Consider the following 55315-nt stretch of genomic DNA (forward strand, 5'->3'; position numbering starts at 1 on the left):
GCGGCCATTAGCGCGTGCGATGGTGCGGAAGGGCTCGGCATTGGACTGGCGATAGAGGATGCTCTTTTGACGGGTGTCGTCGCTATAGCGGACGCCCATGCGCAACTGGCCCTGGCCATCGGCATACCAGTCCCACACATCGGTCTGCCCGTTCGCGATCCGCTTGACCCGCCCGGTCGAGACGTCCGCTTCGTAGACGGAAGGATAGACCTCGGACATGGAATAGATGCCGGTCGATTTGGCGAACAGCAGGCGCGGGGTGCCGTCATGTGCGGTCCACAGCACCTCGTCGGCGCGGAAGCCCGAATTGTCCCAGTCGATCTTCACCATCTTCGTCATGTCGGCGCGGACGCCGATCAGACGGGTGACATAATATTCCTCGCCCTGGATCGTGTCCTGGCTGCCCAGCCCGACGACCAGCCATTCGTCATTGACCCAGCGCCACCAATTGACGTCGACCTTGTCGCTGAGCGCGGCCAGCGCGGTCTTTCCCTGGCCTTTAATCAGCGGGGCGACCATCAGATATTGCTTGCCGTTCAGCGCCCGCTTGCCCGCGATGCGGGTGCCGTCGGGCGACAGGGCAGGCCCCTCGAACTCGGGCAGCGCGGCAAAGGCCTCGACCGGCAGAGGGCCCGATGCGGCGGTTGGGCTGGCAGGAGTTGGGGCGGGCGGTGTTTGGTCCGCATTCTGCGTCATGCCCGTCAGCGTCATCAATGCGAGCGCCGTCACCGACGCGCCCAGCTTCCTTACCTCACGCATTCCCGATCCCCCCATGTCGGCACCACTCCCCAGGGGCCGAACCGATCCAGATTAACAGCGTAACGAAGGGAGGAAAGGGGATTCAGCGTTCGGGGCGGTGTTCATAGCCCCAGCGGGGCGGCAGCAGGATCGGCTTTCCCGAGTCGGTCAGGGTCAGGCCATGGCCGGGCGCGAAACTGCCGACGCGCGTGGCGGCGACCGGCGGTGTGATCCCGGCGGGCAGGGCGAAGAGCAGTTCGTAATCGTCCCCGGCGGTCGCGGCGGCCAGTCGTGCCGCCCGGTCTGTGCCGCCGAACGCCCGCGCCTCCTCGGACAGCGGGACCCTGTCGAGCTCGACCGTCACCGCCAGCCCGCTGGCCCGCGCCATTCGGCCTGCGTCGATCAGCAGGCCGTCTGACACGTCCATCATCGCATGGACGACGGGGCCGAGCGCACGGCCCTCGATCAGGCGAGGATAGGGGCGGCGATAGGCGTCGCGCAGTGCGATCGGCCCATGGCCCGCCTGCGCGATCGCCAGGCCCAGACCGGCATCGCCGATCGTGCCCGTGACCCACAGCGCGTCCCCCGCTTTGGCGCCATCGCGGGCGGGGGCGGCGGCATCGCGACCGAAGGCGGTGAGCGTCAGGCTGCGCGGCCCCCGCTTTGACACCGTATCGCCGCCGATCAGCCGCGCGTCGAAATGGTTCAGGACCGCCGCCAGACCATCCAGAAAGGCGCGGTCCCAGACGGGATCACCCAACGGATAGTTGAGCAGCACCCCCTCGACCAACGCCCCCTTGGCGGCCAGGTCGGACAGGTTGGTGGCGACCAGCTTCCACGCCATATCGGCGGGCGGGTCGTGGGGCAGGAAATGTACGCCTTCGACCAGCGTGTCGGTGGTGACCACCAACGGCGCGGCGGTCAGCACCGCACTGTCGTCGATCAGTCCGCGCGCACCGGGATGCAGCGGCATCCGGCGCAACGCGGCAATGAAGTCCGCCTCGTTCATCGGGGCGGTCGGGCGTTACGCCCGCGCGACCTTGGCGATCGCGTCGAGCAGGCCGTTGACGAAGCCCGATTCGCGCTTTTCGTAAAAGGCGTGAGCGACATCGACATATTCGCTGATGACCGCGCCGACCGGCACGTCATGGCGTGCGATCAGTTCGTAGGTCCCGGCGCGCAGGATCGCCTTCATCGGCTTGTCGAGACGGTTGAGCGTCCAGCCCTTGGCCAGCTTGCCCTCGATCATCACGTCGATCTCGTCCAGGCGCGCCTGCACGCCCTTCACGACATCGTCGAAGAAATCGATATCGGCATCGGCATATTCGACATCCTCGATGGTCGCGCCGATGCGGTGATTGTGGAATTCGTGGAGCAAAGCCGCCAGCGGGGTCTGTTCCATGTCATGCTGATAAAGCGCCTGAACGGCGGCAAGGCGCGCGGCGGCGCGCGCCTGGGTACGGGCTGGAGGACGAGTCATTGGCGGGCCTTTACCGGGCTGTCGTCAATCCGTCACGTGTTTTGGGTGAGGGGGCGTGGACGAGGCCTTCGACTTCGCTCAGGCTGAACGGAGGTTAGGAACCGGGCCGGATACCAAAACCCCGTTCAGCCTGAGCGAAGTCGAAGGCCAAGGGCCGGACCTTTCACAATTCCCGACGGAAATACACCACCCGCTCGGTCTCCACGAACCCCAGTGCCCGGTGCAGCGCATGGCTGTCGACATTGTCGATCTCGGCATCGGAGGCGAATTCCGTACACCCTCGCGTCCGGCCCCAGTCCGCCACCGCCGCGACCAGCGCCCCGGCGACGCCCTGTCGGCGATGGTCGGGATCGACGAACAGCCCTTCTAGGAACAGCACCGGCGAAGTGTCGCAGCGATTGACGTAATCATGCCGGACCGCCGCCTCGGCAAAAGCGATCACCCGGCCATCCTCCAGCGCGACGAAATTCCCGTCGCTGTCGGGCAAATCCGCCGGATCACCCGCTTCCTTGCCCCAGAGCGCCGCCCGCAACGCCAGCCATCCTTCCCGATGCTCTGGCGCGGCGGGCGCGACGATCATCGATTGAGCCGCAGCCGCAGCGCCACCGACTTGGCGTGCGCAGGCAACCCCTCGGCATGGGCCAGCGCCACCGTCGCGGGGCCGAGTTCGTTCAGCGCCGTCTCGGTCAGGCCCAGGAAGCTCGTCCGCTTCATGAAGTCGAGCACCGACAGCCCGCTGGCGAAACGCGCGCGGCGGCCCGTGGGCAGGACGTGATTCGGCCCGGCGACATAATCGCCGATGGCTTCCGGCGTATGGCGGCCCAGGAAGACCGAGCCTGCGTGGCGCAGCCGGTCGAACAGCGCTTGCGGATCGTCCACCGCGAGTTCGAGATGCTCGGGCGCGAGTCGGTCGACCAGCGGCATGGCGGCCTCCAGCGAATCGACGACGATGATCGCGCCGTTCGCGTCCCAGGCGGTCCGCGCGACGCTGGCGGTCGCCAGTTCGGGAATCTGCCGGTCGACGGCCTCGACCACCCGCTCTGCAAAATCGGCGTCGTCGGTGAACAGGATCGACTGGGTGACGGTGTCATGCTCGGCTTGGCTCAGCAGGTCGGCGGCGATCCAGTCCGGGTCGTTCTTGCCGTCCGCGACGACGACGATCTCGGACGGGCCCGCCACCATGTCGATGCCGACCATGCCATAGACCTGGCGCTTGGCCTCCGCGACCCAGGCATTGCCGGGGCCGGTGACGACATCGACCCGCTGGATGCGCCCGGCGCCATAGGCCAGCGCGCCCACCGCCTGTGCGCCGCCGACGCGCCACACCTCGTCCACGCCCGCCAGATGGGCGGCGGCGAGGACCAGATGGTTGATCTCGCCCTTCGGCGTCGGCGTGACCATCACCAGCCGCTCGACACCGGCTACCTTGGCTGGAATCGCGTTCATCAGCAGCGAGGAGGGATAGGCCGCGCGTCCGCCGGGGACGTAGATCCCAGCCGCATCCACCGCCGTCCAGCGCGCACCCAGCCGCACGCCCTGCGCATCGACATAGTCGGTGTCGGTCGGCTTCTGCTTTTCATGATAGGCCCGGATGCGCGCGGCGGCGAGGTCGAGTGCGGCGCGCAGTTCGGGCTCCAGTGCCTCATAGGCCGCACGGCAATCGGCGGGCTCGATCCGCCAGCCGGTCTCGGCCAGGTCATGGCCGTCGAACTGCTTGGTGAAGGCCGCGACCGCCGCCTCGCCATCGTCGCGGACCGCGCGCAGGATCACCTGCACGTCGCGCGCGACATCGGCATCGCTTTCGCGCCGGGCATCGACCAGTTCGTCGAACGCGGCGGCGAAGCCCGGTTCCTGCGTATCGAGACGGATCATGCGGCTTCCCTCTCGGCCACCGCGCGGCGGAACGCCTCGACCAGTGGCACGACCTGCGCACGCGTCTTCATCGCGGCGCGGTTGACGACCAGGCGCGAGGTGACCTCCTCGATCACCTCCACCTCGACCAGCCCGTTTTCCTTCAGCGTACGGCCCGAGGACACCAGGTCGACGATGCGCGGCGCCAGGCCCAAAGTCGGGGCCAACTCCATCGCACCGTTCAGCTTGACGCACTCCGCCTGTACCCCGCGCGCGGCGAAGTGGCGGCTGGTGATATGCGGATATTTGGTCGCGACGCGGACATGGCTCCACCCGCGCGGATCATCGCTCTCCGCCATCGCGGCGGGCTCGGCGACCGAGATGCGGCAATGGCCGATCTTCAGGTCGACGGGCGCGTAAAGCTCGGAATAGCCGAATTCGGACAGCACGTCCGATCCGACGATGCCCAGCTGCGCCGCGCCATGCGCAACGAAGGTGGCGACGTCGAAGGCGCGGACGCGGATCAGCTCGATGCCGGGGACATCGGTGGCGAAGCGCAGCGCGCGGCTGTCCTTGTCGGTGAAGGCCGGTTCGGGCCGGATGCCGGCGGCGGCGAGCAACGGCAGCGCCTCGGCCAGGATGCGTCCCTTGGGGACGGCGATGATCAGCGGTTGGGCCATGAGGATCGGGGGCTTAACCCCCGCCACCGGGGATCGCAATTCTTATCCTCCCCGGTACGGGGAGGGGGACCATCCGCAGGATGGTGGAGGGGGCGTGCCGCGAGGGACGTTCCGCGCGGCGGCCCCCCTTCGTCAGGCCTGCGGCCTGCCACCTCCCCGTGCCGGGGAGGATTTGAGGCCGTTACACCTTCGCGGCGTAGATCATCCGGCCGGGGCCGAGATTGGCGAACACGCGGTCCAGGTCGTTCTCGCCGACCGCGAAGCAGCCCTGGCTGCGGCCCAGCATCCCGTGGCTGCGGATCATGTCGCGATTGGCGTACCAGGCCGAGTGGATCACGATCGCACGACCCAGCGCATTGTCGTTGGTGGGGTCCAGCCCGACCAGACGCTGCGACCGGCCATGCTTGCCGACATAATAATTGTCGGTCAGGAAGGCGCCCTCGCTGCTGGCGTTCGAATTGAACGCGTTGGAGAAGCGCTGGACATAGCCGCTGTGCGACGGGTCCGACCCGCTGCCGTGCGAGACGAGCAGCGAGGTGCTCTTGCCGCTGATCAGATCGACCAGGTGGAGGCGCGGTTCGGACGAGCCGACCGCGAAATCGACGATCGCCATCCGGTCGCGCTGCCGCACCTGCGAACCATGTTTCTGTAGCGAGGCCATCGCCTGACGCAGCAGCGCCGGACGGACGACCCGCGACGAGGCCAGGATCGCCTGCGGCACTGCCGGAACGGTCGGACGGCTCGGGATCGGAGGCTGGCGCACCGGGCGAAGATCGCCCGCCGTCAGCCGTCCCCGGGCACTCACCGCCCCCGGAACCGCCAATGCCCCGGCGAGCACCAGCGCGTTCTTCAACAGCGCGCGCCGACCCGGCGCCGCGTCCAGATTATCGTGCATTTTGGTCCTTCAACCCCAGAATTCCCGCAAAACCTATGTAGCAAAGGTCAGGCCATTTTTCTGCCCATCGGCCCATCGGTTGATCGCTTGGTTCCATCGATTCAGCGAAAGTTCCGTCGCAGCGCAAAAATTTTCGCTTGGCACCAATTGTCGCTTGACGGGTTTAATATTTTGTGAACTCGCCAAGGAAAAGGGATATGAAGGCTCTCGCTTTTGCCGCCCTGCTGGGTGCTACGACGCTGGGTTTCGCCGCACCGGCGCTTGCCGAGGACGGGCCGGGGACCGCCACGGTGGCACAGGCCGCCTCCGCTCTTGCCCCCAATCGATTCGTCTGGGCCGACCCGCAGATGACGGCGGTCGATCCAATCGCGCAACCGGTGACGGTGGTGGTCAGCATTCCGATGCAGCGCGCCTATGTCTATCGGGGCGACACGATGGTCGCGGCGGCTGCGGTGTCGACCGGCAAGGACGGCAAGGATACGCCCGTCGGCGTCTTCCCGATCCTTCAGAAGCGCGAGATGCATCGCAGCAACCTGTATAATTCGGCGCCCATGCCGTTCATGCAGCGCCTGACCTGGGATGGTGTCGCGCTTCATGCGGGCAACAATCCCGGTTTTCCCGACTCGCATGGCTGCATCCGACTGCCTGCGGCCTTTGCGAAGAAGCTGTTTTCGATCACCTCGGTGGGGACGACCGTGATCGTCACCGATCAGATGGTCGGGGATCATTTCGACCCGGCACTGTTGCAGACGGAGGCCAGCCAGGCGAACGAGGCGCAATTGGCGTCGTTGTCGCGGTGAGGTTCGAGCGTGGCCTTCGACTACGCTCAGGCTGAACAGGACTTGGTATTAAAGGCTGTTCACGCTGAGCGAAGTCGAAGCGCACGGGCCAACTGGGCGGCTAGGTCACCAATCCCAATGCCCGAAGCTGAGGCCGAAGCGTCGCTTCGTCCGTGAAGTGCAGCGCATGAATGCCCAACGCCGCTGCCGCATCGATGTTCGCACGATTGTCGTCGATAAATACCGCCTGCCCCGGCTCCAGCCCGAATCGGGCGAGCGCGAGGCGGTAGATGGCGGGATCGGGCTTCACCAGCTTTTCGGCGCCCGACACCACGATATCGCGGAATCGATCGAACAGCGCCGATTCGCGCACACGAAAGGGCGGCCAGAATTCATGGCTGAAGTTCGTGATCGCGAACAGGGGCACGCCCGCCGCATCCAGTTCGGCGACGAGTTCGTGCATCCCGGCAATCGGATCGCCGATGCTGTCGCTGAAGCGCGGGCCCCAGGCGGCGATCAGTTCCCGATGCTGCGGGTGCAGCGCGATCAGCTCCGCCGAGGTGTCGGCGAAGTCGCGGCCCGCATCATGCTGGAAATGCCACTCGGTGGTGACGACGTCGCGCACAAATGCATCGAGCGCCCGATCGTCTGCGATCAGGCGCCGATACAGGATCCGGGGATCCCAGTCGTAAAGCACACGACCGACGTCGAAGATGACGGCGGTCGGCCGATCGGCGCGCGTCACGGACTGTTCATCCGTCACGTTCGATTCGATCGGCATCAGGGCTGATTAGCCCTGGCGCGCCTTGAAACGACGGTTGGTCTTGTTGATGACATAGGTGCGGCCGCGACGGCGGATCACGCGGTTGTCCCGGTGACGATCCTTGAGCGACTTCAGGGAATTGCGGATCTTCATGATCGATTCGCTTCTTTTGAACTGGAGGGTGATCTGGAAAGCGTCGCCGCCTAGTGGCAACCGGCACTTAAGTCAAGGTTCCGGCATGACGGATGGGTCATGATCGCCGCGCCCTCTTCCGCCGCCGGATCATCCCTCATATGTCATGCGTTGCCCATCCGTAACATCTCAAGGTCTTCGACGCATGAAAGCCCGCTCGCTCCTGATCCTCGCGGCTGCCGCCGGAACGCTGGCCGCCTGTTCCACCACGGGCGGGCGCCTGCCGCCGACCGAGGTGATCCGCTATCATCTGGGGCAGCCGATCGCGCGCGGCACCATCCGGGTCGAGCCGCTGTCGGCCACCGGCCCGGCCAGCATCGAGTTCAAGACCTATGCCGCCGCGGTCGAAACCGCGCTGCTGCGCAACGGCTATTCGCTGGCGCAGGGCGATGCGCAGCCCGACTTCATCGCGACCGTGAACTTCACCCGCGCCAACCGGCTGGGCCCGCCGCGACCCTCGCCCTTCTCGATCGGTCTGGGCGGCGGCAGCTTCTCGGGCGGTCGTGGCGGCGGCGTGGGGCTGGGCGGGGGGCTGAGCTTCCCGATCGGCAAGAGCCAGCCGCAGGAGATCATCGGCACCGAATTGTCGGTCCAGATCAAGCGCCGCGTGGACCAGTCGCCCATCTGGGAAGGCAGCGCGCGCAACATCGCGCCGGTTCAGGCCCTCGCCAAGCTGGACGCGCAGGCGCAGGCCGCCAAGCTCGCCGATGCGCTGTTCACCAAATTCCCCGGCGAATCGGGCCGCACGATCGAGGTGAAGTAAGGCGATGACCCTGACCATCAATGCGTCCTTCGACGGCGGCAATATCCGCGTGGTGGCGATCGAGGGCGACCGGGTCGACCTGGAGATCGTCAAGGACAAGGATTCCGACTTCTACCAGTGGTTCTATTTCCGGGTCGGCGGCGCGAAGGGACGGACGCTGACCTTCCGCATCCTGAACGGGGCGGATTCGGCCTTTCCCGATGGCTGGCCAAACTATCAGGTTCGTGCCTCGACCGACCGGCAGGAATGGCGGATGACGCCGACCCGCTATGCGGGCGGCGTGTTGGAATGGCAGTGGACAGGCGAGTCGGACGTCACGTGGTTCGCCTATTTCGAGCCCTATACGATGGAACGTCACCACGATCTGATCGCGCGAATCGCCGCGAAGGGCGTTCATCACGAAGAGATCGGCCAGAGCCTGGACGGCCAGCCGATCGACTATTTCCGCCTCGGCTCCGGCCCGAAGCAGGTGTGGCTCTATGCCCGCCAGCATCCGGGCGAATCGATGGCCGAATGGTGGATGGAGGGCGCGCTCGACTGGCTGACCGGCCCGGCGGCCGAGTCGCTGCTGGCGGCGGCGACGGTCCATGTCGTGCCCAACATGAACCCCGATGGCACGCGACGCGGGCATCTGCGCACCAATGCGGCGGGTGTGAACCTCAACCGCGAATGGCACGAGCCGACGCCCGAGCGCAGCCCCGAAGTGCTGTGCGTCCGCAACCGCATGGACCAGACCGGCGTCGATTTCGCGATCGACGCGCATGGCGACGAGGCGATTCCGGCCAACTTCATCGCCGGGTTCGAGGGCATTCCGAGCTGGACCGAGGAACATGGCGCCAAATTCTATGAATTCGGCCGCCGTCTGGCCGCGCATACGCCCGATTTCCAGACCCAGATGGGCTATGAGAAGTCGAGCGCGGGCAATGCGAATCTTGCCATGTCGACCAACCAGCTCGCCGAGCGATTCGGTGCGGTGTCGGTGACGCTGGAAATGCCGTTCAAGGACCATGCCGCGAATCCGGACCGCGTCCATGGCTGGTCCGGAGAGCGTTCGGCCAAGCTGGGCGTGTCGTGCCTGGAGGTGCTGTCGGAGATGATCGGGGATATTTGATCGCGGTTTTGGGAAGCCCTTGGGAGAGGGTTTCCCTTGGCCTTCGACTTCGCTCAGGCTGAACGGCGGTTGGGGCAAAAATGTAAACCCCCTCGCTCCGTTCAGCCTGAGCGAAGTCGAAGGCCACGTCCCGAGCCTCGCCAAATTACCGGCGTACCCCCTGCGCCGCCAGATAGCCGTCCAACTCCGCCAAGACCCGCTCCAGTCCGGCTCTATCCCCGGCCTCGGCGCGCACGGTCAGCGCGGCCTGCGTGTTCGACGCCCGTAGCAGCCACCAGCCATCCGCCGTCCGCACCCGGACGCCATCGGTATCGTTGACCTCGGCCCCATCCCGAGCCAGCGCCGCCGCCACCCGGTTCACGATGGCGAACTTGTCCGCCTCGGCCACCGCGATCCGCGTTTCGGGAATATCGACCATCGGGGGCATCGCGCCGCGCAGTTCGGTCATCGAGCGGCCCGCCAGATGGACGCTGCGGATCAGGCGGATCGCTGCATAATGGGCATCGTCGAATCCATACCATTCGCCCGCGAAGAACATATGCCCCGACATCTCGCCGCCCAGCGGGGCTGCGGTCTCCAGCATCTTGGTCTTCATCAGGCTGTGGCCGGTCTTCCACATGACCGGCCGTCCACCCAGCGCCTCGATATGGTCGAACAGCGCCTGGCTGGCCTTCACGTCCGCGACGATCGGGGCGCCCGGATGCTCGGTCAGGGCAGGGCCCGCCAGCAGCATCAATATCTGGTCGCCCCAGATCACCCGTCCCTGTCCGTCGATCGCGCCGATCCGGTCGCCATCGCCGTCGAAAGCGAATCCGAAATCGAGGCGTCTGTCCGCCACCAGCGCCTTCAATGCGTCTAGATTGGCCTCGACCGTCGGATCGGGGTGATGATGCGGGAAATGACCATCCACATCGGTGAACAGCGTATGATGCTCACCCGGCAAGCGCTGGACCAGCTTTTCGATGACGGGGCCCGCCGCGCCGCTGCCGCAATCCCAACCGATGCGATATTCACCGCCCGCATAACCGGCCAGCAGCCGGTCGACATAGGCGTCGAGGATATCGACCTGCTCGACGCTCCCCGCACCCTGGGTCCAGTCGCGCGCCGCCGCCATGCGCGCCAGGTCCTGGACATCCTCGCCGAAAAAGGGGCGATGGCGCAGCACCATCTTGAAGCCGTTGTCGTCGCGGGGATTATGGCTGCCCGTTACCTGTACGGCGCCGTCCACCCCTAACGTCGCTTCGGCGAAATAGACCATCGGCGTGGGGCCCAGGCCGATGCGTACGACATCGACACCGCTGTCGGTCAGCCCGTCGACCAGCGCGGCCTCCAACATAGGGGAACTCAGCCGCCCGTCGCGCCCGACGACGACGCGGGTGCCGCCCGCCCGCCGTACCCGTGTGGCGAAGCCGCGCCCGACCGCATAGGCCGCGCCCTCATCCAGCGTCTCGGGCACGGTGCCGCGCACGTCATATTCGCGGCAGGCGCTGGGGTGGATCGCGGCGATTCGCTCGGCCCCAGGATCAGGCGTCACGGCGCGCCAGCAACAGGTCGCGCGCGGCGTTGACCCGCCGCGTCAGGTCGGCCGAGCCGCCGCGATCGGGATGGACCTGCCCGATCAGGCGACGATGCGCCTGGCGAATCGCGTCGGCATCCGCGCCCGGCGGCAGGTCCAGGATCGCCAGCGCGTCCGCCTCGTCACGCGGCAGCCGGGGTGCGAGTTTCGGCTTGGTCGGGCGAGGCATGTAACGCCACACCAGCCAGATGACCGCCAGCGCGATCAGCCATTTCATGCGGCCCCCATCATGCGGCGGCGTCTGCCTCTTTGGCTCCTGCTTCCGCTCCGCCTTCGGGCAGCTGCAGCGCGGCCATCATCTCGCGCAGTTCCTGACGCGCGGCGACATGGCCCAGGCCCATCGCGCCGAATTCCTTGGCATCGATCATGGTCAGGCCGTTGGGGAACATCTCACGATAGATGACGCGCTCGCCCAGGCCGGGGATCACGCGAAAGCCGACGCGGCGCGACAGGTCGGTCAGCGCATCCGACACGCGGCGCATGTTGCGCGCCTCGATATGCTGTAATCTGTTGCGCAGCACGACCCAGTCGATGGTGGTGCCGTCGGCGCGCGCCCGCTGCTTGCGCGCATCCCAGATCAGCTCCGAATAGAAGCTGGGACGCGTCACCTGGAACGTCTCCGGGTCCACTTGGCCGATCAGGTCGAAGTCGACGAAGCTGTCGTTCATCGGCGTGACCAGCGTGTTGGACAGGGCCGCCGCCGTCCGCGCGAAATGATCGTCTCGGCCCGGCGTGTCGACGATCAGGAAATCGGCATCCTGCGACAGACCGAACCAGAGTTCCTCGAACCCTTCCTCGGTCTGGCTGGTATGAGTCGCATGGGCCGGCATGGGCAGCTTGTGCCCGGTGCGCTTGATCGTCTCGGCCCGATTGTCGAGATAGCGGCCCACCGTCCGCTGGCGATGATCCAGATCGAGGCACGCCACGCGTGCGCCCTTGGCGGCCAGCGCGATCGCCACATGAACCGCCGTCGTCGATTTGCCTGTGCCACCTTTTTCATTGGCAAAGACAATCACGTGCGTTGAAGATAGCCGTTCCGGCAACTCGTCGCTTCCTTATTGATCCCCGTTGCCACCCTACATAGAAGCCCTCGGCGTGGGGAACGAGGGGTAAAATCAGTGCAAGTCATTCGGGATCGCGAAGCCTTGGTAGAGGCACTCGCCGCGTTGCGTGCCGAGGGCGCGCGCGTGGCGCTGGTGCCGACCATGGGCGCGCTCCACGCCGGGCATATCGCGCTCGTCGAAGCGGCGAAGCGGCCGGGCACCAAGGTCGTGGCGTCGATCTTCGTGAACCCCAAGCAGTTCGGCGCGGGCGAGGATCTGGGCCGTTATCCCCGGCGCGAACAGTCCGACATCCGCATGCTGACCGAGGCGGGCTGCGACCTGTTGTGGATGCCCGGCGTCGAGGTGATGTATCCCGAGGGCCATGCGACCTCGATCCGCGTCGACGGCGTCAGCGAAGGGCTGGAGGGCGCATCGCGCCCGGGCCATTTCGACGGGGTCGCCACCGTCGTCGCCAAGCTGTTCAACCAGGTCGGCCCCGACGCGGCCTATTTCGGCGAGAAGGATTTCCAGCAGCTGGCTGTGATCCGCCGCATGGTCGCCGACCTCGACTTCCCCATCGACGTGGTCGGCGTGCCGACCCAGCGCGACGATGACGGCCTCGCGCTCTCGTCGCGCAACATCTATCTCGACGAGGAACAGCGGGCCAAGGCGGTCGCGCTGCCGCGCGCGCTGGGTGTCGCGGCCCGGGCCATCGGGCGGGGCGAGGACGCAGCGACCGTTTTGGGCGATGCCCGCGCGACCCTGACCTCTGCCGGGTTCGAAGTCGATTATGTCGAGCTGGTCGACGCGGTAACACTTTCACTCGATTGCACCGTAGAGCGCCCGCGCCGCCTGGTGGCCGCTGCACGTATGGGATCAACCAGACTGATCGATAATATCGCTGTCACCGACCTGTCATGAGTTAACCAATTTGTGACCGTTATGGCCATAGACCCAGTGTCGGACGCAGAGGGGGTCCGAACAGAGGGGCAGGATATGGCCAATAGCAGCAAATCCGCACAATTCCTGATGGAAAGCCGGTTCGCCGATCAGGTGGCGACCGACGATGGTGCGACAATGTACGACCTGGGGGTCGCCTATTCGACCGGCTCGGGGGGCAAGCGCCTGGACCTGGTCGAGGCGCACAAATGGTTCAACCTGGCGGCGGTCGCGGGCTTCCTGCCGGCGCAGATCGCCCGCGCCGAAGTGGCGGGCGACATGACCGCGCGCGAGATCGCCGAGGCGCAGCGCCAGGCACGCGCTTTCCTTTACGGCAACATGCCACAGATGCGCGCGGCCTGACACCACGCTAACGCAGCATGACTATTGGTGGTCGTGATGACGGGATGTGTGGGACGATGACGGAACAAGGCGTGAGCGATGGCAAGGTGACCGTCAGCTTTTGGCGTCTCGCCGTTCACCTTGTGGTCACGATAGCCGTCAGCCTGTCCGTAACGATCATGCTCGAACGCTATGCTGGCTTGCCGCGCTGGATGGTGGCCAATAGCTCTCATGGCCGGTCACTGGCCGGAATCATCGGATTGGCCGTCGCGCTGCTCTTTCGTCGAGGTTTCGCCAAGCTCTTGCCATTGGTGGAGCAGACGAACTCCTGAGGCGCGACATATATCGGGCGTCGAGACTGCCCTTGATATGTCAACCGCCACCAGGTTTGGTGAAAAGCGCCGGATAGACGCGGCCTGAACCGGCGGACCGCCGCGCGCTGATCTGCCCGGACGGGGCGGGCCGGGATCAGCTCACGGGATCATATTCGACTCAGGCTTCGCTCGCCTTCTTTGCCGGGGCTTTCTTGGCAGGTGCCTTTTTGGCAGGTGCCTTCTTCTCGGCGGTCTTCTTGTCGGCCGTTGCCTTGGCCTTGGCAGGCGCCTTTTTCGCCGCCGCCTTCTTCGCGGGTTTCTTGCGTGCCGGAGCGGCCGCCGCGCGCGCATCGATCAATTGCGCGGCTTCTTCCAGCGTCAGCTGATCCTTGTCGACCGTCTTGGGGATGGTCGCATTCGTCTCGCCGTCCGTGACGTAAGGGCCGTAGCGCCCTTCCATCAGCTTGATCTCCGCCTCGGTGCGCGGATGCTTGCCGAGCACCTTGAGCGGCTCGCGCGACGCAGTGCCCCGCGCGGCACGTCCGCCGCCCGCCGCCGCTTCGGCCAGCTTGACCACGGCGGCGTTCATGCCCGTCTCGAACACATCGGCGGTCGAGGTAAGGCGCGCATATTTGCCGCTATGCGCCAGATAGGGGCCGTAACGCCCGATCGACGCGGTGATCGGCTCGCCCGTTTCCGGGTGGTTGCCGATGGTGCGCGGCAGGCTGAGCAGCTTCAATGCCCATTCCAGATCGAGATCGACATCCTTGGGGATGGAAGCGCGCTTGGCGTCCTTGCCTTCGCCCAGCTGGATATAGGGGCCGAACCGCCCCGACTTGCGCTCGACCGGAAGGCCGGTTTCGGGGTCCTGGCCGAGCGTTTCCGGCCCGGTATCCTCGCCAGCCCCTTCGCCGCCCTGGGCGAATCGGCGGGTATATTTGCACTCCGGATAGTTGGAGCAGGCGATGAACGCGCCGAATCGGCCACCACGAAGGGCGAGCTTGCCCTCGCCGCAATTGGGGCAGAGGCGCGGATCCGATCCATCCGCCTTTTCGGGGAACAGATAGGGTGCCAGGAACTGATCCAGTTCGGCGGTAATCGCCGAGGGCTGCTGCTCCATCACTTCCGAAGTGCGCGGCTTGAAATCGCGCCAGAAGGCGTCGAGCACCGCCTGCCACTGGGCACGGCCGCCGGACACGTCGTCCAGCTCCTCTTCCAGCTCGGCGGTATAGTCATAGCCGACATATTTCTCGAAGAAGCGCTCAAGGAACGCCGTCACCAGCCGCCCGCTCTCCTCGGCGAAGAAGCGGTTCTTCTCGACGCGGACATAGGCCCGGTCCTTCAGCGTCTTGATGATCGAGGCATAGGTGGACGGACGCCCGATGCCCAGTTCCTCCATCCGCTTGACCAGCGAGGCTTCGGAGAAGCGCGGCGGCGGCTGGGTGAAGTGCTGCTCGGCCTTCACTTCCTTCTTGGCGGGGGCATCGCCCTCGCGCAGGCGGGGGAGGCGGCGGGCTTCCTCGTCCTGGCTGTCGTCCTGGCCTTCCTCGTACAGCGCCAGATAGCCGGGGAAGAGCACGACCTGGCCGGTGGCGCGTAAGGTATGGCGGCCGGTGCCGTCGGCCATGTCGATGGTGGTGCGCTCCATCCGTGCCGAGGCCATCTGGCTCGCCAGCGCGCGCTTCCAGATCAGGTCGTAGAGGCGGCCATGATCGCCCGAACCGGCACGGTCGCGGCTGAAATCGGTCGGGCGGATCGCCTCATGCGCTTCCTGCGCGTTCTTCGCCTTGGACTGGTACATGCGCGGCTTGTCGGGGACGTAAGACCCGTCATAGCGCTCGGCCACGGCCTTGCGCGCCGCCGAGATGGCCGACCCGTCCATCTGGACGCCATCGGTACGCATATAGGTGATCGCACCGTCCTCATAGAGCTGCTGCGCGATCCGCATGGTGTGATCGGCCGAGAAGCCCAGTTTGCGCGCGGCCTCCTGTTGCAGCGTCGAAGTGGTGAAGGGCGGCGGCGGGTTGCGCGTCGCGGGCTTGGTCTCGACCGACTGGACCTGGAAACGGCCCGCCTCGACATCGGCCTTGGCGCGGGTCGCGTCGCCCTCGTTACCGATCGACAGGCGGTCGAGCTTCTTGCCCTCCCACTGGACGAGGCGCGCGACGAAGGGCGTGCCGTCCTGTTCCATATCGGCCGTCACCGACCAATATTCCTGCGGCCGGAACGCCTCGATCTCGCGCTCGCGCCCGACGATCAGGCGCAGCGCCACCGACTGGACGCGGCCCGCCGACTTGGCGCCGGGCAGCTTGCGCCATAGCACCGGCGACAAAGTGAAGCCGACCAGATAGTCGAGCGCCCGGCGCGCGCGATAGGCGTCGATGAGGTCGGTATCCAGCTCGCGCGGATTCTGCATCGCGTGCAGGATGGCGGGCTTGGTGATCGCGTTGAACGTCACCCGCTCGACCTTGTCGGGCAGCGCCTTGCGGTTCTTCAGCACCTCCTGCACGTGCCACGAAATCGCCTCGCCCTCGCGATCAGGGTCGGTGGCCAGGATCAGGCGGTCGGCCTTCTTCGCTTCGTCGGCGATCGCCTTCAGTTGGCGCGCCTTGTCCGCGTAATTCTCCCACTCCATCGAAAAATTCTGGTCGGGGTCGACCGAGCCATCCTTGGGCGGCAGGTCGCGGACGTGACCATAGCTCGCCAGGACGCGGTAGTCCGAACCCAGATATTTCTCGATGGTCTTCGCCTTGGCAGGCGATTCGACGATGACAAGCTGCATGAGTGGTAAAACTACGTCCCTTACGTGTGTACGCGAGGATGGGGAGGGGGCGGGGGGAGGTCAAGCGGGGTTGGCTCGGGTGTGGCGGGGGCCGGGGCTTGGCCTTCGACTTCACTCAGGCCGAACGGGGTTTGGGTAAAAGCCCCATACCCCTCCAGCCGTTCAGCCTGAGCGAAGTCGAAGGCCACGTTCAGACCTCTCGTATGAAGCGCATGGCCTCCCCCCGATAATGCGGTCGGTCGTGCAGGACATAACCCAGCTTCTCCGCCAGCCGGATGGATTGCTGGTTGGCGGGTGAGATCATGCACTGGGTCGCGGGCGGTGCATGATGCTCGTCCATCCAGCGATGCGCGGCGGCCGCCGACTCATAGGCATAGCCCTTGCCATGGGCGGCGCTGGTGAAGACCCAGGCGGCCTCCGGCATACTGTCCAGCCTGGGCGCGACCTCTCGCCGGAAATCCATGAATCCGGTCTCGCCGATATATTGCCCGGTTGTCCGATCCAGAACGGCGAACATCCCGTGGCCGAACACCGACCAATAGCCGATGAAGCGCAGCAATCGCATCCACGCCTCCTCGCCGGTCATCGGCGCACCGGCGTGGCGGACCACCACCGGATCGGCAACCATCGCGGCATAGTCGTCGTAATCCGCGACCTCATAGGGGCGCAGGGTCAGGCGTTCGGTCTGGATCATGTCAGCGCCACTCGCCCGCCCGCATGGCGCTCCAGCCGTCCGGCCAGTTCCAGTTCCAGCAGGATCGTCTGGACGATCGCCGGCGGGCGCCCGCTTTGGCGGATGAGTTCGTCGACCGTCACCGCCACCGGGCCGAGCAGATCGGTGACGCGCGCGCGATCGGCATCGCTTGCCTCCTGCGGCGGCGGGGGCGTGTAGCGGCTCTCGGGCGCGCGGACCATGCGGGCGTCGATGGGGCGGATCTGTTCGAGGATATCCCCCGCCGACTGGATCAGTGTCGCGCCCTCGCGGATCAGCATGTTGCAGCCTTGCGCGCGCGGATCGGCGGGGTGGCCGGGCACCGCCATGACCTCGCGCCCCGCCTCGCCCGCCAGCCGCGCGGTGATCAGCGAGCCGGAGCGCGGCGCGGCCTCGACCACCACCGTGCCTTGCGCCAGCCCTGCGATGATCCGGTTGCGCGAGGGGAAATGGCGCGCCAGCGGCTGCATGCCCGGCGGCTGCTCGGCGATCAGCAGGCCGCGCGTGGCGACCTCCTCCTGCAACCGGGCGTTTTCGGGTGGGAAGGCGATGTCGATGCCGCTGGCGATGACGCCGATCGTGCCGCCCTCGAGCGCGCCGATATGCGCCGCCGTATCGATCCCGCGCGCCAGTCCGGAGGTGACGGACACGCGCTGCGCCGCGAGGTCCTGCGCCAGCCCGCGTGCGAAGCGGCACGATGCGGCCGAGGCGTTGCGCGCGCCGACCAGCGCCACGCCGCCGCGCTGCGCCAGGCCGATGTCGCCGCGTATGATCAGTGCGGGCGGGGCGGTGTCGAGTTCGGCGAGCAGCGCGGGGTAATCGGGCTCATCCAGCATGACATGACGCGCGCCGAGCCGTGCGACCGCCTCGATCTCGCGCGCGATCCCCGCCGAGTCGGCGGCCCTGGGGGCTTCGCCGCCGCCGCGCCGGGCAAGATGGGGCAGGGCGTCGAGCGCGGCCTGCGCCTCGCCGAATCGGGCCATCAATTGTCGCCAGGTGACGGGTCCGATGCCATGCGTCCGCAGCAGCCGAAGCTGCGCGAACCGGGCGTCAGTCACGCTTCTTGCCGATACGGGGTTCGGTCCCGGCCAGCAGGCGCTCGATATTCGAGCCATGCTTCCAGACGACGATCAGTGCGAGTGCGATCAGCAGCAGCACCAGATCGAACCGGCCCATCGCCGCCGCCGCCAGCGGTACGCTGACCGCCGCCGTCATCCCTGCCACGGCCGAGATGCGGATGGTGGCGAGCAGGCCCAACCAGACGACCGCATAGACGACACCCAGCGGCCAGTAGAGCGCGGTGACGACACCCATCAACGTCGCGACACCTTTGCCCCCGCGAAACTTCAGCCAGATCGGGTAGCAATGCCCGACGAATGCGGCGGCCGCCGCCAGCACTTCCTCACCGGGCAGCCAGTGCCGGACGAGCAATACGGCGGCGACACCCTTCAGCATGTCGAGGATCAGCGTCGCGGCAGCGAGTCCCTTGCGGCCGGTGCGCAGCACATTGGTCGCGCCGATATTGCCCGACCCGATGCTGCGCAGATCACCCGCCCCAGCGGCGCGGGTCAGGATGATGCCGAACGGAATCGACCCCAGCAGATAGCCGATCAGCAAGGCCCAGGTCGGCGGCCCCCAGATGATTTCGGTCGGCAATAGTCTTCCCCTGTGCTCCGGGACAGACATAGAACATGCGTGCTGGCCTGTCCAATCTGGCGCGGCTCTGGTTTCGGACGCGCACGGCGCTTATGAGGCGGGGATGAGCGATGCGCGTCCCATCCTGTTCTTCGATTCCGGTGTGGGCGGGCTGTCGATCGCGGGGCCTGCACGCGCCGCCTTGCCGACCGCGCCCTTCGTCTATGTCGCCGATAGTGCGGGCTTTCCTTATGGCGAGAAGACCGAGGCGGAGATTGCCGGCCGGGTCCCCGCGCTGCTAGGGCGGCTGGCGGAGCGGTATCGGCCGCGCCTGATCGTGATCGCGTGCAACACGGCCTCGACCATCGCACTGCCCGCCGTGCGCGCGGCGCTGGACCTGCCGGTGGTCGGCACGGTGCCTGCGATCAAACCGGCGGCGGCGATGAGCGAGACGCGCACCATCGGCGTGCTGGGCACGCGCGCGACGGTGCGACAGGCCTATGTCGACGAACTGGCGGCGCGCTTTGCCGGCGATTGTCGGGTGGTCCGGCATGGCTCGGCCGAACTGGTGGAACTGGCCGAGGCGAAGCTGCGTGGCGAGTCCCTGTCCTCCCGAGCCTTTGCGGCGGTGCTGGGCGGGTTGTTCGGGCAAGAGGGCGGCGACGCCATCGACGTCATCGTCAATGCCTGCACCCATTTCCCGCTGGTCGAGGCCGAACTGGCGGCGGCGGCCCCTCGACCGATGCGTTTCGTCGACGGCGGGCCTGGCATCGCACGGCGAATCGCGTTCCTGACAGAGGGACAGGACTGGCCCGCCTCGGCGGGCGAGGGCGTGGCGGTGTTCACGCGGCTCGGCGACCGGGAACATGCGCTGGCGCCCGGGCTGGCGGCGCGGGGGTTCACGCGGATCGAAGCTCTTTGATGGCCCTTCGTTCGCATTGAACGGACGAGGCGCGCGCGCCAAGCCCAGCTAACCCAAGCCAAGTCGAGGCGTAGATGACGTACGAACTCCCGATCGGTCATGCCCCCAGCAGCGCCCGCGACACCGCCTCGATAAAGGCGGTACGCCGCGCGGGTTCGGCAAGCTGCGGGTCGGGAATGTCGGTCGCGGTGACGATCCGGGTGATCTGGCCGCGTCGGGGTTCCTCCGCCGGGCGGATATCGGCGGCGGGCAGCGACCGGACCAGCGCCTGTTCGTCCTCCTCGAAGGCGATCCGGGCGATGCCCCGGTCGGTCGTCGCGACCAGCAGCGGCCCCATCGGCGAAGGCGCGATGGTCCAACCGACGCTCACCCCTTCGCCGCCACGCCGCCATTGTCCCGGCGCCATGCCCAGCCGCTGGTCGCTGTCCGCATAGAAACGGCTGGGGGCGGCATAGCCCGCCTCGTACAGTGCGGCGGTGATGCTGGCTTCGGCGGCCAGCGCCTGCGCGGCACGGGCGGAGCGACGCGCCCTGGCATAAGCGGCGGGCGTCACCCCGGTCGCGCGCTTGAACAGCCGGTGGAAATGATGCGGGGCATAGCCGACCTGCGCCGCCAGCGTTTCCAGCGACGGCGGGGCATCGGCCGCCTCGATCAGGGCGATCGCCGCCGCCACCGCCTGCCGGTCGCGCGTCACCGTATCGGGCAGGCAGCGCAGGCAGGCGCGGAACCCTTCCGCACGCGCGGCCTGTGGATTGTCCAGGAACCGGACATGTTCGCGTCTGGGGCGCCGGGCCGCGCAACTCGGGCGGCAGTAGATACCCGTCGTCTTCACCGCGACGACGAACCGGCCGTCGGAGGACCGGTCGCGCGCGACGAAGGCGGCCCAGGCGGTGTCTTGGTCGATGGCGTCGCGGGCAGGGGCGGGCGGTGTGTCGGTCATGGCCGGACGATTGTGGCAAAATCCATTGTGGCTTTCATCCCACGGCTTGCGGCCAAAGCTCTCACGCTTGCGTCACCAACCTGTCATAACATGTGCCACGCAGCTTGCATCCAAAGGTTCCCGATGCTAACCGCCCGCCAACCCATCGGAGGCGCGTTTTTCGCGCCCCGTTCCCCATGGGGCCAACCCGTTCGTTGTTCGAGGAATTCGCATCCGTGGAGATGTCCGGCGGTACTATAAGCGGCACAGGCGGCATCCAGGCGAGCCTGGGTGGACGTTATGCGCTCGCGCTGTTCGAAACGGCCGCGGAGCGCCGTTCGATCGACACGATCGAGGCGAGCCTCGTGACCCTTCGCGATGCGCTGGCCGCCGATAAGGATCTGGCTGCGCTGACCAAGAGCCCGGTCGTGGCGCGCGGGGCCGCCGTCAAGGCGATCCTGGCGGTCGCCGACACGCTGGGTCTGGACGGGGTGACCAAGAATTTCCTCGGCGTCCTCGCCGAGAATCGGCGCCTTTCGGCGCTGCCGCAGATCATCCGTGCCTTCCGCCAGCTGGCCAGCCGCCATCGCGGCGAGGTCGCGGCCGAAGTGACGAGCGCCCACCCGCTGACGGAAGGGCAGGTCGCCGAGCTGAAGCAGCAGCTGCGCACCCGCGTCGGCCGCGAGGTGTCGGTCGACCTGTCGGTCGATCCCGACCTGCTCGGCGGGCTTGTCGTCCGCATCGGTTCCCAGATGATCGATAGCTCGATCCGCACCCGTTTGAATGCGCTCGCCAGCGCGATGAAAGGCTGACGTTCCCATGGATATCCGCGCCGCAGAAATCTCCAAGGTCATCAAGGACCAGATCGCCAATTTCGGCACCGAGGCCCAGGTCAGCGAGACCGGCCAGGTGCTGAGCGTCGGTGACGGCATCGCGCGCATCTACGGCCTCGACAATGTCCAGGCGGGCGAGATGGTCGAGTTCGCCAATGGCGTGCAGGGCATGGCCCTCAACCTCGAAGCCGACAATGTCGGCGTCGTGATCTTTGGCTCGGACGCCGAGATCAAGGAAGGCGACACCGTCAAGCGCACCGGCACCATCGTCGACGTGCCGGTCGGCCGTGGCCTGCTGGGCCGCGTCGTGGACGGTCTGGGCAACCCGATCGACGGCAAGGGCCCGATCGAGGCGACCGAGCGTCGCCGCGTCGAGGTGAAGGCACCGGGCATCATCCCGCGCAAGGGCGTGCATGAGCCGGTCCAGACCGGCCTGAAGGCGATCGACGCGCTCGTTCCCGTCGGCCGTGGCCAGCGCGAGCTGATCATCGGCGACCGCCAGACCGGCAAGTCGGCCGTCGCGATCGACGCCTTCATCAACCAGAAGACGGTCAACGCCGGCACCGACGAGTCGAAGAAGCTCTACTGCATCTACGTCGCCGTGGGTCAGAAGCGCTCGACCGTGGCGCAGCTGGTCAAGACGCTCGAAGAGAATGGCGCGATGGAATATTCCATCGTCGTCGCCGCGACCGCGTCGGAGCCCGCCCCGCTGCAGTTCCTCGCGCCCTACACCGGCACCGCGATGGGCGAGTATTTCCGCGACAACGCGATGCACGCGCTGATCGTGTTCGACGATCTGTCGAAGCAGGCCGTCGCGTACCGCCAGATGTCGCTGCTGCTGCGCCGTCCGCCGGGCCGTGAAGCGTATCCTGGCGACGTCTTCTATCTGCACAGCCGTCTGCTCGAGCGTGCGGCCAAGATGAACGACGCCAACGGCGCCGGTTCGCTGACCGCGCTGCCGATCATCGAGACCCAGGCGGGCGACGTGTCGGCCTACATCCCGACCAACGTGATCTCGATCACCGACGGCCAGATCTTCCTCGAAACCGACCTGTTCTTCGCGGGCATCCGCCCGGCGATCAACGTCGGCCTGTCGGTCAGCCGCGTCGGCTCGGCCGCGCAGACCAAGGCGATGAAGAAGGTGTCGGGCTCGATCAAGCTGGAGCTGGCCCAGTATCGCGAAATGGCCGCCTTCGCGCAGTTCGGCTCGGATCTCGACGCCTCGACGCAGAAGCTGCTGAACCGCGGTGCGCGCCTGACCGAGCTGCTCAAGCAGCCGCAGTTCTCGCCGCTGCCCTTCGAGGAGCAGACCGCGTCGATCTTCGCAGGCACGAACGGCTATATCGACAACGTGCCGGTGGCGCAGGTCGTCCGCTACGAAGCGGCGATGCTCGCCTATCTGCGCAACGATCACGCCGATGTGCTGGCGATGATCCGCGACACCAAGGATCTGGGCGACGAGGCCAAGGGCAAGCTCAAGGCCGCGCTCGACCAGTTCGCGAAGATCTTCGCGTAAGACGGCATGTAAGCCCTCTCCCCTCGGGGGAGAGGGTTGGGTGAGGGGCGCCACATAGGCCGTCTCATCCGTGGCAGCCCCTCACCCCGGCCCTCTCCCCCGTGGGGAGAGGGAGAAGAAGGACTAAGATGGCGTCCCTCAAGGCCCTCAAGATCCGGATCAACTCGGTCAAGTCGACCCAGAAGATCACCAAGGCGATGAAGATGGTCGCCGCCGCCAAGCTGCGCCGGGCGCAGGACGCGGCGCAGAACGGCCGTCCCTATGCCGAGCGTCTCGAAGCGGTGATGGCCGGTATGGCCGCGCGCGTCGGTGGCGTCGGTGCGTCGCCGCTGCTGGCGGGCACCGGCAAGGACGATGTCCAGCTGCTGGTCGTCGCCACCTCGGAGCGTGGTCTGGCGGGTGCGTTCAACACGAACATCGTCCGCGCCGCGCGCCGCAAGGCCGAAGAGCTGACCGCGCAGGGCAAGACGGTGAAGTTCTACCTCGCGGGCAAGAAGGGGCGCGTGCTGAAGCGCTTCTTCCCGAACGCGATCCTCGCCGATCACGACATGAGCGCGATCAAGGCGCCCAAGTTCGACGACGCGCGCGTCATCGCTGACGATCTGATCGCGCGGTTCGAGCGCGGCGAGTTCGACGTGGCGCATCTGTTCTACTCGAAGTTCGTCTCGGCGCTGGTGCAGGACCCCGTCTCGCAGCAGCTGATCCCCGTGCCGATGCCCGCGCCCAGCAAGGGTGAGACCTCGGTCGAGGCGGTCGCCGAGTTCGAGCCGAGCGAGGAAGATATCCTCGACGCGCTGCTGCCGCGCAACGTCGCGGTGCAGATCTTCCGCGCGCTGCTGGAAAACCAGGCCGGTTTCTACGGTTCGCAGATGAACGCGATGGACAATGCCACGCGCAACGCGGGCGACATGATCCGCCGCCTGTCGATCCAGTATAACCGGACTCGTCAGGCCGCGATCACCACCGAGCTGGTCGAGATCATCTCGGGCGCCGAGGCGCTCTGATGCGTCTTGCGCTCCTTCTGGGCCTGACGGTCGCTCTGGCCGGATGCGGCCAGGCGTCCGACCAGGCGAAGGACGCGCCCAAGGCTTCGCCGACGCCGTTCGTGACGGGCGGCTGGGCGACCGTGTTCGGCCATGCGCCCGAGACGGTCAGCCTGCTCGACCGGATGGGCTTTCGCATGAGTGGTTACGCGCCCGTCCAGGGTGTGCACCGCGCGATCGCCCAAGCCACCCCGATGGCCGATCCGTCGGTGTCGCCGGTCAATATGGGCAATCTGATCGTCGAGGGCGACGCAGCGCGGCTGAATGAAGTCCGCTTCTCGCTCGACCTCGTCCATCTCGAGACCAGCCCGTTCGCCAAGACGCAGTTCATCCGCTGGGTGACCAAGCCGATGGATCAGCTGGGTCTGGACGGCAAGGATGCGGTCACGGCCGCGATCCAGAATGAAAGCGCCACCACCGGCCACCTGACCGGCGCCGATTACCGTGTTACCCGTGACAAGATCGACGGTGGCCGCCGTCTGGTCGTAACCTTTACCCGCCCCGAAGCCCGCCCCGAAGCGATTTCGGGCTCTACCGAACCAAGGAAGCAATGATGGCAACCGCCGCTGAGGACATCCGGCCGACCACGGCCACCAACAATGTCGGCACGATCGCCCAGGTCATCGGCGCGGTCGTCGACGTTCACTTCCCCGATCACCTGCCCGCGATTCTGTCGGCGCTGGAGACGGACAATAACGGCACCCGTCTGGTGCTCGAAGTCGCGCAGCATCTGGGCGAGAACACCGTCCGCACGATCGCGATGGACACGACCGAGGGGCTGACCCGCGGCCAGACCGTGACCGACACCGGCGCGCAGATCCGCGTGCCCGTCGGCCCGGCGACGCTCGGCCGCATCCTGAACGTCGTCGGCGAGCCGATCGACGAGCGTGGCCCGGTCGCCACCGACCTGCGCGCGCCGATCCACGCCAAGGCGCCCGAGTTCATCGAGCAGTCGACCGAGAGCGCGATCCTGGTCACCGGCATCAAGGTCATCGACCTTCTCGCCCCCTATGCCAAGGGCGGCAAGATCGGCCTGTTCGGCGGCGCGGGCGTCGGCAAGACGGTTCTGATTCAGGAACTGATCAACAACATCGCCAAGGGCCATGGCGGCACCTCGGTGTTCGCGGGCGTCGGTGAGCGGACCCGCGAGGGCAACGACCTGTATCACGAATTCCTCGATGCGGGCGTGATCGCCAAGGACGCCGAGGGCAATGCGATCAGCGAGGGCTCGAAGGTCGCGCTGGTGTACGGCCAGATGAACGAGCCGCCGGGCGCCCGCGCTCGCGTCGCCCTGTCGGGTCTGACCATCGCGGAATATTTCCGCGACCAGGAAGGCCAGGACGTGCTGTTCTTCGTCGACAACATCTTCCGCTTCACCCAGGCGGGTGCGGAAGTGTCGGCGCTGCTGGGCCGCATTCCGTCGGCCGTGGGCTACCAGCCGACCCTGTCGACCGACATGGGCGCGCTGCAGGAGCGCATCACCTCGACCAACAAGGGTTCGATCACTTCGGTGCAGGCCGTGTACGTGCCCGCCGACGACTTGACCGATCCGGCGCCGGCCACCTCGTTCGCCCACCTCGACGCGACGACCGTGCTCAACCGCGCCATCTCGGAGCTGGGCATCTACCCGGCCGTCGACCCGCTCGACTCGACCAGCCGCGTGCTCGAGCCGCGCATCGTCGGCCAGGAGCATTATGAGACGGCCCGTGCGGTCCAGTCGCTGCTCCAGCGCTACAAGGCGCTGCAGGACATCATCGCGATCCTGGGCATGGACGAGCTGTCCGAAGAGGATAAGCTGACCGTCCAGCGCGCCCGCAAGATCCAGCGCTTCCTGTCGCAGCCCTTCCACGTCGCGGAAGTCTTCACCGGCATCTCGGGCAAGTTCGTCCAGATCGAAGACACGATCCGTTCGTTCAAGGCGGTGGTCGATGGCGAGTATGACCATCTGCCGGAAGCGGCCTTCTACATGGTCGGCGGCATCGACGAAGCCGTCGCCAAGGCCGAGAAGCTGGCGCAGGAAGCCTGATGTCCGCGCCGCGCCGCGAGGACGCGGTCAACGATGTCTGTCCCTGGTCGGGTAAGCCGATCAGCGACGACGGGTTGACGGTCTATCGCGGCGCGGTGGTCGGCTTCTGCAATCCTGGTTGCCGGGACAAGTTCGACGCGGCCGTCGCCGCGTTCGACCGCGCGATTGAAACGAGACCCTGACATGCTGCACTTCGAACTCGTGACCCCCGAAAAGCTCCTCCGCTCGGAGGAGGTGCATATGGTGGTCGTCCCCGGCACCGAGGGCGATTTCGGCGTGCTGGAGGGCCATGCGCCTTTCATGTCGACCGTTCGCGACGGCGCGATCCAAGTCTATCGCACCGAAAAGGGTGAGCCGGAATCGATCCAGATCCGTGGTGGCTTCGCCGAGGTAGGGCCGAAGGGCCTGACCGTTCTGGCGGAGCATGCGGGGTAAGGGTTTTTCGCCTTTATACCGGGTTTTGAGACGGTCGCGGCGGTAGCTGCGGCCGTTTTCGTTTGTGGTGAGGGCGGGGCGTGGCCTTCGACTTCGCTCAGGCTGAACGGGGCGAGGGGAACAGGGTCTTACACCAACATCCGTTCAGCCTGAGCGAAGTCGAAGGCCAAGGGAAAACCCGTCCCCACGCGGTAAGCCCCTCCCGCAGGCGGGAGGGGTTTGGGGAGGGCAGGGCGTCTCGCAGAGACCTACGCCCACGGCCTTTCCCTCCCCCATCCCCTCCCGCTTGCGGGAGGGGCGTGTTTGGGGCGATCGGCGCGCTTACAAAAAGCTGTACGGATCCACATCCACCGCGACCCGCACCTTGGCCGACCATTCCAGCTCGCCCAGCCATTCGCGAATCACATCCTGCACTGCCAGCGCCCGCCGGGCATGGACCAGCAGCCGAAACCGATGCCGCCCGCGCAGCATCGCCAACGGCGCAGGCGCGGGGCCGAAGACATGCATCCCGTCGACCTTGGGCGCGGCCCGCGCGATCATTCCGGCCGCCGATTGGGCCGCCCCCTGATCCTCCGAGGACACGATGATCGCGGCATAGCGGCCGAAGGGCGGCGCATCCGCATCGCGGCGCGCCTCGGTCTCGGCAGTGTAGAAGGCCTCCGCATCGCCCGTCACCAGCGCCTGCATCACTTGTGCCTTGGGGCTGTGCGTCTGAATGAAGACATGCCCCGGCTTGGCCCCGCGCCCGGCACGCCCCGACACCTGCCGGATCTGCTGGAAGGTCCGTTCCGCCGCGCGCAGGTCGCCGCCGTCCAGCCCGAGGTCGGCATCGATCACGCCCACCAGGGTCAGGTTGGGGAAGTGATAGCCCTTGGTGATCAGCTGAGTGCCGACGACGATATCGATATCGCCCGCCTCCATCCGCCCGACGAACTCGGCCGCCTTGGCGGGGGACCAGATGGTGTCGGAGGTGACGACCGCGATCTTCGCTTCCGGAAACAACGCCGTCGCCTCGTCGGCGATCCGCTCGACGCCGGGGCCGCAGGCGACCAGCGTATCCTCGCCGTCGCATTCGGGGCAGGCGCGCGGCGTGGGCAGGACATGGCCGCAATGATGGCAGGCCAGTCGCCGGACCAGCCGGTGCTCGACCATCCAGGCGGTGCAGTTGGGACACTGAAACCGATGCCCACAGGTCCGGCACAAGGTCAGCGGGGCATAGCCGCGCCGGTTGAGATAGAGCAGCGACTGTTCGCGCTTCTCCAGCACGTCCTTCATCGCCGCGACCAGCTTGGGCGCGATCCAGCGGCCGCGCTCGGGCGGGTTCTGGATCAGGTCGATCGCCTCGATCGTCGGCATCTGCGCCGGGCCGAAGCGGCCGGGCAGCTTGACCTCGGTATAGCGGCCCAGCGCGACCTGTTGCCGCGTCTCGATCGCGGGGGTGGCCGACGCCAGGATGACCGGGCATGGCTCGAACTTGCCGCGCATCACCGCGACGTCACGGGCGTGGTAATGAACGCCGTCTTCCTGTTTGAAGCTGGTCTCATGCGCCTCGTCGACGACGATCAGCCCAAGATTGCGATAGGGCAGGAACAAGGCCGAGCGCGCGCCGACCGTCACCAGCCCCTGGCCGCTGGCGATGGCCCGCCAGGCGCGGCGTCGCTGCGACGAACGGAGGCCCGAATGCCACGCCACCGGCTCGCAGCCGAAGCGGTCGTGGAACCGCTTGAGGAACGGCTCGGTCAGCGCGATCTCGGGAAGCAGGACCAGCACCTGCCGCCCCTCGGCAATCGCCTGCGCCACCGCCTCGAAATAGACCTCGGTCTTGCCCGATCCGGTCACCCCGTCGAGCAGCACCGGCTGGAAACTATGCGCGGTGACGCCCGCGACCAATATGTCCGCCGCCGCGCGCTGGTCCTCGGACAGGGTCGGGCGGTGATGGTTGGGATCCGGCAGGGGGAAGGGGCTGTCGATATCGACTTCCACGCCTTCGATCGCGCCGTTCTTGACCAGCCCCCGGATGACCGCGTCGGAGACGTCGGCCATCGTCGCCAGCTCGCGGATCAGACCCTGGCGGTCGCCGATCCGCTCCAACGCCTGTGCCCGCTGCGGGGTCAGGCGGTCGGGGACATGGCCGGTGACGCGATATTCGGTGACGGTCCGTGCGCCCTCCAGCGCGGAGGTGGACGAAAGGGCCATGCGCACGACGGCAGCGGGCGGCGCAAGATAATAATCCGCAGTCCATTCGATCAGCCGCCGCAGCGCATCGGGCAGGGGCGGCGCGTCGGCCACGCCCAGCAACGGGCGCAGGCGGTTGTCGCCGACCTCGGCGTCGGAGGGCATCCGCTCCGGCTCCCACACCACGCCGAGCAGTTGGCGGGGACCCAGCGGCGCGACGACGATCGACCCCGGCTCGACCGTCATCCCGTGCGGCACACGATAGTCGAGGGGGCCGAGCGCGGAGTTCAGGACGAGGACGCGGGCGCGCGAAGACATGGACCCGCTATATGGGGCGGCACGGTGGCGAGGGAAGGGGCCAGTGCTACGCAGTCCAGGGCGGATCGACATTTGAAGACATGTACTTCCCTCGCCACTCGCAGAGGGGAGAGGGTTGCGCAGACTTGGTCTTTGCGGGAGCAAAGGCCTAGTCGGAGCTGGGTGAGGGGTGGGCGCTCACGACGTGAGCGCGCGAGCCGAAGGCTTGCTCTACCCCTCACCCCAGCTGCGCTAGCCAGTAAACTGGCAAGCTCCGCTAACCCTCTCCCCTGTCCAGGGGAGAGGGGAGGATAAAACAAGACGCATGCCGATTTGACCTAACCCGCCCGCCGCCGGTCGCCGCGTCGGCGTTCGCCCACCCGGTCGCGCTTGGCGCCATAGAGGCGGCTATCGGCATGGTGCATGAAATCGCGGTTGGTCCGGCAATCCTCGGGGCGCAGCGTCACCGCGACCGTGCCCGCACAACTCATGGTCAGCTTGTCGATGGTGATCGTGATGGTCAGCAACGCCTCGATCCGCGCGCGCAGGGCGTCGATATCGGTCAGCAGCGCAGGGTCGCGGACGATCAGTCCGAACTCGTCGCCGCCCAGTCGCGCGACGAAGCTGCCGTCCAGCCAGTCGGAGCGCAGGCGTTGGCCGACGATGCGCAGCACCTCGTCCCCCGCCGGGTGGCCCAGCGTGTCGTTGATCAGCTTGAAGCCGTCCAGATCGATCAGGACCAGCGCCAGCGGCTCGCCCTTGCCGACGGACTCCGCGATCGCCGCCTCCAGCGTCCGGTCGAAGGCGGCGCGGTTGGCGAGCAGGGTCAGCGCGTCGGTATCCGCATTGCGGCGCAGCTGGGTTTCCAGCGCGTGGCGCTCGGTCACGTCCTGGAACATGCCGACCAGCCCGTGCGGCTCGCCGTCCAGCATCTCGCGCTCGCCCATCACGCGGACCCGTCGTTTGCGGCCCAGCGCGGTGATGAAGTCCAGCTCGATGTCGAACGGATCGCCGGTCCGCACCGTCTGCGCGATGGTATTGCGCAGCACCTCGCGCGCGGCGGGCGGGTAATAGGACAGGCCCTGGTCGACCGTGAAATGCTGGCCCGGGTTCAGTTCGTGAATGCGGTATACCCCCTCGGACCACATGGCCTTACCGTCAGCCAGGGTGATCCGCCACGATCCGATCATCGCCAGCCGCTCGACCTGGCGGACGGTACGGTCCTTGGCGCGCAGATCGGCGGCCTGTCGCTCGCTGAGTTCGGCCATGGCATTGGCACGTCGGGCGATGGCGCGGGCGGCGATCAGCGCCTCGGCCAGCCGCGCCAGATGGCGCAACGTCTGTTCCCCCGCCGGGCTGAGCGAGCGCGGCGTGGCGTCCATGACGCAGAGCGAGCCGATCGCCTGGGGCGCGCCGTCCAGATCGGGCACACGGATCGGCATCCCCGCATAGAAACGCGTCCCCGCCTCGCCCGTGACGAACGGATTGACCGCGAAACGCGGATCGCGGCTGAGGTCGGGGACGATCGTCACATCGCTTGAGTGGATGGTATGATCGCAAAAGGCGACGTTGCGCGGCATCTGTCGGGGCAGGTCGCCGATCGCCGACTTGACCCAGAAACGGTCCCGGTCCGCCAGGGTCAACGCCGCCACTGGGCAGCCAAGCATCTCGGCGGCCAGCGAGACGAGCGCATCGAACTCCGCCTCCGGCTCGCTGTCGAGCAGCGCATGCGCCTGGAGCGTGGCCAGGCGGCGTTCCTCGTCGAACGGCGCGGGGATGGTAAGGGGGGCTTCCATCATGATGTGCGAACCATAACCAAAAGAGTTTTCAGAACCTTAAAAATGGACGGAAGCATAAGAATTTATTCGGCTTTTTGTGTGATCGAAATTACAGAACGCGACCGGCCGAAACGCGGATGGGGTGGATGACGCATTTGTCACATTGTGGTCACCCCGGGGTATCCCGACGGGATGTAGCCCTTTGCCCCACGGAGTTCGAAGAGCTCGGCACCCGACACTCCCGGGGGTGCCGTCGCGGCCGGCGGGAAGAGCGCTTCCCGCCGGTCTTTCCTTGGCGGCAGCAGCGGTGAGCCGGGATCGAGCGACCTCGCGATGCCGCCGCAATGATGAATGTCGCCCAATGACGGAGCAGACGAGCCGATGAGCCGCAAAATCCTGATCGTCGAAGATGACGCCTCGACCGCCGCCTATGTCGCCAAGGGGCTGGCCGAGGCGGGTTATGCCGTCGAGCAATGCGGGGACGGCCGCGATGGCCTGTTTCTGGCGAGCGAGGGCATATTCGACCTCATCATCGCCGACCGGATGCTGCCGCGTCTTGACGGGCTGGCGATGGTCAGCGCGATCCGCGCCGCGGGTATCTCGACGCCGGTGCTCGTGCTCTCGGCGCTCGCCACGGTCGACGACCGGGTCGACGGGCTGAAGGCGGGCGCGGACGATTATCTGTGCAAGCCCTTCTCCTTCGCCGAGCTGTCGGCGCGGATCGAGGCGCTGGTCCGCCGCTCCGACCGCGCCGCGTCCGAGCCGACCCGCACCAAGCTGAGCGTCGGCGATCTGGAGATCGACCTGCTGGCGCGCACCGTGACGCGGGCGGGCAAGATCATCCCGGTCGGCGCGCGCGAGTTCAACCTCCTGGAGTTCCTGGCGCGTCATGCGGGCCAGGTCGTCACCCGCACGATGATGCTGGAGAAGATCTGGAACTATCATTTCGACCCGGGATCGAACGTGGTCGATGTCCATATCGGGCGGCTGCGTCGCAAGCTGGAAGAGGGGTTCGGCAGCCCGATCCTGCATACGGTGCGCGGCGCGGGCTATAGGCTGGCCGTCGAAGGGTGAAGCCCCGGCTGACGATCTCGGCGCGGATCGCGCTGCTGTCGATCATCCTTGCGCTGGTGTCCAATCTGGCGCTGGTCGGCTTCATCTGGAAACAGACCAGCGCGGATGCGGTGGCGGCGCTTCACCGCGAGATCGTCGAACAGGCCGATGCCCTGCGCGCCGTATGGCGGACCGGGGCGCTGCCCGCCCTCGCCGATGCCATCAAGGAAGCACGCGAGCCGGGCGACGTATCGCTGGTGCTGGCGATCTTCGATCCGCAGGGGCACCGGATCGCGGGCTATGCGCCGCGCCATCTGGCCGTGCCGCTGGCCGACACGCCGTTCCGCATCGCTGTGCTGGGCCGCGACGGCGTGTGGAACGCGCGGGAGGCGGGGTATACGCTCCATCCCATCGGCCATGACTGGCTGCTGGTCGGGCGTCCGCTCGACCTGATCGAGGCGCAGCAGGTGGCGATCGAGCGCGCGCTGGCGCTGGCGGTGTTCCTGTCGCTGATGCTGGGGGTGGGCACCGGGCTGGTGCTGGCGCGCTATGTCACCGGGCGGCTCAATACCATCGTCGCGGTGATCGATGCGGCGGGCGAGGGCGACCTGACCCGCCGCGTGCGATTGGTCCGCGACGGGAATGACGAAGGGGATGCCTTCGACCGGCTGGCCGAGCGGCTGAATGCGATGCTCGGCAAGATCGAGCAGCTGATGGCCGAGCTGCGAGTCGTCACCGACAGCCTGGCGCACGACCTGCGCTCGCCGCTCGCCCGCCTGCGCACCAAGACCGAGCAGGCGGTGCTGATCGCCGACCCGGCGCAGCGCGAGGCCGCTTTGGGCGGCTTGCTGGTCGAGACCGATCTCATCATGCGGATGCTGACCATGGTGATCGAGATCAGCCGGTCCGAGTCGGTGACGCGCGACCGCTTTACTTTGGCCTCGCCGGTCGAGCTGGTCGAGGAGATCGGCGAACTCTACGCCCCGGTCGCCGAGGAGGCCGGATTGCGCTTCCTGATCGACGTGGAGGCGCGCCCTGCGCCCTTGCCGCTGCACCGCGAACTCATGAGCCAGGCGCTGTCCAATCTGATCGACAACGCGCTGAAGCACGGCGCGTCGGGCGGTGAGGTGACGCTGCGGCTGAGCGAGGGGGCGGAGGGAATCATCTTCCAGGTCGAGGATCACGGCCCCGGCATCGCCGAGGCGGACCGTGCGCAGGCGCTGAAGCGCTTCGGCCGACTCGACACCGCCCGCACGACTCCGGGGGCCGGGCTGGGCATGGCGCTGATCGAGGCGGTGGCAAGGTTGCACGGCGGACGATTCGATCTGGCCGACAATGCGCCCGGCCTGATCGCGCGGCTGGTGATTCCGTAAATCCTCCCCGGCACGGGGAGGGGGACCAGCGAAGCTGGTGGAGGGGGCGTGCGGCGAGGGGCGTCCTGTGTGGAAGCCCCCTCCGTCAGGCTGCGCCTGCCACCTCCCCGTGTCGGGGAGGATCGGACTTGCCCCGCTGCCTCAGCGCTTTACACCCGCGCGGCATGGACACGCTTTCCCTGTTCGGCCTGCTCGCCGTTTCCTTTACCCTGGTCTGCTATGCGATGGAATCGGGGTCGCACCGGTGGACGCTGGGCTTCTGCCTGGGGTGCGTCGCGGGGTCGGCCTATGGCTTTCTCCAGGGCGCCTGGCCGTTCGGCGTCGTGGAGATCGTGTGGGCGGTCGTGTCCTTCCGCCGCTGGCTGACGCTCAAGCGGCTGCAATCGGCGAAGTTTGTGGAACCGATCGCTTGACAGGGTGTTGCGCGGGGCCTAACTGACCGTCCTTCCAACACCCCCGGTTGAACGACGCGCGCGTTACGTGCGTCGCCATTCCGCGTGGCGGAACCATCGCGTTGAGATGGAGCATGTGCGGCCATGCCATGCTCCGTGGAGCTAGGAGAACAAGTTTCATGGCACGTATTGCGGGTGTCAACCTCCCGACCAACAAGCGCGTATTGATCGCGCTGACCTATATCCACGGCATCGGTCCGGCCAAGGCGAAGCAGATCACTGCCAAGCTGAACATCGCCGCTGATCGTCGCGTCCAGGACCTTTCGGACCAGGAAGTGCTGCAGATCCGTGAGACCATCGACGCCGATCACACGGTGGAAGGCGATCTGCGTCGCGAAACCGCGATGAACATCAAGCGCCTGATGGACCTGGCCTGCTATCGCGGCCTGCGTCACCGCAAGGGCCTGCCGGTCCGCGGCCAGCGCACGCACACCAACGCGCGCACCCGCAAGGGCAAGGCGAAGCCGATCGCAGGCAAGAAGAAGTAATTCGTCCGGGGGACGAATTACTCCGCCGGAGGCAGGCTTGTGGCTGACCGCCCGCCGCTCTCCGCATCAGGATACTAGGTCAGGACTTTCATTCAATGGCACGTGAACCGCAGCGCATTCGCCGTCGCGAGCGCAAGAACATCACCGCCGGCGTCGCCCATGTGAACGCCAGCTTCAACAACACCATGATCACCATCACCGATGCCCAGGGCAACGCCATTTCGTGGTCGTCGGCCGGCATGATGGGCTTCAAGGGCTCGCGCAAGTCGACCCCGTATGCGGCGCAGGTCGCAGCGGAAGACGCTGGCAAGAAGGCTGCCGAGCACGGCGTCCGCACCCTGGAAGTCGAAGTGAAGGGTCCGGGTTCGGGCCGCGAGTCGGCGCTGCGCGCGCTGCAGGCGGTCGGTTTCCAGATCTCCTCGATCCGCGACGTCACCTCGATCCCGCACAACGGTGTGCGGCCTTCCAAGCGTCGCCGCGTCTGATGCTTCCCATGGCCGGCTGACGAGTCGGCCATGCCTCTCTCCATGGCTGGAACCGTCCCCGTTCCGGCCCACAACTCAGGGGAACCACGTGTCTGTCAACGCAAAGAACTGGCAGGAACTGAAGAAGCCCAACGCGCTCGAGAAAAAGGGTGGCGATGGCAAGCGGAAGGCGACGTTCGTTGCCGAACCGCTGGAGCGTGGCTTCGGCCTGACGCTGGGCAACGCGCTTCGCCGCGTGCTCCTGTCGTCGCTCCAGGGCGCGGCGGTGACCTCGATCAAAATCGAGAACGTGCTGCACGAGTTCTCGTCGCTCGCCGGTGTGCGTGAAGACGTCACCGACATCGTGCTGAACGTCAAGCAGCTCGCGATCCGCATGCAGGGCGAAGGCCCCAAGCGTCTCCAGCTGTCGGCGACCGGTCCCGCCACCGTCAAGGCCGGCGACATCGCCGTGTCGGGCGACATCGAGGTCATGAACAAGGACCTGGTGATCTGCCATCTCGACGAAGGCGCGACGTTCAACATGGAACTGACCGCCGACATCGGTAAGGGCTATGTCCCCGCCGCGTCGAACCGTCCGGCCGATGCGCCGATCGGTCTGATCCCCGTCGATGCGCTCTACTCGCCGGTCCGTCAGGTGTCGTACAAGGTCGATCCGACCCGCGTCGGCCAAGACCTGGACTATGACAAGCTGACGCTCTCGATCGAGACCGATGGCACCGTCACCCCGGAAGACGCCGTGGCCTATGCCGCGCGCATCCTCCAGGACCAGCTGGCGCTGTTCGTGCACTTCGACGACTCGGCGCTCACCCGCGCGGCCCCCGTGGGCCAGGCGGCGATCCCCGCCGCTGGTGGCGAGCCGCAGAGCGACGCGCAGCAGATCAACCGTTACCTTCTCAAGAAGGTCGACGAGTTGGAACTGTCGGTGCGTTCGGCGAACTGCCTCAAGAACGACAACATCATCTATATCGGCGACCTGGTCGGCAAGACCGAAGCCGAGATGCTGCGCACCCCGAATTTCGGCCGCAAGTCGCTGAACGAAATCAAGGAAGTGCTGTCGTCCATGGGTCTGCGCCTGGGCATGGAAATCCCCGGCTGGCCGCCCGAGAATATCGAGGAAATGGCCAAGAAGCTGGAACAGGAGATCATGGGCTGAGCCGCACGCGGATAGCGACGCTATCCGCGACACGGCGCAAGCCCGGCCGGCGGGTCGCCCATGGGCGACCCGTTCGACGTCAGGATCGCGGCTTTGCCGTGATCCGGCCCGGCTCTCCAGCAGCTTTGCTGACCCGCTCCCCGGTGAAAGCCGGAGGGCAACAAGACAGGCGAAGGTGACGGCCTTGACGGTCACCGGCTCTGGGGTTCCGTGACACGGCCCCTTAACGAACGAAGGAACTACCCATGCGTCATCGCGTCGGCGGCCGTAAGCTGCAGCGTACCTCGGCTCATCGTACCGCGCTTTTCCGCAACATGTCGGCCGCGCTCATCAAGCACGAGCAGATCACCACCACCGTCGCCAAGGCGAAGGAACTGCGTCCCTACGTCGAAAAGCTGGTGACCCTGGCGAAGAAGGGCGGTCTCTCGAACCGTCGTCTGGCCCATGCCCGCCTGCTCGACGACGCGCAGCTGGTGAAGCTGTTCGACGTTCTGGCGTCGCGCTATGCCGATCGTAACGGCGGCTACACCCGCATCATCAAGGCCGGCATCCGCGCGTCGGACGCCTCGCCGATGGCGATCATCGAGTTCGTCGATCGCGACGTCTCGGCGAAGGGCCAGGATTCGGGTCCGGTCATGAACGAGGAAGATTTCGACGAAGCCGCGTAATTTACGCGCTTCTCGAAGACCTTCGAGGAAGGGCCGCTCCAGCGATGGGGCGGCCCTTTTTCGTTGTCCCATTCCCTCAGTCTCCGCTCCCCCTCCCGCAGGCGGGAGGGGGCCGGGGGGAGGGCGGCGTGTCTCACCGAGACCATTGCCTGTGGCATGCCCTCCCGCCTGCGGGAGGGGCGTGCCAAGTATCGCTGTCCGACGTAGCGACAGCGTTGCTAGCTTATTCATTGCCGCTATCCACACCACGCAAAACACGTCCGCCCCGGTAGCTTTTCGCAAAAGACATCGCTATCGGACCGCCATGGAGCACCCGGACAGCATCCTCATCGTCGATTTCGGCAGCCAGGTCACCCAGCTCATCGCGCGCCGCGTGCGCGAGGCGGGGGTCTATAGCGAGATCGTTCCCTTCCAATCCGCCGCCGAGGCGTTCGCGCGGATCAACCCCGCCGCGGTCATCCTGTCGGGTGGTCCCGCCTCGGTCGTCGACGAGAATAGCCCGCGCATTCCGCAGGCGATCCTCGACAGCGGCCTGCCGATGCTGGGCATCTGCTATGGCCAGCAGGCGCTGACCGAGCAGCTGGGCGGCAAGGTCGAGAAGGGCGACAGCGGCGAGTTCGGCGAGGCGTTCATCACCGTCGAGGGCGAATGCACGCTGTTCGACGGCCTGTGGGCGACGGGCGAGCGGCATCAGGTGTGGATGAGCCATGGCGACAAGGTCACGGCGCTGGCGCCGGGCTTCCGCGTCGTCGCGACCAGCCCCGGCGCGCCCTATGCGATCATCGCCAATGACGAGCGCCGCATCTATGCGATGCAGTTCCACCCCGAAGTCGTTCACACGCCCGACGGCGCCAAGCTGATCGCCAATTTCGTGCGCCATGTCGCAGGGGTCTCCGGCGACTGGACCATGGCCGAGTTCCGCGCCGCCAAGATCGCCGAGATTCGCGAGCAGGTGGGTGAGGGCCGGGTGATCTGCGGCCTGTCGGGCGGGGTCGACTCGTCGGTGGCCGCACTTCTGATCCACGAGGCGATCGGCGACCAGCTGACCTGCGTGTTCGTCGATGGCGGCATCCTGCGCCAGGGCGAGGCAGAGCAGGTCGTCAGCCTGTTCCGCGGCCATTATAACATCCCGCTGGTCCATGTGGACGCGCAAGACCTGTTCATGGACGGTCTGGCGGGCGTCACCGACCCGGAAGCCAAGCGCAAGTTCATCGGCAAGACCTTCATCGACGTGTTCGAGGCCGAGGCCAAGAAGATCGGCGGGGCCGAGTTCCTGGCGCAGGGCACGCTCTATCCCGACGTGATCGAGAGCGTCAGCTTCACCGGCGGCCCGTCGGTGACGATCAAGAGCCACCACAATGTCGGCGGCCTTCCGGCACGCATGAACATGAAGCTGGTCGAGCCGCTGCGCGAGCTGTTCAAGGACGAGGTCCGCGTGCTGGGTCGCGAACTGGGCCTGCCCGACGTGTTCGTCGGCCGTCACCCGTTCCCCGGACCCGGCCTGGCGATCCGCATCCCCGGCGAAGTGACGCGCGAGCGTTGCGACATCCTGCGCAAGGCGGATGCCATCTATCTCGAAGAGATTCGCAAGGCGGGTCTGTACGACGCCATCTGGCAGGCCTTTGCGGTGCTGCTGCCGGTGCGCTCGGTCGGCGTGATGGGCGATGGCCGCACCTATGACTCGGTGCTGGCGCTGCGCGCGGTGACTTCGGTCGACGGGATGACGGCGCAGGCCTTCGACTTTCCCGGCGACTTCCTGCCGCGCGTGACGACCCGGATCATCAACGAGGTGAAGGGCATCAACCGCGTCGTGTACGACTATACCAGCAAGCCGCCCGGCACGATCGAGTGGGAATAACCAAGGCTCGCGGCCCCGCGGGGCGGGGCTGCGGCTTGGTTATTCGGTGCCGCAAGGCACCGCGGATGTAGAGGCCGTTTATTCCTCCCCTGTAAGGGGAGGTGGCAGGGCGGAGCCCTGACGGAGGGGTGTCACCATTCGCGAGGGTGGACCGTTCCCACGAACCGGGACACCCCTCCACCATGCTGCGCATGGTCCCCCTCCCCTACAAGGGGAGGAATGCAATGATGCCGATCATAACCCAATCCAGTCGCCCTCGGCTGGTGCTGGCGATGCTGCTGGTCGTCTATATCTTCAACTTCGTCGACCGGCAGATTCTCGCGATCCTCGCCGCGCCGATCCAGCAGGAGCTGGGGCTGAGCGACCGGCAGTTGGGGCTGCTCGGCGGAATCGCCTTCGCCCTGCTCTATTCGACGCTGGGCGTGCCGCTGGCGTGGCTGGCCGACCGGACGAGCCGGAGCCGGGTCGTCACGGGCTCACTGATGCTGTGGAGCGGCTTTACCGCGCTGTGCGGGCTGGCGACCGGCTTCTGGCAGATATTCCTCGCGCGGCTGGGCGTCGGCATCGGTGAGGCGGGGGGCGTCGCGCCGTCCTATGCAATCATCAGCGAGTATTTCCCGCCGCGTCGCCGCGCGCTGGCGCTTAGCGTCTATTCGCTGGGGATTCCGCTGGGCTCGGCGGCCGGTGTGCTGGCGGGCGGCTATATCGCCGCGCGGATCGACTGGCGGACGGCCTTTATCGCGGTCGGGCTGGCCGGGATGTTGATCGCGCCGCTGGTCCGCCTGATCGTCCGCGACAAGCCTAGGGCAGCCCCGGTGGCGAGCAAGCCCGCCTTCGCCACGGTCGCGCGTACCCTGGCAGGCAAGCCGTCCTTCTGGCTGCTGTCCTTCGGCGCGGCGAGTGGCTCGATGATCGGCTATGGCCTGGCCTTCTGGTTGCCCAGCCTGATGCGACGCAGCTTCGGGCTGGACCTGATCGCGACCTCGCATTTCCTGGCGGGGCTGCTGCTGATCGGGGGTGTCGGCGGCATCGTGGCGGGCGGCTGGCTGGCCGACCGGCTGGGCGCGCGGGATCGGGCGTGGTTCGGCTATGTCCCCGCTATCGCCTATCTGATCAGCATTCCGCTGTTCGCGGGCGGCATGCATGGCGGGGATGTGCGCATCGCCTTTGCGCTGTTCCTCCTGCCCCAGGCGCTGTCCTATGCCTGGCTGGGGCCGGTGCTGTCGGCGGTACAGCATCTGGTGGCACCGCCCGAACGCGCGACGGCCGCCGCGCTCTTCCTGCTGATCAACAACCTGATCGGGCTGAGCGGCGGCATCTATGCGCTAGGGGCGCTGTCCGACGCGCTGACCCCGCTCTATGGCAGCGACGCGTTGCGCCATGCGATGCTGGGTGGCCTCAGCCTTTACGCGGTCGCGGCGCTGCTGGTCGGGCTGGCCGGTCCCCATCTGCGCCGCGACTGGGGGGAGCCGCTCACCGCGCCGGAATGACGTTCCAGGCGAGCATCGCGAAGACCGCCGCACCCGCAACGATGCGATAGATCACGAAGGGTAGATAGCCGCGCGTCGATACCAGCCGCAGGAAGACGACGATCACGCCGTAACCGCTGACAAAGGCGACCAGGGTGGCGAGCAAGGTCGGCCCCGGTCCGAACGTCCCGAACCGTCCCCAGCTATCGGCCAGCTCGAACAGGCCCGACGCCAGCACCGCCGGGATCGCCAGCAGGAAGGAGTAACGCGCCGCCGCCTCGCGCGTGTAACCCAGCAAAAGTCCCGCGCTGATCGTCCCGCCGGAGCGCGACACGCCGGGGACCAGCGCCATTGCCTGCGCAAAACCCAGGATCAGGCCGTCGCGCCACCCCAGCCGCTCCAGCGGCTTGCGCTTCGCGCCGATCCGGTCGGCTGCGCCCAGCACCAGCGCAAAGACGATCAGCATCGTCGCGGTGATGCGCAGGTCGCGCAGCCCCCCTTCGATCTGATGCTTGAACAACAGGCCGAGGACCGCGATCGGCAGGGTGCCGAGGATCACCAGCCAGCCCATGCGCGCGTCGGGCGACAGGGTGGCGGGACGGCGGATCACCGAACCTAGCCAGGCCATGGCGATGCGCCAGATATCCTTGCGGAAATAGAGCAGCACCGCCGCTTCGGTGCCGATCTGGGTGATGGCGGTGAAGGCCGCGCCGGGATCGTTGCCGGAGGGGAGCAGGGCGCCCGCGATGCGCAGATGCGCGCTGGACGATACCGGCAGGAACTCGGTGATGCCCTGCAACAGGCCCAGGAACAGCGCTTCCAACCAAATCATTATGAGTACGAACCTTTATGTGCGGTGCCTGCCATAGGCCCGGGGACTATCAGGGGGCACCCCGAAAGTCGCCCGGTCCATCATTCCGCCGGATCAGCCGTCCTTGCGATGCGCCTCGGCCAGTCGCCAGCGCTCCAGCTGGGTCAGCACATCGTTCGCGATCTGCCCGACAGTAAAGCCGGTCAGGTCGCGGAAACCCGTTTCGCCATTGGTCTGCGCGGCCAGCATCCAGGCGAGGCTGCGGCGACGCTCGGGCGCCTCCAGCGCGGTATAGGCGGGCAGCGGGCGCGAGCGGGGGGACAGGCGATAGACGAACGGGCGACCGTCGCGCGCGGTGATGGTCAGCTCGACCTTGTCCTCCGCGCTGTCCAACTGGCTGGCGGTCCAGCCTTCGGCCTCCAGCGCCTCCTTGACCGATTGCAGCGCCGGTTCGCCCTGCGCTTGAAGTTGCGCCAGGATGTCGGTGCGGCGGGCGGGCACGATCAACCGCTTGATCCGCTCGCTGATCGCCGGGCCGTCACCGGGCAGCGTCACCCCCGCCAGATCGGCATTGGTCTGGCGCACCAGCCCCACCGCGAGCAGCAGCATGATGAAGCAGAAGGGCAGGGCGGCCAGCAGGGTCGCCGACTGCAACGCGCCCAATCCGCCCGCAACCAGCAACAGCGTCGCCGTGGTGCCCAGCAGCACGCACCAGTACATACGCTGCCAGCGCGGCGTCTCCTCGGTGCCGCCCGAGGCCAGCGTGTCGATGACCAAAGCGCCGGAATCGGCCGAGGTCACGAAGAAGAAACCGACCAGGACGATGGCGAGCGTCGAGGTGACGCTGGCGGCGGGCAGATATTCGAGGAACTTGAACAAGGCGGTCGACAAATTCGCCTGCACCGCGTCGGCGATCCCGCCATGCGCACCGCCGAGATCCAGCGAGATCGCGGTGTTGCCGAACACCGTCATCCACAGAAAGGTGAAGGCGGTCGGCACGAACAGCACGCCGATCACGAACTCCCGGATCGTCCGTCCGCGCGAGATGCGGGCGATGAACATGCCGACGAAGGGCGACCAGGCGATCCACCACGCCCAATAGAACAGCGTCCAGTCCGCCATCCAGGCGCGCGGCTCATAGGCATAGAGGGTGAAGGTGCGCTTCACGAAATGATCGAGATACAGGCCGAAATTCTGGACCAGCGCGCGCAGCAGGAACAGGGTCGGGCCGACCGCCATCACGAACAGCATCAGCAGGACGGCGAGCACCAGGTTCAGCTCGGACAGGCGGCGAATGCCCCGATCCGCGCCGCTCAGCACCGACAGGGTGGCCGCGCCCATCACCAGCACGATGACCGCGATCTTCACGGTCAGCGTGTCGGGCACGCCATATTCGTAATTCAGCCCCGCCGTCATCTGCGACACGCCGAAGCCCAGCGAGGTCGAGACGCCGAACACCGTACCGCACACCGCGAAGATGTCGATCGCATCGCCCAGCGGGCCGTTGATCCGCTTGCCCAGGATCGGCGACAGGCCCGACCGCAGGGTCAGCGGCATGTCCTTGCGATAGGTGAAATAGGCCAGACTCATGCCGACCAGCGCATAGATGGCCCAGGCATGGACGCCGTAATGGTGGAAGGTGATCGCCATCGCCTCGCGCGCGGCCAGGATGGTGCCGCTGGGCGCTTCGGGGGGCGAGATATAATGCTGGATCGGCTCGGCGACCGCGAAATACATCAGGCCGATACCCATGCCCGCCGCGAACAACATGGCCAGCCACGACAGATAGGGAAAGTCCGGCTCGGCATCGTCCGGCCCCAGCTTCAGCTTGCCCGCAGGGCCGAAGCCCAAGGCCAGCACCACGACCAGGAAAGCCGCGACCGCCGAGATATAGAACCAGCCGAACGTGTCGATCGCCCAGGCCTGCGCCGCCTTGAACGCGGCATCGGCGGTGCCCGGCATGGCCAAAGTCGTCACCAGCAGCAGCGCGATGATCCCGGATGCGCCCCAGAAGACGCGCGGGTTGATTTCACTCTTCATCATATCAATGGGTTAGCATTGGTGGGCCGGAATGGCGAATGGGCGGCCGGAAGCAGGCACGGCACGGGATCGGGCCACAGCGTGCGGCGACCGGGAGAAGAGGGCAGGGAGACAGCCATAATAACGGTCGAAATGGTCGTAAGTCCCTGTATCGGCGTCCGGCTTAACCGGCCGGTATGATTGTTCCGTTATGCCCTGGATCAACGACATAAGATTCTGGGGAGTACGTCATGCGACTATGGGGGCTGCTGCTGGCATCGACGGCGGCGTTGGCGGTAACGGGAACGGCTTCGGCCCAGGGTTTGCGCGGGGTGGCATCCGCGCCCGCGCCGAAGGACAAGCCGGACGAGAAGAAGCCCCAGGCCGAGTCGCCGAATAACGGGGATATCGTCGTCACGGCCACCCGCCGCTCGCAACGGCTGTCCAGCGTGCCGATCGCGGTCAGCGCCTATGGCACCGTCGCGCTGCAGAATTCGGGCGCGACCGATATCCGCCAGATGACCCAGCTGGCGCCCTCGCTGCTGGTCAGCTCGACCGGCTCGGAGGCGAATGCCACGGCGCGGATTCGCGGCATCGGCACGGTGGGCGACAATCCCGGCCTGGAAAGCTCGGTCGCGGTGTTCATCGACGGCGTCTATCGCAGCCGCACCGGCTCGGGCCTCAACGATCTGGGCGAGGTCGAGCGTATCGAGGTGTTGCGCGGGCCGCAGGGCACGCTGTCGGGGCGCAATTCCTCGGCGGGTGCGATCAGCATCTACACCAAATATCCCGCCTTCAAATATGGCGGCTATGGCGAGGTCAGCTACGGCAACTACGATGCCGTGCGCGTCGCAGGCGGCGTGACCGGTCCGGTGATCGGCGACACGCTCGCCTTCCGGATCGACGGTGTCTACAACAAGCGCGACGGCTTCCTGTACGACGTCGTCAACCAGACCGACTATAACGACCGCAAACGCGCATTCGTGCGTGGCCAGCTATTCTGGAAGCCGACGGACGATTTCTCGATCCGCCTGATCGGCGACTATACCCACCGCGACGAGAAGTGCTGCGGCGCGGTCTATATCGACACGCGCGAGAAGGTCGATCCGACGCCGGGCGTGCCGGGCGATGCGGCGATCGCCCCGCAGAACCGCATCGTCAACATCCTGCGCAGCCTGGGCGGCGTCCTGCCCAGCGCGGGCGATCCCTATAACCGCCGGATCGCGCAGACGCCGGGTCACGCCTATTCCAACGTGACCGAGGATTATGGTGTGTCGGCCCGCGTCGGCTGGGACATCGGCAAGGTCCAGCTGATCTCCATCTCCGCCTATCGCGAATATAAGGCAGGCGGGGCGGGCGATGTCGACTATAGCAATGTCGACATCATCGATCGCCCGAATAACGGCCTGGCCTATCGCCAGTTCAAGACCTTCACCCAGGAAACACGGCTCAGCGGCTCGATCCTGAACAACCGGCTCGACTGGCTGGTCGGCGGCTATTTCGCGCATGAAGACCTTCAGGTGTCGGACAATTTGACCTTCGGCTCGCAATATGGCGCCTTTTCCGCCTGCCGCGTCGTCGCGACGATCAACCCGACGGCGGCGTTGCAGAACCCCGCCAATCCGGGCTGTCTCAGCGCGGCGGGGCGTGCCGTCCTGACCGGTGCATTGGGGCCGACGCTGGTCGGAACGATCGACCGGCTGAGCACGATCAACAATGTCGGCTCGCTGCGCGATCTCTATGACCAGACCAGCACCAACTATGCCTTCTTCACCCACAATATCTTCCGCGTGACCGACACGCTGAGCCTGACCGGCGGCCTTCGCTACACCAACGAACGCAAGAGGCTGCGCGCGAGCTTCGAGAACAACAACACCGCCTGTCCGTTGCAGCAGGCCGCGCTTCGTCCGTTCCTGTTGAGCGGCAATCCGACATTGGCCAATCTGGCCGGGGGCATCGTGACGTTGAGCTGCAACGGCAATTCCTCGTCCGCGCTGACCGGGCTGCCGCTATCCGACTCGATCAGCGAGGGGCAGTTCACCGGCACCGCCGTGGTGTCGTGGAAGCCGGTGGCCAGCACGCTGGTCTATGGTTCCTATGCGCGCGGCTACAAGGCGGGCGGCTATAATCTGGAGCGGTCGGACCTGACCCCGAACGTGTTCGGGATGCCGACGGCGGCGTCGGTCACCAATTTGCGCTTCGATCCCGAAACGGTGAACGCCTATGAGCTGGGCGTGAAGTTCACCTCGCGCACCTTCACGCTGAACGCCGCCGCCTTCCGCTCGGAGTTCAAGAACTTCCAGCTGAACACCTTCAACGGCACCGGCTATATCGTCCAGAATATCAGCGCGTGCGACAGCGATCTGGGCGGGGCCAACCGCGACGACTCGCCCAATACGGGGCGCTGCACCGGCAAGGTGAAGGCCGGTGTGGTGACGCAAGGGATCGAGCTGGAAGCGGGCATGTACCCGACGCGCGACGTCACCTTCAACTTGGGCTATACCTATGCCCATACCAACTATGCCCGCAACCTGGTCGGCAGCGACGCGGGCGAGCCGCTCAGCAACGCGCTGTTCCTGCTGCCCGGCAGCATGATGTCGAACGCGCCGCGCCATGTCGTGACCAGCTCGGCCAGCTGGACGCCGCCGATCGCCGGGACCGGGCTGACGGCGTTGTTCTATGTCGATGGCCGCATGACCAGCGACTACAATACCGGCTCCGACCTGTTCGCCGAAAAGAAGCAGGACGGCTTCTTCCTGATGAATGCGCGCATCGGCCTGCACGGCAAGGACCAGCGCTGGGCGCTGGAATTCTGGGGCCAGAACATCCTCAATGCCAACTATCAGCAGGTCGCCTTCAACATGCCCTTCCAGGGTTCGGGCAGCCTGTCGCAGGTCCAGCGTTTCGGCGCGCCGACCTATGCGACCGCCAATACGCTGTTCGGATCCTATCTGGCCGAACCGCGCACCTATGGCATGACGCTGCGCACACGCTGGTAACGGCCATCCGGGGGAGGGCGAGCGTGGCGCTCTTCCGCCAGGGTTCGTCCGGTGATGGATGATTGGCGCGCCCGGAGGGATTCGAACCCCCGACCGAGGAGGTAGAAGCTCCTTGCTCTATCCAACTGAGCTACGGACGCGCGGATGGCGGTGTCCCTAGCGTGGTTTGCGTGGGTTGGGAATGGCGATAAATGTCGCCGCTCACGGTGAAAGGGATCGGTATGGGCGTGGAACGGGTGGTGGCGGACCGCGACATGGAACGCGGTGCGTTTCGCTGGTTCGACTTCGTCATGGCCGCGTTCGTGACCATTCTGTTGCTGTCCAACGTCATCGGCGCGGGCAAGGTGGCGGTCATCGACCTGCCGCTGGTCGGGCAGTGGCCGTTCGGGGCGGGCATCCTGTTCTTTCCGTTGAGCTATGTCATCGGCGACGTGCTGACCGAGGTCTATGGCTATGCCCGCGCGCGTCGGGTGATCTGGGCGGGGACGGCGGCGGTGCTGTTCATGGCGTTCATGAGCTTTGTCGTCGTGGCGCTTCCCCCGGCACCGACCTGGACCAATCAGGCCGCCTATGAGGTGATCTTCGGCCAGGTGCCGCGCATCGTGCTGGCCAGCGTCTGCGCCTTCTGGGCGGGCGAGTTCGTCAATGCCTATGTGATGGCGCGGATGAAGCTGTGGACCGGCGGGCGGCACCTCTGGTCACGCACCATCGGCTCGACGCTGGTGGGGCAGGGGGTGGACAGCCTGATCTTCTATCCGCTGGCCTTTTGGGGAGCCGAAGGCTGGACGACGCATCTGGTGGTCGTGGTGCTGTTCACGCAATGGGCGCTGAAGGTGGGCTGGGAAGTGCTGCTGACGCCGGTGACCTATCTGATCGTCGGTTGGCTGAAACGGGCCGAGGGGGTGGATGTGTTCGACGAGGGCACGGACTTCACGCCGTTTCGGGCGCGGGTTTGAGTTGCGTTCATGCGAAGACGTGATGACGTGAAGGGTTTTAGAGATTGGGTTCACGCGGAGCCGCGGAGACGCGGAGGTGATGTAGCCGGCGATAGCCAGCCTATGTCTGCCACCGGGCGCGGCAGAAGGGATAAGGTTTCCGCGAGGCCGGACACCTCCGCGTTCTCCGCGCCTCCGCGCGAACCAACATCTTCTTCGCGGCTTCGCGTGAATAAAGAGGGGAAGCGAGTTGCCTCACTTCCCCTTTCCAAATGCCATCCCGTGGCCTTCGACGTCATTCGGGCTGAACGGCTGGATGGGGTCAGGCCCCCACCATCTCCAGCAGGCCTTCGAACAAGCGGCGGCCATGGTCGCCGCCGTGTGCGGCCTCGATGCGGCGCTCGGGGTGGGGCATCATGCCTAGCACGTTGCGCTTCTCGTTCAGCACGCCCGCGATGTTGCGGGCCGAGCCGTTGACGTCCTCGGCATAGCGGAAGGCCACGCGCCCTTCGCCTTCCAGGCGGTCGAGCGTGTCGGCATCGGCGAAGTAGTTGCCGTCATGATGCGCGACCGGAATTCGGATCGTCTCGCCCTGTTCGTACAGGCGGGTGAAGGCGCTGTCGGTGTTCGCCACCTCCAGGTTCACGTCGCGGCACACGAAGTTCAGCGAGCGGTTGCGCATCAGCGCGCCCGGCAGCAGGCCGGTCTCGGCCAGCACCTGGAAGCCGTTGCAAACGCCGAACACCGGCGTGCCCTTGTTCGCCGATTCCACCACCGCGCGCATGATCGGCGAACGGGCCGCGATCGCGCCGCAGCGGAGATAGTCACCATACGAGAAGCCGCCCGGCACGCCGATCAGCCCCAGCCCTTCGGGCAGTTCGCTGTCGCCGTGCCAGACCATGGCCGGCTTGACGCCCGTCACCGCCTCCAGCGCGACGGCGAGGTCGCGGTCGCAGTTCGAGCCCGGAAAGACGATCACGGCGGTCTTCATCAGGCGCGCTCCACCCGGTAATTCTCGATCACGGTGTTGGCGAGCAGCTGGCGGCACATCTCGTCGATCTGCGCGTCGGTCGTCGCGTCGGCGACTTCCAGCTCGATCAGCTTGCCTGCGCGCACGTCATTGACGCCCGCAAAGCCCAGGCTCTCCAGCGCATGGTGGATCGCCTTGCCCTGCGGGTCGAGCACGCCGGGCTTCAGGGTGACGAAAATCTTCAGCTTCATTACTTGCCCCGGCTCTTGCGGTGTTCTTCCAGATCGAGGACGGCGGTGTCGCCACCCTCGGGCAGCAGGCCCAGACGGCGCGCCACTTCCTGATAGGCCTCGACCTCGCCGCCGAGATCCCGGCGGAAACGATCCTTGTCCAGCTTCTCGTTGGTGGTCATGTCCCACAGGCGGCAGCCATCGGGGCTGATCTCGTCGGCCAGGATGATGCGACCGAAGTCGTTGTCCCAGATGCGGCCGAATTCCAGCTTGAAGTCGACCAGGCGGATGCCGATCGCGGCGAACATGCCCGACAGGAAGTCGTTCACGCGGATCGCCAGGTCGGCGATGTCGTGCATCTCTTCCTGGCTGGCCCAGCCGAAGCAGGCGATATGCTCGTCGGTGACCATCGGGTCGCCCAGCGCATCGTCCTTGTAATAATATTCGATGATCGTGCGGGGCAGCTTCACGCCCTCTTCGATGCCCAGCCGCTTGGACAGCGAACCGGCCGCGACGTTGCGCACCACGACCTCGATCGGCACGATCTCAACCTGGCGGATCAACTGCTCGCGCATGTTCAGGCGGCGGATGAAGTGGGTCGGAACGCCGATATGGTCGAGCATGGTGAAGACATGCTCGGAGATACGGTTGTTTAGAACGCCCTTGCCGTTGATCGTGCCCTTCTTCTGGGCATTGAACGCGGTGGCGTCGTCCTTGAAATACTGGATCAGCGTGCCGGGCTCGGGGCCCTCGTACAGGATCTTGGCCTTGCCTTCGTAGATTTGGCGGCGGCGAGCCATGCGGCGGTCCCCTGAAATGAGTACAGCCCCGGCGCCCCCATGCTGAGGCCCGAGGCGGGATGGCGCGCCTATAATGGAAGGGGCGCGGCGGCGCAATGGAGTTGGGCGGCATATGGGCATGGCCTGATGGACGGTATCGCCAAGGATGACGGCGCCGTCATCCGCAATACATGATGAACAATTTTTGGAAGAGGGATTAAAGAATTGTAAGGTATAAAGTAAAGGAAACCCATCGGGCAGATCACGGGTTTTGGCTATGCTTGCAAAGGAGGTAGTCATGAACAAGCTGATGATCGGTGTTGTTGGTGGAGCCCTGATGCTGACGGCGGGAACTGCCGTGGCGCGCCCCATGCATGCGGCGCAGCAGCCGCAAATCTGGGAGCAGGCGCGGGTCCCGCTCGCCAATGGCATGGAGGCCATCGCGGTGGTGAAGAACGGCAACACGGAGCGCACGGTCGCCTGCCGCGATACGGCGGATGTCCTCGCGACCTTCCGTCCCGAAGTCGTCGCCTTCCAGCCGGTGCGTGGGCCACATGGCAAGGTGAAGACCGATGAGGATATCGCCGGGGTCGAGACCTTCACTCCCGTCGCCTTCCAGAACTGCACGGTGGCCGCGGGCGATCACTTCCAGCAGGATGTGACCCAGGCGCAGGCGAGCCAGGCGTGACCCCGGTCCATTTGCCGGAGAGGAAGCGGGCGTGATGAGAATCGCGCCCGCTTTGCCGCATCGGTCGTAATCGTTCCCGATTTGATCCGCCCGATTGCCCCGGCCCCACGGGCTTGCTAGAAGCTGGGCTTCCATGGCGATCGATCTCCGCGACAATCCTCCCGTCGGCATTCTGGACGCACCCTTCGACAGTGCATTGTCGGAGCGGTATCTCGTCTATGCGCTGTCGACGATCACCGCGCGCTCGCTGCCCGATGTGCGCGACGGCCTGAAGCCCGTTCACCGGCGTCTGCTCTGGGCGATGCGGCTGCTCAAGCTCGACCCGGCCTCGGGCTATAAGAAGTGCGCGCGCGTCGTCGGCGACGTCATCGGTAAATACCATCCGCATGGCGACCAGTCGGTCTATGACGCGATGGTCCGTCTCGCACAGGATTTCGCGCTGCGTTACCCGCTGGTCGATGGGCAGGGCAATTTCGGCAATATCGACGGCGATAATGCCGCCGCCTATCGCTATACCGAGGCGCGGCTGACCCAGGTCGCGATCGACTTGATGGACGGGCTCGATGAGGACGCCGTCGCCTATCGCCCGACCTATAATGGAGAAGAGCAGGAACCGGAGCTGTTCCCCGGCCTGTTCCCGAACCTGCTGGCGAACGGCGCGAGCGGCATCGCGGTCGGCATGGCGACCAGCATCCCGCCGCACAATGCCGCCGAACTGCTGGAGGCCGCGATCCTGCTGGTCGATCAGCCGGACGCCGATGACGATGCGATCCTGGCGCTGGTCAAGGGGCCAGACTTTCCGACCGGCGGCATGGTCGTCGATGCGCCCGCCATATTGCGGGAAAGCTACACGACGGGGCGGGGCGGCTTCCGCGTTCGCGCCCGCTGGGAGATCGAGCGCGAGAAGGGCGGCGGCTGGCAGATCGTCATCAGCGAAATCCCCTACGGCGTCGCCAAGGGCAAGCTGATCGAACAGATTGCCACACTGATCAACGACAAGAAGCTGCCGATCCTGGCCGATGTTCGCGACGAATCGGATGCGCAGGTCCGCATCGTCCTCGAACCGCGCGCGCGCACCGTCGATCCGCAGGTGCTGATGGACGGGCTGTTCCGCTTCTCCGACCTGGAGACGCGGGTCAGCCTGAACCTCAACGTGCTCGACAAGGATCGCACCCCGCGCGTCATGAGCTTGCGCGAGGCGTTGGCCGCCTGGGTCGAGCATCAGTTCGTCGTGCTGCGCCGCCGCTCCGAACACCGTCTGGGCAAAATCGCCGACCGGATCGAGCTGCTCGACGGCTATCTGGTTGCCTATCTCAACCTCGACCGGGTGATCGAGATCATCCGCACCGAGGACGAGCCCAAGGCGGTGATGATCGACGAGTTCCGCCTGACCGACCGGCAGGCCGAGGCGATCCTCAACATGCGCCTCCGCTCGCTCCGGCGGCTGGAGGAGTTCGAGATTCGCGGCGAGCGCGACAAGCTCGACAAGGAACGTGAGCAGCTGACGCTGCTGCTCGGCTCCGAACAGCGTCAGCGGACGCGGATGAAGAAGGATCTAGGCAAGATCCGCGACCGCTATGGCCCCGAAACCGCTTTGGGCGCGCGTCGCACGCTGATCGAGGAAGCCGCGCCGACTCGCGACATTCCCCTGGAGGCGATGATCGAACGCGAGCCGATCACCGTCATCCTGTCGCAGCGCGGCTGGATTCGCGCGATGAAGGGGCATGTCGACCTCGCCTCGGCCGACACCGCCAAGTTCAAGGAAGGCGACGGCCCGGCCTTTGCCTTTCATGCGCAGACCACCGACAAGCTGCTGCTGGCGGCGGCGAACGGGCGGTTCTTCACGCTGGCGGCGGACAAGCTGCCCGGCGGGCGCGGATTTGGCGAGCCGGTGCGCGCGATGATCGATCTCGACGGATCGATCGGGATCATCGGTTTCCTGCCGGCGGCCCGCGCGACCAAGCTGCTGGTCGCGGCGTCGGACGGGCGCGGCTTCGTCGTGCCGACCGCCGACACCATTGCCGAGACGCGAAAGGGAAAGACCGTGCTGACCCCGCGCGCCGGGTCCTTGCTGAAGGTCGTGCGTCCCGTCGGCGCCGAGGACGATTATGTCGCGGCGATCGGCGACAACCGCAAGCTGCTGGTCTTCCCGCTGACCGAGTTCGTCGAGCTGTCGCGCGGCACCGGCGTCCAGCTCCAGCGCTATCGTGACGGCGGGCTATCGGATGCGACGACGTTCGTCTTCAAGGATGGGCTGAGCTGGCCGATGGGCGGCGATACCGGGCGGGTAAGGACCGAATCCGACCTGTCGGCCTGGCGCACCGCACGCGGGGCGGCGGGGCGGATGCCGCCGACCGGCTTCCCGCGCGACAATCGGTTCGATTGAGCCACCCGTACATCCTTCCCTGCGGGGAAGGGCGAAATCAGTCGCGGATCATGTCGATCCAACGGTGATGCCGGAAGACTCTGCCACACGACGTTAACCGTAAAATTCTTGGAATTTTAGGCGCTCTTAACGTTCGCGGGTTACGCGGATGAGTGATGGCAACGATCGCTCATCCGCTGCAACGCTCTTCGAACCGGAATTTCGGGTCGCTGACGTCGTGCGCGATCAGCATCATGGCAATTCCGGCGGCCGAAATCCTGATCGAGAAGGGCGTGCCGGTCGTGGCCGCCAGCAACGATGCCTATCGCCGCGCCGCACTGAACGACTCGCGGACCCAGGCTGGCCTGCTGGCCGAAGTGGCCAAGCGAATCGACGGGTTCCTGGCGTCGAACCAGGCCTCGATCGAGTTTCCGCTGGCCGTCGGCGAGGTCATCGACTGCCGCTATTTCCAGGCGACTCTGACCCACGCCGCCGAAGGGGATGGCGAAGGCTATGTGCTGATGCTGGTCGATCATACGGCACAGCACCACACCGAACGCAGCCTGCGTCGCGAAATGATGACCGACAGCCTGACCGGGCTGCCCAACCGACAGGGTTTCGGCGACCTGATCGAGGCGATGGTCTCCAACGGCCAGCGCCATGCGGTGCTGGTGATCGATCTGAACCGGTTCGGTCGGTTGAACGCCTGTATGGGCTCGCTGGTCGGCGATGAACTTCTGATCACCGTGGCACGCCGCCTGAAGGGAGCCCTGCGGTCCCGCGACTCGATCGGGCGGATCGGCGGCAACGAGTTCGGCATCCTGATGTTGATCGACGGCACCGAGGATGAGGCGCATATCCTTGCCGAACGGATCGACCGGGCCCTGCGTTCGCCGTTCCGGCTGACCGACTATGAGGTCAATGTCGAGGCTTCGGTCGGCATCGCCTTCAACCAAGGGCTGGACGAGGACGCCGAGGAGCTGATCCGGCACGCCCAGTTTGCGGTCAAGCATGCCAAGGCGGCGGGGCGGACCGAGGTCTATCATCCCCAGGCCTTCACCATCGCACGCGCCCAGTTCGCCATGGAGACCGCGTTGCGCCGCGCGATCGAGCAGGAGGAACTGCACCTCGCCTATCAACCGATCTGCGACCTGAGCACCGGCCGCACCATCGCGTTCGAGGCGCTGGCACGGTGGCGCGATGCCGAGGGGCGCGATCATTCGCCAGCCGATTTCATCCCCGTGGCCGAAGAATCGGGGCTGATCGTGCCGCTCGGCCGCTGGGCCGCGAACCAGGCGCTGCTCCAGCTGGCGGACTGGGACCGGCGGGCGGGCGGGGACTGCGGCGTGCGCATGTCGGTCAACGTCTCGGCGATTCAGTTGCAGCGCGACGACATTCCCGCGCTGATCGAATCGGCGCTGGCCAGGGCAGGCGTCGCGGGCGAGCGGCTGATCCTGGAATTGACCGAAAGCGCGATCGTGGGTGATCCCGACCGGGTCAGCGCGATCATGAATGCGCTGAAGAAACTGGGCCCCACCATCGCGATGGACGATTTCGGCACCGGTTATTCCAGCCTGGCCTATCTCCAGAAACTGCCGATCGACATATTGAAGATCGACCGCAGCTTCGTCTCCGGCATGCTGGCCGACCGCGACAAGATCGCAATCGTCCGTGCGATCCTGGGCCTGGCGCAGGCCCTGGGCATGAAGACCACCGCGGAGGGAATCGAGGCGGTCGAACTCGGGCAGACGCTGGCCGCCCTGGGGTGCAGCCATGGACAGGGATATTATTACGCCCGCCCGCTCGATCCCGATGCCGCCTGGGCGATGATCGCCGATCAGGCCTGAGCCACCGCCTCGTCGGCGATGCGGCCGACTCGTTCGGCATCCGGAAAGCCTTCGGCGATCCACTGAGTTTCGATCCGGCGGAGCAGCCGCGCCACCTCCGGCCCCTTGCCGATCCCGCGTTCGACCAGTGCACCCCCGGACAGTGGCAGGGCAGGGGGCGTCCAGTCGCGAATCGGCTCGATCGATTCGCCCGCCAGCAACAGCCGGTCGATCGCGCTCACCAGCCCCGCGCGATAGGCCAGCGCCTGCGGTCCCTCGTCGCCCGATCCGGCGGTCGCGGCGATCAGCCGCTTGCGGTCGCTATTGGACAGTTTCAGCCGCGCCCCGACATTCTCGGCGGCTTGTGGAGGTAGGAGGGCGGCGAGTCGCCGGATCGCGTCGGGCGCGATTTCCGCTGCTACTTCGCGCTCGGCCAGCCGGGTCAGCCGTTTCACGCCCTCTGCATCGATCTCGGGGATGACCGCGCGGAAGATGCCATGCTTGACCATCAGCGCGACCACCGGCACGGCGCGGGCGGCGACCAGCAATTTCAGCAACTCCGCCGCGATCCGTTCGCGCGACAATGCCATAAGGTCGTTGGCGCGCGCGGCACAGGCGGCCAGTCCGGCCTCGTCGACCGCCTGGCCGAAGCGCGCATGGAAGCGGAAGAAGCGCAGGATGCGCAAATGATCCTCGGCGATCCGCTGCAACGGGTCGCCGATGAAGCGCACCCGCCCGGCCTTCAGGTCGTCCAGACCGCCGAAATAGTCGAACAATTCGCCGGTCGCGGGATCGGCATAGAGCGCGTTCATCGTGAAGTCGCGCCGCGCCGCATCCTCGCGCCAGTCATCGGTGAAGGCGACCACGGCATGGCGGCCATCGGTCGACACGTCGCGGCGCAGCGTCGTGACCTCGACCGGGCCCTCGGGCAGGACGGCGGTGATCGTGCCATGCGCGATGCCGGTCGGCACCGGCTTGAACCCGCTGTCGCGCACCCGGTCGATGACGGTTTCGGGCGAGAGCGGCGTCGCCAGATCGATATCGGCAACGGCCAGGCCCAGCAGCATGTCGCGCACCGCCCCGCCGACGAACCGCGCCTCCAGCCGCGCGGCCAGCGCGATCAATGCGGGTCGGTCGGCCCAGGGTGCGGTGCCGGGCGTCATGCCGCCCATTGCATCCGCCGCGACAGGTTGACGATCATCGCGGCAGTCGCGCCCCAGATGCGCCGGTCGTTCCATAGGATCTCATAGAAATGGCGGGTCCGTCCGCGCCACGGCGCGCTGACCCGGTGGTGATGGGCAGGATCGAGCAGGAAGGACAGCGGCACCTCGAACAGGTCCGCCACTTCCGCCTCGGCGGGGGTCAGTGTCAGGTCGGGCGGGATGACGCCGACGATCGGCGTCACCTCGAACCCGGTGACGGTGCGATAGCGATCGGCCAGGCCGACGACCGTGACGGTGGCGGGGGAAAGCCCGATCTCCTCCTCGGCCTCGCGCAACGCGGTCGCGACCAGATCCACGTCGCCGGGATCGGCGCGGCCGCCCGGAAAGGCGATCTGCCCGGCATGGTTGCGGAGCGTCTCGGTCCGCTGGGTCAGCAGCACGCCCGGCTCGGCCCGATCGGTCACGGGCACGAGCACGGCGGCGGCGGTGGGCGTCGCCATGATCTCATGCGGCTCGACGCCGTCGCCGGTCAGCAGGTCGGTCGCCGGTATCCGCGCCATCGCCGCTGCCAGCCTTTCGGCCAGCGTCATGCGGCGGGCGACGCCGCCAGGGGAAAAAAGACGCCGTCACTCCACACGCCGGGCGCTTCGCCCTCGTTCGCCAGCGCGCGTTCGGCCAGTTCGTAATAGACCGGCCGCGCGATCAGCGCCTCCAGACCGTCCCGGACATGCACATAGGGGCGGGGGCCGTCCTCGCCCTCCACGAAGCGCAGGCCATGGTGCGGCCCCGCCGCGACCAGTTCGCCGGTGTTGAGCTGGAATACCAGGCGACCGTTTTCGCCCTGTCCTTCGGCCTTCAGCGTGGTGGCGACGAAGGGAGCGTCCTCGACCGCGATGTCGAGCTTTTCGACCGGCGTGACCAGCACGTGACGGCCATCGGGCTCCCGCCGCAAGATGGTGGAGAACAGGCGCACCATGGCGGGCCGGGTGATC

The 55315-nt window shown here is 66.5% G+C and carries 56 protein-coding genes and 1 tRNA gene (2 of these 57 running past the window's edge); 29 read left to right on the top strand and 28 right to left on the bottom strand.

Translation table 11 applies throughout. The features are described 5' to 3' along the window. From ACWKSV_RS16330 to ACWKSV_RS16360, 7 genes are all read right to left on the bottom strand, one after another. Nucleotides 1–759 carry the start of an alpha/beta hydrolase family protein gene (locus ACWKSV_RS16330; protein WP_076714967.1) on the bottom strand. Its footprint begins 1212 nt before the window's first position, so 759 of the gene's 1971 nt are visible here — the first part of the coding sequence; its start codon is at nucleotides 757–759; the stop codon falls past the left edge of the window. An 82-nt stretch (nucleotides 760–841) separates the two neighbouring features. Further along, nucleotides 842–1747 (bottom strand): thiamine-phosphate kinase, encoded by a 906-nt coding sequence (gene thiL / locus ACWKSV_RS16335; protein WP_076714969.1) that lies wholly within the window; start codon nucleotides 1745–1747, stop codon nucleotides 842–844. Nucleotides 1748–1762: 15 nt separating this feature from the next. Next, a complete protein-coding gene (nusB, locus tag ACWKSV_RS16340; RefSeq protein WP_076714971.1) occupies nucleotides 1763–2218 on the bottom strand; it encodes a transcription antitermination factor NusB in 456 nt (151 codons plus the stop codon). Between the two features lie 163 nt (nucleotides 2219–2381). Continuing rightward, nucleotides 2382–2798 carry an aminoglycoside 6'-N-acetyltransferase gene (gene aac(6'), locus ACWKSV_RS16345; protein WP_076714973.1) on the bottom strand — a complete coding sequence of 139 codons (417 nt, stop codon included), beginning with the start codon at nucleotides 2796–2798 and terminating at the stop codon, nucleotides 2382–2384. After that, the gene (gene hisD, locus ACWKSV_RS16350) at nucleotides 2795–4090 is read right to left on the bottom strand and encodes a histidinol dehydrogenase (RefSeq protein WP_076714975.1); all 1296 of its coding nucleotides are present in this window, start codon (nucleotides 4088–4090) and stop codon (nucleotides 2795–2797) included. The genes aac(6') and hisD overlap by 4 nt, the downstream gene beginning before the upstream one ends. Then, on the bottom strand, nucleotides 4087–4749 hold the full coding sequence (gene hisG / locus ACWKSV_RS16355; RefSeq protein WP_076714977.1) for an ATP phosphoribosyltransferase: 663 nt from the start codon (nucleotides 4747–4749) through the stop codon (nucleotides 4087–4089). The genes hisD and hisG overlap by 4 nt, the downstream gene beginning before the upstream one ends. A gap of 181 nt (nucleotides 4750–4930) precedes the next feature. Next, nucleotides 4931–5644: a murein L,D-transpeptidase catalytic domain family protein gene (locus ACWKSV_RS16360; RefSeq protein WP_076714979.1), complete on the bottom strand. Its 714-nt coding sequence runs from the start codon at nucleotides 5642–5644 to the stop codon at nucleotides 4931–4933. A gap of 197 nt (nucleotides 5645–5841) precedes the next feature. On the opposite strand from ACWKSV_RS16360, the gene ACWKSV_RS16365 reads away from it, so the two are divergent. Continuing rightward, nucleotides 5842–6444, top strand: coding sequence for a L,D-transpeptidase family protein (locus tag ACWKSV_RS16365; protein WP_076714981.1), 603 nt, complete (start codon nucleotides 5842–5844; stop codon nucleotides 6442–6444). A gap of 100 nt (nucleotides 6445–6544) precedes the next feature. Here ACWKSV_RS16365 and ACWKSV_RS16370 read toward each other — a convergent pair whose 3' ends face one another. Beyond that, a complete protein-coding gene (locus ACWKSV_RS16370; protein ID WP_076714983.1) occupies nucleotides 6545–7204 on the bottom strand; it encodes an HAD family hydrolase in 660 nt (219 codons plus the stop codon). A gap of 9 nt (nucleotides 7205–7213) precedes the next feature. Beyond that, on the bottom strand, nucleotides 7214–7339 hold the full coding sequence (gene ykgO / locus ACWKSV_RS16375) for a type B 50S ribosomal protein L36 (RefSeq protein WP_003046794.1): 126 nt from the start codon (nucleotides 7337–7339) through the stop codon (nucleotides 7214–7216). A 184-nt stretch (nucleotides 7340–7523) separates the two neighbouring features. On the opposite strand from ykgO, the gene ACWKSV_RS16380 reads away from it, so the two are divergent. Then, complete coding sequence (locus ACWKSV_RS16380) at nucleotides 7524–8141, top strand: DUF4136 domain-containing protein (protein ID WP_056430617.1); 618 nt, start codon at nucleotides 7524–7526, stop codon at nucleotides 8139–8141. Nucleotides 8142–8145: 4 nt separating this feature from the next. Further along, nucleotides 8146–9252: a M14 family metallopeptidase gene (locus ACWKSV_RS16385; protein ID WP_076714985.1), complete on the top strand. Its 1107-nt coding sequence runs from the start codon at nucleotides 8146–8148 to the stop codon at nucleotides 9250–9252. A 145-nt stretch (nucleotides 9253–9397) separates the two neighbouring features. Here the strand turns inward: ACWKSV_RS16385 and pgmG are convergent, their stop codons facing one another. Genes pgmG through ACWKSV_RS16400 form a run of 3 tightly spaced genes read right to left on the bottom strand, consistent with a single transcriptional unit; the run spans nucleotide 9398 to nucleotide 11871 of the window. Beyond that, complete coding sequence (gene pgmG, locus ACWKSV_RS16390) at nucleotides 9398–10786, bottom strand: phosphoglucomutase/phosphomannomutase PgmG (protein ID WP_237243525.1); 1389 nt, start codon at nucleotides 10784–10786, stop codon at nucleotides 9398–9400. Further along, nucleotides 10776–11045: a J domain-containing protein gene (locus tag ACWKSV_RS16395; protein ID WP_076714987.1), complete on the bottom strand. Its 270-nt coding sequence runs from the start codon at nucleotides 11043–11045 to the stop codon at nucleotides 10776–10778. Before ACWKSV_RS16395 ends, pgmG begins: the two co-directional genes overlap by 11 nt. 10 nt (nucleotides 11046–11055) lie before the next feature. After that, the gene (locus ACWKSV_RS16400; RefSeq protein WP_056430607.1) at nucleotides 11056–11871 is read right to left on the bottom strand and encodes a division plane positioning ATPase MipZ; all 816 of its coding nucleotides are present in this window, start codon (nucleotides 11869–11871) and stop codon (nucleotides 11056–11058) included. A gap of 75 nt (nucleotides 11872–11946) precedes the next feature. On the opposite strand from ACWKSV_RS16400, the gene panC reads away from it, so the two are divergent. From panC to ACWKSV_RS16415, 3 genes are all read left to right on the top strand, one after another. Further along, nucleotides 11947–12792, top strand: a complete 846-nt coding sequence (panC, locus tag ACWKSV_RS16405; RefSeq protein WP_076714989.1) for a pantoate--beta-alanine ligase — start codon at nucleotides 11947–11949, stop codon at nucleotides 12790–12792. Between the two features lie 75 nt (nucleotides 12793–12867). Further along, complete coding sequence (locus tag ACWKSV_RS16410) at nucleotides 12868–13173, top strand: hypothetical protein (RefSeq protein ID WP_056430602.1); 306 nt, start codon at nucleotides 12868–12870, stop codon at nucleotides 13171–13173. A 71-nt stretch (nucleotides 13174–13244) separates the two neighbouring features. Then, nucleotides 13245–13484: a hypothetical protein gene (locus tag ACWKSV_RS16415; RefSeq protein WP_156884175.1), complete on the top strand. Its 240-nt coding sequence runs from the start codon at nucleotides 13245–13247 to the stop codon at nucleotides 13482–13484. Between the two features lie 160 nt (nucleotides 13485–13644). On the opposite strand, the gene topA is transcribed toward ACWKSV_RS16415, so the two are convergent. The 4 genes from topA to plsY form a co-directional block, all read right to left on the bottom strand. Continuing rightward, nucleotides 13645–16248, bottom strand: a complete 2604-nt coding sequence (gene topA / locus ACWKSV_RS16420) for a type I DNA topoisomerase (RefSeq protein WP_076714993.1) — start codon at nucleotides 16246–16248, stop codon at nucleotides 13645–13647. A 190-nt stretch (nucleotides 16249–16438) separates the two neighbouring features. After that, complete coding sequence (locus ACWKSV_RS16425) at nucleotides 16439–16942, bottom strand: GNAT family N-acetyltransferase (protein ID WP_076714995.1); 504 nt, start codon at nucleotides 16940–16942, stop codon at nucleotides 16439–16441. Continuing rightward, entirely contained in the window at nucleotides 16939–18018 is a 1080-nt protein-coding gene (gene dprA / locus ACWKSV_RS16430) for a DNA-processing protein DprA (RefSeq protein ID WP_076714996.1), read from the bottom strand. Before dprA ends, ACWKSV_RS16425 begins: the two co-directional genes overlap by 4 nt. Beyond that, nucleotides 18011–18616 carry a glycerol-3-phosphate 1-O-acyltransferase PlsY gene (plsY, locus tag ACWKSV_RS16435; protein ID WP_056430584.1) on the bottom strand — a complete coding sequence of 202 codons (606 nt, stop codon included), beginning with the start codon at nucleotides 18614–18616 and terminating at the stop codon, nucleotides 18011–18013. The genes dprA and plsY overlap by 8 nt, the downstream gene beginning before the upstream one ends. A gap of 103 nt (nucleotides 18617–18719) precedes the next feature. Here plsY and murI point away from each other — a divergent pair, with 103 nt between their 5' ends. Next, nucleotides 18720–19517: a glutamate racemase gene (murI, locus tag ACWKSV_RS16440; RefSeq protein WP_076714998.1), complete on the top strand. Its 798-nt coding sequence runs from the start codon at nucleotides 18720–18722 to the stop codon at nucleotides 19515–19517. Nucleotides 19518–19614: 97 nt separating this feature from the next. On the opposite strand, the gene ACWKSV_RS16445 is transcribed toward murI, so the two are convergent. Beyond that, nucleotides 19615–20457: a bifunctional transcriptional activator/DNA repair enzyme AdaA gene (locus tag ACWKSV_RS16445; protein WP_076715000.1), complete on the bottom strand. Its 843-nt coding sequence runs from the start codon at nucleotides 20455–20457 to the stop codon at nucleotides 19615–19617. A 221-nt stretch (nucleotides 20458–20678) separates the two neighbouring features. On the opposite strand from ACWKSV_RS16445, the gene ACWKSV_RS16450 reads away from it, so the two are divergent. The 7 genes from ACWKSV_RS16450 (at nucleotide 20679) to ACWKSV_RS16480 (ending at nucleotide 26289) form a co-directional block, all read left to right on the top strand. After that, nucleotides 20679–21248 (top strand): F0F1 ATP synthase subunit delta, encoded by a 570-nt coding sequence (locus ACWKSV_RS16450; protein WP_076717911.1) that lies wholly within the window; start codon nucleotides 20679–20681, stop codon nucleotides 21246–21248. A gap of 7 nt (nucleotides 21249–21255) precedes the next feature. Next, a complete protein-coding gene (gene atpA / locus ACWKSV_RS16455) occupies nucleotides 21256–22785 on the top strand; it encodes a F0F1 ATP synthase subunit alpha (protein ID WP_056430575.1) in 1530 nt (509 codons plus the stop codon). A gap of 128 nt (nucleotides 22786–22913) precedes the next feature. After that, nucleotides 22914–23789: a F0F1 ATP synthase subunit gamma gene (locus ACWKSV_RS16460; protein WP_076715002.1), complete on the top strand. Its 876-nt coding sequence runs from the start codon at nucleotides 22914–22916 to the stop codon at nucleotides 23787–23789. After that, nucleotides 23789–24382 (top strand): hypothetical protein, encoded by a 594-nt coding sequence (locus tag ACWKSV_RS16465; RefSeq protein WP_076715004.1) that lies wholly within the window; start codon nucleotides 23789–23791, stop codon nucleotides 24380–24382. Before ACWKSV_RS16460 ends, ACWKSV_RS16465 begins: the two co-directional genes overlap by 1 nt. Then, the gene (gene atpD / locus ACWKSV_RS16470) at nucleotides 24382–25854 is read left to right on the top strand and encodes a F0F1 ATP synthase subunit beta (protein WP_056431330.1); all 1473 of its coding nucleotides are present in this window, start codon (nucleotides 24382–24384) and stop codon (nucleotides 25852–25854) included. The genes ACWKSV_RS16465 and atpD overlap by 1 nt, the downstream gene beginning before the upstream one ends. After that, nucleotides 25854–26036 carry an eL24 family ribosomal protein gene (locus ACWKSV_RS16475; RefSeq protein ID WP_076715006.1) on the top strand — a complete coding sequence of 61 codons (183 nt, stop codon included), beginning with the start codon at nucleotides 25854–25856 and terminating at the stop codon, nucleotides 26034–26036. Before atpD ends, ACWKSV_RS16475 begins: the two co-directional genes overlap by 1 nt. Before the next feature lies 1 nt (nucleotide 26037). Further along, nucleotides 26038–26289 carry an ATP synthase F1 subunit epsilon gene (locus ACWKSV_RS16480; protein ID WP_056430567.1) on the top strand — a complete coding sequence of 84 codons (252 nt, stop codon included), beginning with the start codon at nucleotides 26038–26040 and terminating at the stop codon, nucleotides 26287–26289. A gap of 321 nt (nucleotides 26290–26610) precedes the next feature. Here the strand turns inward: ACWKSV_RS16480 and ACWKSV_RS16485 are convergent, their stop codons facing one another. Together ACWKSV_RS16485 and ACWKSV_RS16490 are read right to left on the bottom strand one after the other, a co-directional pair. Next, on the bottom strand, nucleotides 26611–28782 hold the full coding sequence (locus ACWKSV_RS16485) for a primosomal protein N' (RefSeq protein ID WP_076715008.1): 2172 nt from the start codon (nucleotides 28780–28782) through the stop codon (nucleotides 26611–26613). A gap of 317 nt (nucleotides 28783–29099) precedes the next feature. Beyond that, nucleotides 29100–30560, bottom strand: a complete 1461-nt coding sequence (locus tag ACWKSV_RS16490; RefSeq protein ID WP_076715010.1) for a sensor domain-containing diguanylate cyclase — start codon at nucleotides 30558–30560, stop codon at nucleotides 29100–29102. A gap of 360 nt (nucleotides 30561–30920) precedes the next feature. Between ACWKSV_RS16490 and ACWKSV_RS16495 the strand changes: the two genes are divergently transcribed. The 9 genes from ACWKSV_RS16495 to ACWKSV_RS16535 all read left to right on the top strand — a co-directional run bounded on the left by ACWKSV_RS16495 (nucleotide 30921) and on the right by ACWKSV_RS16535 (nucleotide 39559). Then, nucleotides 30921–31613, top strand: coding sequence for a response regulator transcription factor (locus ACWKSV_RS16495; RefSeq protein ID WP_056431327.1), 693 nt, complete (start codon nucleotides 30921–30923; stop codon nucleotides 31611–31613). Beyond that, complete coding sequence (locus tag ACWKSV_RS16500) at nucleotides 31610–32965, top strand: sensor histidine kinase (protein WP_076715012.1); 1356 nt, start codon at nucleotides 31610–31612, stop codon at nucleotides 32963–32965. Before ACWKSV_RS16495 ends, ACWKSV_RS16500 begins: the two co-directional genes overlap by 4 nt. A gap of 164 nt (nucleotides 32966–33129) precedes the next feature. After that, the gene (locus tag ACWKSV_RS16505; RefSeq protein ID WP_076715013.1) at nucleotides 33130–33378 is read left to right on the top strand and encodes a hypothetical protein; all 249 of its coding nucleotides are present in this window, start codon (nucleotides 33130–33132) and stop codon (nucleotides 33376–33378) included. Nucleotides 33379–33536: 158 nt separating this feature from the next. Continuing rightward, nucleotides 33537–33905 carry a 30S ribosomal protein S13 gene (rpsM, locus tag ACWKSV_RS16510; RefSeq protein ID WP_042486395.1) on the top strand — a complete coding sequence of 123 codons (369 nt, stop codon included), beginning with the start codon at nucleotides 33537–33539 and terminating at the stop codon, nucleotides 33903–33905. A gap of 95 nt (nucleotides 33906–34000) precedes the next feature. After that, complete coding sequence (rpsK, locus tag ACWKSV_RS16515; RefSeq protein WP_042486392.1) at nucleotides 34001–34390, top strand: 30S ribosomal protein S11; 390 nt, start codon at nucleotides 34001–34003, stop codon at nucleotides 34388–34390. Between the two features lie 88 nt (nucleotides 34391–34478). Next, nucleotides 34479–35543, top strand: coding sequence for a DNA-directed RNA polymerase subunit alpha (locus ACWKSV_RS16520; RefSeq protein ID WP_056430549.1), 1065 nt, complete (start codon nucleotides 34479–34481; stop codon nucleotides 35541–35543). Between the two features lie 245 nt (nucleotides 35544–35788). Beyond that, nucleotides 35789–36211, top strand: a complete 423-nt coding sequence (gene rplQ, locus ACWKSV_RS16525; protein ID WP_056430546.1) for a 50S ribosomal protein L17 — start codon at nucleotides 35789–35791, stop codon at nucleotides 36209–36211. Nucleotides 36212–36515: 304 nt separating this feature from the next. After that, the gene (gene guaA / locus ACWKSV_RS16530) at nucleotides 36516–38069 is read left to right on the top strand and encodes a glutamine-hydrolyzing GMP synthase (RefSeq protein WP_058744533.1); all 1554 of its coding nucleotides are present in this window, start codon (nucleotides 36516–36518) and stop codon (nucleotides 38067–38069) included. Between the two features lie 224 nt (nucleotides 38070–38293). Further along, nucleotides 38294–39559 (top strand): MFS transporter, encoded by a 1266-nt coding sequence (locus ACWKSV_RS16535; protein ID WP_191864568.1) that lies wholly within the window; start codon nucleotides 38294–38296, stop codon nucleotides 39557–39559. On the opposite strand, the gene ACWKSV_RS16540 is transcribed toward ACWKSV_RS16535, so the two are convergent. Both ACWKSV_RS16540 and ACWKSV_RS16545 read right to left on the bottom strand, forming a co-directional pair. Beyond that, the gene (locus ACWKSV_RS16540; RefSeq protein ID WP_076715015.1) at nucleotides 39543–40370 is read right to left on the bottom strand and encodes an undecaprenyl-diphosphate phosphatase; all 828 of its coding nucleotides are present in this window, start codon (nucleotides 40368–40370) and stop codon (nucleotides 39543–39545) included. The genes ACWKSV_RS16535 and ACWKSV_RS16540 overlap by 17 nt on opposite strands. Nucleotides 40371–40463: 93 nt before the next feature. Continuing rightward, nucleotides 40464–42392 carry a BCCT family transporter gene (locus tag ACWKSV_RS16545; protein WP_076715016.1) on the bottom strand — a complete coding sequence of 643 codons (1929 nt, stop codon included), beginning with the start codon at nucleotides 42390–42392 and terminating at the stop codon, nucleotides 40464–40466. A gap of 227 nt (nucleotides 42393–42619) precedes the next feature. On the opposite strand from ACWKSV_RS16545, the gene ACWKSV_RS16550 reads away from it, so the two are divergent. Beyond that, nucleotides 42620–45367 (top strand): TonB-dependent receptor, encoded by a 2748-nt coding sequence (locus ACWKSV_RS16550; protein ID WP_076715018.1) that lies wholly within the window; start codon nucleotides 42620–42622, stop codon nucleotides 45365–45367. Between the two features lie 63 nt (nucleotides 45368–45430). On the opposite strand, the gene ACWKSV_RS16555 is transcribed toward ACWKSV_RS16550, so the two are convergent. Next, nucleotides 45431–45507: transfer RNA gene (locus tag ACWKSV_RS16555), tRNA-Arg, on the bottom strand. Between the two features lie 81 nt (nucleotides 45508–45588). Between ACWKSV_RS16555 and ACWKSV_RS16560 the strand changes: the two genes are divergently transcribed. Continuing rightward, nucleotides 45589–46323, top strand: coding sequence for a queuosine precursor transporter (locus tag ACWKSV_RS16560; RefSeq protein ID WP_076715020.1), 735 nt, complete (start codon nucleotides 45589–45591; stop codon nucleotides 46321–46323). Nucleotides 46324–46624: 301 nt separating this feature from the next. On the opposite strand, the gene purQ is transcribed toward ACWKSV_RS16560, so the two are convergent. The 3 genes from purQ to purC are packed head-to-tail and all read right to left on the bottom strand — an operon-like array spanning nucleotide 46625 to nucleotide 48302. Next, nucleotides 46625–47293: a phosphoribosylformylglycinamidine synthase subunit PurQ gene (gene purQ / locus ACWKSV_RS16565; RefSeq protein WP_056430531.1), complete on the bottom strand. Its 669-nt coding sequence runs from the start codon at nucleotides 47291–47293 to the stop codon at nucleotides 46625–46627. Next, nucleotides 47293–47523, bottom strand: a complete 231-nt coding sequence (gene purS, locus ACWKSV_RS16570; RefSeq protein WP_042486357.1) for a phosphoribosylformylglycinamidine synthase subunit PurS — start codon at nucleotides 47521–47523, stop codon at nucleotides 47293–47295. Before purS ends, purQ begins: the two co-directional genes overlap by 1 nt. Further along, nucleotides 47523–48302, bottom strand: a complete 780-nt coding sequence (gene purC / locus ACWKSV_RS16575) for a phosphoribosylaminoimidazolesuccinocarboxamide synthase (protein ID WP_007405170.1) — start codon at nucleotides 48300–48302, stop codon at nucleotides 47523–47525. Before purC ends, purS begins: the two co-directional genes overlap by 1 nt. A 39-nt stretch (nucleotides 48303–48341) precedes the next feature. On the opposite strand from purC, the gene ACWKSV_RS16580 reads away from it, so the two are divergent. The 4 genes from ACWKSV_RS16580 (at nucleotide 48342) to ACWKSV_RS16595 (ending at nucleotide 53181) form a co-directional block, all read left to right on the top strand. Beyond that, nucleotides 48342–48476 (top strand): hypothetical protein, encoded by a 135-nt coding sequence (locus ACWKSV_RS16580; RefSeq protein WP_257787194.1) that lies wholly within the window; start codon nucleotides 48342–48344, stop codon nucleotides 48474–48476. Between the two features lie 103 nt (nucleotides 48477–48579). Continuing rightward, nucleotides 48580–48969, top strand: a complete 390-nt coding sequence (locus ACWKSV_RS16585) for a hypothetical protein (RefSeq protein WP_076715022.1) — start codon at nucleotides 48580–48582, stop codon at nucleotides 48967–48969. A 133-nt stretch (nucleotides 48970–49102) separates the two neighbouring features. Further along, nucleotides 49103–51355, top strand: a complete 2253-nt coding sequence (gene parC / locus ACWKSV_RS16590) for a DNA topoisomerase IV subunit A (protein ID WP_076715024.1) — start codon at nucleotides 49103–49105, stop codon at nucleotides 51353–51355. A 155-nt stretch (nucleotides 51356–51510) separates the two neighbouring features. Beyond that, entirely contained in the window at nucleotides 51511–53181 is a 1671-nt protein-coding gene (locus ACWKSV_RS16595; protein ID WP_237243528.1) for a putative bifunctional diguanylate cyclase/phosphodiesterase, read from the top strand. Here the strand turns inward: ACWKSV_RS16595 and ACWKSV_RS16600 are convergent. The 3 genes in view from ACWKSV_RS16600 to ACWKSV_RS16610 are tightly spaced (each overlapping or abutting the next) and all read right to left on the bottom strand, a layout consistent with a single transcriptional unit that may run on beyond the window. Then, nucleotides 53172–54332, bottom strand: coding sequence for a CCA tRNA nucleotidyltransferase (locus ACWKSV_RS16600; RefSeq protein WP_076715026.1), 1161 nt, complete (start codon nucleotides 54330–54332; stop codon nucleotides 53172–53174). The genes ACWKSV_RS16595 and ACWKSV_RS16600 overlap by 10 nt on opposite strands. Further along, a complete protein-coding gene (locus ACWKSV_RS16605; protein WP_056430519.1) occupies nucleotides 54320–54913 on the bottom strand; it encodes a CoA pyrophosphatase in 594 nt (197 codons plus the stop codon). The genes ACWKSV_RS16600 and ACWKSV_RS16605 overlap by 13 nt, the downstream gene beginning before the upstream one ends. Then, nucleotides 54910–55315: the 3' portion of a DUF1285 domain-containing protein gene (locus tag ACWKSV_RS16610; protein WP_076715027.1), read on the bottom strand. Its footprint extends 167 nt past the window's final position; the window shows 406 of its 573 coding nt (coding positions 168–573); its start codon lies beyond the right edge, outside the window — the gene reads right to left on this strand; it ends in the stop codon at nucleotides 54910–54912. The genes ACWKSV_RS16605 and ACWKSV_RS16610 overlap by 4 nt, the downstream gene beginning before the upstream one ends.

The organism is Sphingomonas sp. SphC10, from assembly GCF_057004845.1.

Coding starts and splice junctions, on each gene's coding strand:
- ACWKSV_RS16485 (WP_076715008.1), bottom strand. CDS start 28,782: ATGTCTTCGCGCGCCCGCGTCCTCGTCCTGAACTCCGCGCTCGGCCCC.
- ACWKSV_RS16480 (WP_056430567.1), top strand. CDS start 26,038: ATGCTGCACTTCGAACTCGTGACCCCCGAAAAGCTCCTCCGCTCGGAG.
- atpA (WP_056430575.1), top strand. CDS start 21,256: ATGGATATCCGCGCCGCAGAAATCTCCAAGGTCATCAAGGACCAGATC.
- ACWKSV_RS16445 (WP_076715000.1), bottom strand. CDS start 20,457: ATGACCGACACACCGCCCGCCCCTGCCCGCGACGCCATCGACCAAGAC.
- ACWKSV_RS16425 (WP_076714995.1), bottom strand. CDS start 16,942: ATGATCCAGACCGAACGCCTGACCCTGCGCCCCTATGAGGTCGCGGAT.
- ACWKSV_RS16585 (WP_076715022.1), top strand. CDS start 48,580: ATGAACAAGCTGATGATCGGTGTTGTTGGTGGAGCCCTGATGCTGACG.
- guaA (WP_058744533.1), top strand. CDS start 36,516: ATGGAGCACCCGGACAGCATCCTCATCGTCGATTTCGGCAGCCAGGTC.
- rpsK (WP_042486392.1), top strand. CDS start 34,001: ATGGCACGTGAACCGCAGCGCATTCGCCGTCGCGAGCGCAAGAACATC.
- ACWKSV_RS16385 (WP_076714985.1), top strand. CDS start 8,146: ATGACCCTGACCATCAATGCGTCCTTCGACGGCGGCAATATCCGCGTG.
- ACWKSV_RS16490 (WP_076715010.1), bottom strand. CDS start 30,560: ATGATGGAAGCCCCCCTTACCATCCCCGCGCCGTTCGACGAGGAACGC.
- ACWKSV_RS16580 (WP_257787194.1), top strand. CDS start 48,342: ATGCTGAGGCCCGAGGCGGGATGGCGCGCCTATAATGGAAGGGGCGCG.
- ACWKSV_RS16605 (WP_056430519.1), bottom strand. CDS start 54,913: ATGACGCTGGCCGAAAGGCTGGCAGCGGCGATGGCGCGGATACCGGCG.
- atpD (WP_056431330.1), top strand. CDS start 24,382: ATGGCAACCGCCGCTGAGGACATCCGGCCGACCACGGCCACCAACAAT.
- ACWKSV_RS16535 (WP_191864568.1), top strand. CDS start 38,294: ATGATGCCGATCATAACCCAATCCAGTCGCCCTCGGCTGGTGCTGGCG.
- ACWKSV_RS16460 (WP_076715002.1), top strand. CDS start 22,914: ATGGCGTCCCTCAAGGCCCTCAAGATCCGGATCAACTCGGTCAAGTCG.
- ACWKSV_RS16370 (WP_076714983.1), bottom strand. CDS start 7,204: ATGCCGATCGAATCGAACGTGACGGATGAACAGTCCGTGACGCGCGCC.
- rpsM (WP_042486395.1), top strand. CDS start 33,537: ATGGCACGTATTGCGGGTGTCAACCTCCCGACCAACAAGCGCGTATTG.
- thiL (WP_076714969.1), bottom strand. CDS start 1,747: ATGAACGAGGCGGACTTCATTGCCGCGTTGCGCCGGATGCCGCTGCAT.
- murI (WP_076714998.1), top strand. CDS start 18,720: ATGAGCGATGCGCGTCCCATCCTGTTCTTCGATTCCGGTGTGGGCGGG.
- ACWKSV_RS16450 (WP_076717911.1), top strand. CDS start 20,679: ATGTCCGGCGGTACTATAAGCGGCACAGGCGGCATCCAGGCGAGCCTG.
- ACWKSV_RS16465 (WP_076715004.1), top strand. CDS start 23,789: ATGCGTCTTGCGCTCCTTCTGGGCCTGACGGTCGCTCTGGCCGGATGC.
- ACWKSV_RS16505 (WP_076715013.1), top strand. CDS start 33,130: ATGGACACGCTTTCCCTGTTCGGCCTGCTCGCCGTTTCCTTTACCCTG.
- ACWKSV_RS16495 (WP_056431327.1), top strand. CDS start 30,921: ATGAGCCGCAAAATCCTGATCGTCGAAGATGACGCCTCGACCGCCGCC.
- hisD (WP_076714975.1), bottom strand. CDS start 4,090: ATGATCCGTCTCGATACGCAGGAACCGGGCTTCGCCGCCGCGTTCGAC.
- ACWKSV_RS16475 (WP_076715006.1), top strand. CDS start 25,854: ATGTCCGCGCCGCGCCGCGAGGACGCGGTCAACGATGTCTGTCCCTGG.
- ACWKSV_RS16380 (WP_056430617.1), top strand. CDS start 7,524: ATGAAAGCCCGCTCGCTCCTGATCCTCGCGGCTGCCGCCGGAACGCTG.
- rplQ (WP_056430546.1), top strand. CDS start 35,789: ATGCGTCATCGCGTCGGCGGCCGTAAGCTGCAGCGTACCTCGGCTCAT.
- ACWKSV_RS16560 (WP_076715020.1), top strand. CDS start 45,589: ATGGGCGTGGAACGGGTGGTGGCGGACCGCGACATGGAACGCGGTGCG.
- ykgO (WP_003046794.1), bottom strand. CDS start 7,339: ATGAAGATCCGCAATTCCCTGAAGTCGCTCAAGGATCGTCACCGGGAC.
- hisG (WP_076714977.1), bottom strand. CDS start 4,749: ATGGCCCAACCGCTGATCATCGCCGTCCCCAAGGGACGCATCCTGGCC.
- ACWKSV_RS16600 (WP_076715026.1), bottom strand. CDS start 54,332: ATGGGCGGCATGACGCCCGGCACCGCACCCTGGGCCGACCGACCCGCA.
- topA (WP_076714993.1), bottom strand. CDS start 16,248: ATGCAGCTTGTCATCGTCGAATCGCCTGCCAAGGCGAAGACCATCGAG.
- ACWKSV_RS16360 (WP_076714979.1), bottom strand. CDS start 5,644: ATGCACGATAATCTGGACGCGGCGCCGGGTCGGCGCGCGCTGTTGAAG.
- nusB (WP_076714971.1), bottom strand. CDS start 2,218: ATGACTCGTCCTCCAGCCCGTACCCAGGCGCGCGCCGCCGCGCGCCTT.
- purS (WP_042486357.1), bottom strand. CDS start 47,523: ATGAAGCTGAAGATTTTCGTCACCCTGAAGCCCGGCGTGCTCGACCCG.
- ACWKSV_RS16545 (WP_076715016.1), bottom strand. CDS start 42,392: ATGATGAAGAGTGAAATCAACCCGCGCGTCTTCTGGGGCGCATCCGGG.
- purQ (WP_056430531.1), bottom strand. CDS start 47,293: ATGAAGACCGCCGTGATCGTCTTTCCGGGCTCGAACTGCGACCGCGAC.
- ACWKSV_RS16550 (WP_076715018.1), top strand. CDS start 42,620: ATGCGACTATGGGGGCTGCTGCTGGCATCGACGGCGGCGTTGGCGGTA.
- ACWKSV_RS16365 (WP_076714981.1), top strand. CDS start 5,842: ATGAAGGCTCTCGCTTTTGCCGCCCTGCTGGGTGCTACGACGCTGGGT.
- ACWKSV_RS16395 (WP_076714987.1), bottom strand. CDS start 11,045: ATGAAATGGCTGATCGCGCTGGCGGTCATCTGGCTGGTGTGGCGTTAC.
- ACWKSV_RS16410 (WP_056430602.1), top strand. CDS start 12,868: ATGGCCAATAGCAGCAAATCCGCACAATTCCTGATGGAAAGCCGGTTC.
- purC (WP_007405170.1), bottom strand. CDS start 48,302: ATGGCTCGCCGCCGCCAAATCTACGAAGGCAAGGCCAAGATCCTGTAC.
- ACWKSV_RS16595 (WP_237243528.1), top strand. CDS start 51,511: ATGGCAACGATCGCTCATCCGCTGCAACGCTCTTCGAACCGGAATTTC.
- parC (WP_076715024.1), top strand. CDS start 49,103: ATGGCGATCGATCTCCGCGACAATCCTCCCGTCGGCATTCTGGACGCA.
- ACWKSV_RS16540 (WP_076715015.1), bottom strand. CDS start 40,370: ATGATTTGGTTGGAAGCGCTGTTCCTGGGCCTGTTGCAGGGCATCACC.